The sequence below is a fragment of the Streptomyces sp. MA5143a genome (assembly GCF_900290235.1).
GTDB lineage: Bacteria > Actinomycetota > Actinomycetes > Streptomycetales > Streptomycetaceae > Streptomyces.
The window spans coordinates 1-46,420 of record NZ_OLMK01000083.1; the positions used below are offsets into that span (position 1 = coordinate 1).

The 46,420-nt window shown below is 71.8% G+C and carries 47 protein-coding genes, 1 pseudogene and 1 riboswitch; of the genes and pseudogenes, 23 read left to right on the plus strand and 25 right to left on the minus strand.

Annotated features, from left to right (window positions below; translation table 11 throughout):
* Positions 1-32: 32 nt before the first annotated feature.
* Positions 33-389 (minus strand): annotated as a pseudogene (locus SMA5143A_RS31530) (alcohol dehydrogenase catalytic domain-containing protein); the annotation flags it as partial.
* A gap of 51 nt (positions 390-440) precedes the next feature.
* Positions 441-1,643, minus strand: coding sequence for an NAD(P)-binding protein (locus tag SMA5143A_RS31535; protein WP_107466268.1), 1,203 nt, complete (start codon positions 1,641-1,643; stop codon positions 441-443).
* Positions 1,644-1,792: 149 nt separating this feature from the next.
* On the opposite strand from SMA5143A_RS31535, the gene SMA5143A_RS31540 reads away from it, so the two are divergent.
* Positions 1,793-2,461 carry a pentapeptide repeat-containing protein gene (locus SMA5143A_RS31540; RefSeq protein ID WP_107466269.1) on the plus strand — a complete coding sequence of 223 codons (669 nt, stop codon included), beginning with the start codon at positions 1,793-1,795 and terminating at the stop codon, positions 2,459-2,461.
* A 39-nt stretch (positions 2,462-2,500) separates the two neighbouring features.
* Here SMA5143A_RS31540 and SMA5143A_RS31545 read toward each other — a convergent pair whose 3' ends face one another.
* On the minus strand, positions 2,501-3,001 hold the full coding sequence (locus tag SMA5143A_RS31545) for a hypothetical protein (protein ID WP_107466270.1): 501 nt from the start codon (positions 2,999-3,001) through the stop codon (positions 2,501-2,503).
* 38 nt (positions 3,002-3,039) lie between these two features.
* Between SMA5143A_RS31545 and SMA5143A_RS31550 the strand changes: the two genes are divergently transcribed.
* Positions 3,040-4,506 carry a M1 family metallopeptidase gene (locus SMA5143A_RS31550; RefSeq protein WP_107466271.1) on the plus strand — a complete coding sequence of 489 codons (1,467 nt, stop codon included), beginning with the start codon at positions 3,040-3,042 and terminating at the stop codon, positions 4,504-4,506.
* A gap of 73 nt (positions 4,507-4,579) precedes the next feature.
* Here SMA5143A_RS31550 and SMA5143A_RS31555 read toward each other — a convergent pair whose 3' ends face one another.
* Positions 4,580-5,155: a GNAT family N-acetyltransferase gene (locus SMA5143A_RS31555; protein ID WP_181362087.1), complete on the minus strand. Its 576-nt coding sequence runs from the start codon at positions 5,153-5,155 to the stop codon at positions 4,580-4,582.
* 336 nt (positions 5,156-5,491) lie between these two features.
* A complete protein-coding gene (locus SMA5143A_RS31560) occupies positions 5,492-6,067 on the minus strand; it encodes a TerD family protein (protein WP_099963545.1) in 576 nt (191 codons plus the stop codon).
* Between the two features lie 195 nt (positions 6,068-6,262).
* Between SMA5143A_RS31560 and arfB the strand changes: the two genes are divergently transcribed.
* Positions 6,263-6,724: an alternative ribosome rescue aminoacyl-tRNA hydrolase ArfB gene (gene arfB, locus SMA5143A_RS31565; protein ID WP_099963546.1), complete on the plus strand. Its 462-nt coding sequence runs from the start codon at positions 6,263-6,265 to the stop codon at positions 6,722-6,724.
* A gap of 569 nt (positions 6,725-7,293) precedes the next feature.
* Here arfB and SMA5143A_RS31570 read toward each other — a convergent pair.
* Positions 7,294-7,803, minus strand: a complete 510-nt coding sequence (locus tag SMA5143A_RS31570) for a flavin reductase family protein (RefSeq protein ID WP_258193846.1) — start codon at positions 7,801-7,803, stop codon at positions 7,294-7,296.
* Positions 7,804-8,459: 656 nt separating this feature from the next.
* Here SMA5143A_RS31570 and cdgB point away from each other — a divergent pair.
* The gene (gene cdgB, locus SMA5143A_RS31575) at positions 8,460-10,253 is read left to right on the plus strand and encodes a diguanylate cyclase CdgB (protein ID WP_107466273.1); all 1,794 of its coding nucleotides are present in this window, start codon (positions 8,460-8,462) and stop codon (positions 10,251-10,253) included.
* Between the two features lie 207 nt (positions 10,254-10,460).
* Complete coding sequence (locus tag SMA5143A_RS31580) at positions 10,461-11,435, plus strand: CBM35 domain-containing protein (RefSeq protein ID WP_107466274.1); 975 nt, start codon at positions 10,461-10,463, stop codon at positions 11,433-11,435.
* Between the two features lie 24 nt (positions 11,436-11,459).
* Here the strand turns inward: SMA5143A_RS31580 and SMA5143A_RS31585 are convergent, their stop codons facing one another.
* From SMA5143A_RS31585 to SMA5143A_RS31595, 3 genes are all read right to left on the minus strand, one after another.
* A complete protein-coding gene (locus SMA5143A_RS31585) occupies positions 11,460-12,386 on the minus strand; it encodes a 1-phosphofructokinase (protein ID WP_107466275.1) in 927 nt (308 codons plus the stop codon).
* 236 nt (positions 12,387-12,622) lie between these two features.
* On the minus strand, positions 12,623-13,870 hold the full coding sequence (gene nagA, locus SMA5143A_RS31590; RefSeq protein ID WP_107466276.1) for an N-acetylglucosamine-6-phosphate deacetylase: 1,248 nt from the start codon (positions 13,868-13,870) through the stop codon (positions 12,623-12,625).
* A complete protein-coding gene (locus SMA5143A_RS31595; RefSeq protein ID WP_107466277.1) occupies positions 13,870-14,832 on the minus strand; it encodes an ROK family protein in 963 nt (320 codons plus the stop codon). The genes nagA and SMA5143A_RS31595 overlap by 1 nt, the downstream gene beginning before the upstream one ends.
* A 244-nt stretch (positions 14,833-15,076) precedes the next feature.
* Between SMA5143A_RS31595 and SMA5143A_RS31600 the strand changes: the two genes are divergently transcribed.
* The 3 genes from SMA5143A_RS31600 (at position 15,077) to otsB (ending at position 17,594) form a co-directional block, all read left to right on the plus strand.
* Positions 15,077-16,303 (plus strand): extracellular solute-binding protein, encoded by a 1,227-nt coding sequence (locus SMA5143A_RS31600; RefSeq protein WP_107466304.1) that lies wholly within the window; start codon positions 15,077-15,079, stop codon positions 16,301-16,303.
* Between the two features lie 167 nt (positions 16,304-16,470).
* Positions 16,471-16,698: a DUF3263 domain-containing protein gene (locus SMA5143A_RS31605; RefSeq protein WP_107466278.1), complete on the plus strand. Its 228-nt coding sequence runs from the start codon at positions 16,471-16,473 to the stop codon at positions 16,696-16,698.
* A 17-nt stretch (positions 16,699-16,715) separates the two neighbouring features.
* Entirely contained in the window at positions 16,716-17,594 is an 879-nt protein-coding gene (gene otsB / locus SMA5143A_RS31610) for a trehalose-phosphatase (protein WP_107466279.1), read from the plus strand.
* A gap of 145 nt (positions 17,595-17,739) precedes the next feature.
* On the opposite strand, the gene SMA5143A_RS31615 is transcribed toward otsB, so the two are convergent.
* Positions 17,740-19,152: an alpha,alpha-trehalose-phosphate synthase (UDP-forming) gene (locus tag SMA5143A_RS31615; RefSeq protein ID WP_107466280.1), complete on the minus strand. Its 1,413-nt coding sequence runs from the start codon at positions 19,150-19,152 to the stop codon at positions 17,740-17,742.
* A gap of 243 nt (positions 19,153-19,395) precedes the next feature.
* Positions 19,396-20,340, minus strand: coding sequence for a glucosyl-3-phosphoglycerate synthase (locus SMA5143A_RS31620; RefSeq protein WP_107466281.1), 945 nt, complete (start codon positions 20,338-20,340; stop codon positions 19,396-19,398).
* Positions 20,341-20,471: 131 nt separating this feature from the next.
* Positions 20,472-20,615, plus strand: a riboswitch (SAM riboswitch).
* Positions 20,616-20,633: 18 nt separating this feature from the next.
* Between SMA5143A_RS31620 and thrC the strand changes: the two genes are divergently transcribed.
* The 6 genes from thrC (at position 20,634) to SMA5143A_RS31650 (ending at position 27,107) form a co-directional block, all read left to right on the plus strand.
* The gene (gene thrC, locus SMA5143A_RS31625) at positions 20,634-21,935 is read left to right on the plus strand and encodes a threonine synthase (RefSeq protein ID WP_107466282.1); all 1,302 of its coding nucleotides are present in this window, start codon (positions 20,634-20,636) and stop codon (positions 21,933-21,935) included.
* A gap of 55 nt (positions 21,936-21,990) precedes the next feature.
* The gene (locus tag SMA5143A_RS31630) at positions 21,991-22,266 is read left to right on the plus strand and encodes a MoaD/ThiS family protein (RefSeq protein WP_055518759.1); all 276 of its coding nucleotides are present in this window, start codon (positions 21,991-21,993) and stop codon (positions 22,264-22,266) included.
* Between the two features lie 463 nt (positions 22,267-22,729).
* Positions 22,730-22,933, plus strand: coding sequence for a cold-shock protein (locus SMA5143A_RS31635; RefSeq protein ID WP_009339379.1), 204 nt, complete (start codon positions 22,730-22,732; stop codon positions 22,931-22,933).
* Positions 22,934-23,331: 398 nt separating this feature from the next.
* Entirely contained in the window at positions 23,332-24,954 is a 1,623-nt protein-coding gene (groL, locus tag SMA5143A_RS31640) for a chaperonin GroEL (protein WP_107466283.1), read from the plus strand.
* A 208-nt stretch (positions 24,955-25,162) separates the two neighbouring features.
* The gene (locus SMA5143A_RS31645) at positions 25,163-26,284 is read left to right on the plus strand and encodes an NADH:flavin oxidoreductase (RefSeq protein ID WP_107466284.1); all 1,122 of its coding nucleotides are present in this window, start codon (positions 25,163-25,165) and stop codon (positions 26,282-26,284) included.
* Positions 26,285-26,489: 205 nt separating this feature from the next.
* Entirely contained in the window at positions 26,490-27,107 is a 618-nt protein-coding gene (locus tag SMA5143A_RS31650) for a superoxide dismutase family protein (RefSeq protein WP_107466285.1), read from the plus strand.
* Between the two features lie 21 nt (positions 27,108-27,128).
* On the opposite strand, the gene SMA5143A_RS31655 is transcribed toward SMA5143A_RS31650, so the two are convergent.
* Together SMA5143A_RS31655 and SMA5143A_RS31660 are read right to left on the minus strand one after the other, a co-directional pair.
* Positions 27,129-27,809, minus strand: a complete 681-nt coding sequence (locus tag SMA5143A_RS31655) for a Uma2 family endonuclease (RefSeq protein WP_181362089.1) — start codon at positions 27,807-27,809, stop codon at positions 27,129-27,131.
* Between the two features lie 59 nt (positions 27,810-27,868).
* Positions 27,869-28,720, minus strand: coding sequence for a hypothetical protein (locus SMA5143A_RS31660; RefSeq protein WP_107466286.1), 852 nt, complete (start codon positions 28,718-28,720; stop codon positions 27,869-27,871).
* Positions 28,721-29,240: 520 nt separating this feature from the next.
* Between SMA5143A_RS31660 and SMA5143A_RS31665 the strand changes: the two genes are divergently transcribed.
* A complete protein-coding gene (locus tag SMA5143A_RS31665) occupies positions 29,241-30,095 on the plus strand; it encodes an LLM class flavin-dependent oxidoreductase (RefSeq protein ID WP_181362091.1) in 855 nt (284 codons plus the stop codon).
* 60 nt (positions 30,096-30,155) lie between these two features.
* On the opposite strand, the gene SMA5143A_RS31670 is transcribed toward SMA5143A_RS31665, so the two are convergent.
* Both SMA5143A_RS31670 and SMA5143A_RS31675 read right to left on the minus strand, forming a co-directional pair.
* A complete protein-coding gene (locus SMA5143A_RS31670; protein ID WP_107466288.1) occupies positions 30,156-30,419 on the minus strand; it encodes a DUF397 domain-containing protein in 264 nt (87 codons plus the stop codon).
* A complete protein-coding gene (locus SMA5143A_RS31675) occupies positions 30,403-31,287 on the minus strand; it encodes a helix-turn-helix domain-containing protein (protein WP_107466289.1) in 885 nt (294 codons plus the stop codon). The genes SMA5143A_RS31670 and SMA5143A_RS31675 overlap by 17 nt, the downstream gene beginning before the upstream one ends.
* Before the next feature lie 69 nt (positions 31,288-31,356).
* On the opposite strand from SMA5143A_RS31675, the gene SMA5143A_RS31680 reads away from it, so the two are divergent.
* From SMA5143A_RS31680 to SMA5143A_RS31695, 4 genes are all read left to right on the plus strand, one after another.
* Positions 31,357-31,605 (plus strand): hypothetical protein, encoded by a 249-nt coding sequence (locus tag SMA5143A_RS31680; RefSeq protein ID WP_258193847.1) that lies wholly within the window; start codon positions 31,357-31,359, stop codon positions 31,603-31,605.
* Positions 31,602-31,811 carry a hypothetical protein gene (locus SMA5143A_RS31685; RefSeq protein WP_055522103.1) on the plus strand — a complete coding sequence of 70 codons (210 nt, stop codon included), beginning with the start codon at positions 31,602-31,604 and terminating at the stop codon, positions 31,809-31,811. Before SMA5143A_RS31680 ends, SMA5143A_RS31685 begins: the two co-directional genes overlap by 4 nt.
* Before the next feature lie 274 nt (positions 31,812-32,085).
* On the plus strand, positions 32,086-32,754 hold the full coding sequence (locus tag SMA5143A_RS31690) for a SecDF P1 head subdomain-containing protein (protein WP_258193848.1): 669 nt from the start codon (positions 32,086-32,088) through the stop codon (positions 32,752-32,754).
* A 241-nt stretch (positions 32,755-32,995) separates the two neighbouring features.
* Entirely contained in the window at positions 32,996-34,447 is a 1,452-nt protein-coding gene (locus tag SMA5143A_RS31695; protein WP_107466292.1) for an APC family permease, read from the plus strand.
* Positions 34,448-34,526: 79 nt separating this feature from the next.
* Here SMA5143A_RS31695 and SMA5143A_RS31700 read toward each other — a convergent pair whose 3' ends face one another.
* On the minus strand, positions 34,527-35,477 hold the full coding sequence (locus tag SMA5143A_RS31700; RefSeq protein WP_107466293.1) for a hypothetical protein: 951 nt from the start codon (positions 35,475-35,477) through the stop codon (positions 34,527-34,529).
* A 190-nt stretch (positions 35,478-35,667) separates the two neighbouring features.
* On the opposite strand from SMA5143A_RS31700, the gene SMA5143A_RS43185 reads away from it, so the two are divergent.
* Entirely contained in the window at positions 35,668-36,147 is a 480-nt protein-coding gene (locus SMA5143A_RS43185) for a hypothetical protein (RefSeq protein ID WP_181362090.1), read from the plus strand.
* Positions 36,148-36,189: 42 nt separating this feature from the next.
* Here SMA5143A_RS43185 and SMA5143A_RS31715 read toward each other — a convergent pair whose 3' ends face one another.
* Both SMA5143A_RS31715 and SMA5143A_RS31720 read right to left on the minus strand, forming a co-directional pair.
* Positions 36,190-36,768, minus strand: coding sequence for a hypothetical protein (locus SMA5143A_RS31715; protein WP_107466294.1), 579 nt, complete (start codon positions 36,766-36,768; stop codon positions 36,190-36,192).
* A 313-nt stretch (positions 36,769-37,081) separates the two neighbouring features.
* A complete protein-coding gene (locus SMA5143A_RS31720) occupies positions 37,082-37,768 on the minus strand; it encodes a helix-turn-helix domain-containing protein (RefSeq protein ID WP_258193849.1) in 687 nt (228 codons plus the stop codon).
* 63 nt (positions 37,769-37,831) lie between these two features.
* Between SMA5143A_RS31720 and SMA5143A_RS31725 the strand changes: the two genes are divergently transcribed.
* Positions 37,832-38,638 carry an NAD(P)H-binding protein gene (locus SMA5143A_RS31725; RefSeq protein ID WP_107466296.1) on the plus strand — a complete coding sequence of 269 codons (807 nt, stop codon included), beginning with the start codon at positions 37,832-37,834 and terminating at the stop codon, positions 38,636-38,638.
* 32 nt (positions 38,639-38,670) lie between these two features.
* Here SMA5143A_RS31725 and murQ read toward each other — a convergent pair whose 3' ends face one another.
* Positions 38,671-39,642, minus strand: coding sequence for an N-acetylmuramic acid 6-phosphate etherase (gene murQ, locus SMA5143A_RS31730; protein WP_107466297.1), 972 nt, complete (start codon positions 39,640-39,642; stop codon positions 38,671-38,673).
* Positions 39,643-39,734: 92 nt separating this feature from the next.
* Complete coding sequence (locus tag SMA5143A_RS31735) at positions 39,735-40,568, minus strand: MurR/RpiR family transcriptional regulator (protein ID WP_375136568.1); 834 nt, start codon at positions 40,566-40,568, stop codon at positions 39,735-39,737.
* Positions 40,569-40,966: 398 nt separating this feature from the next.
* On the opposite strand from SMA5143A_RS31735, the gene SMA5143A_RS31740 reads away from it, so the two are divergent.
* Positions 40,967-41,362, plus strand: coding sequence for a hypothetical protein (locus SMA5143A_RS31740; protein ID WP_099963569.1), 396 nt, complete (start codon positions 40,967-40,969; stop codon positions 41,360-41,362).
* Positions 41,359-41,631, plus strand: a complete 273-nt coding sequence (locus tag SMA5143A_RS31745) for a DUF4031 domain-containing protein (RefSeq protein WP_055514786.1) — start codon at positions 41,359-41,361, stop codon at positions 41,629-41,631. Before SMA5143A_RS31740 ends, SMA5143A_RS31745 begins: the two co-directional genes overlap by 4 nt.
* Before the next feature lie 51 nt (positions 41,632-41,682).
* Here SMA5143A_RS31745 and SMA5143A_RS31750 read toward each other — a convergent pair whose 3' ends face one another.
* The 5 genes from SMA5143A_RS31750 to SMA5143A_RS31770 all read right to left on the minus strand — a co-directional run bounded on the left by SMA5143A_RS31750 (position 41,683) and on the right by SMA5143A_RS31770 (position 46,262).
* Positions 41,683-42,483 carry a hypothetical protein gene (locus SMA5143A_RS31750; RefSeq protein WP_107466298.1) on the minus strand — a complete coding sequence of 267 codons (801 nt, stop codon included), beginning with the start codon at positions 42,481-42,483 and terminating at the stop codon, positions 41,683-41,685.
* A gap of 175 nt (positions 42,484-42,658) precedes the next feature.
* The gene (locus SMA5143A_RS31755; protein ID WP_107466299.1) at positions 42,659-43,756 is read right to left on the minus strand and encodes a GNAT family N-acetyltransferase; all 1,098 of its coding nucleotides are present in this window, start codon (positions 43,754-43,756) and stop codon (positions 42,659-42,661) included.
* A 105-nt stretch (positions 43,757-43,861) separates the two neighbouring features.
* Positions 43,862-44,257 carry a winged helix-turn-helix transcriptional regulator gene (locus tag SMA5143A_RS31760; RefSeq protein ID WP_107466300.1) on the minus strand — a complete coding sequence of 132 codons (396 nt, stop codon included), beginning with the start codon at positions 44,255-44,257 and terminating at the stop codon, positions 43,862-43,864.
* A 9-nt stretch (positions 44,258-44,266) separates the two neighbouring features.
* Entirely contained in the window at positions 44,267-45,535 is a 1,269-nt protein-coding gene (locus tag SMA5143A_RS31765; RefSeq protein WP_107466301.1) for a Cmx/CmrA family chloramphenicol efflux MFS transporter, read from the minus strand.
* Positions 45,536-45,620: 85 nt separating this feature from the next.
* Positions 45,621-46,262 (minus strand): HD domain-containing protein, encoded by a 642-nt coding sequence (locus tag SMA5143A_RS31770; protein WP_107466302.1) that lies wholly within the window; start codon positions 46,260-46,262, stop codon positions 45,621-45,623.
* Between the last annotated feature and the right edge of the window lie 158 nt (positions 46,263-46,420).

The following is a 46,420-nucleotide window of genomic DNA, read 5'->3' on the forward strand; positions in this document are numbered from 1 at the left end:
GGCAGACGACGCTACTTTCGCAACGCGCCCTAGGCGAAGTCGAGGTTCTCCGGTATCTCGTGCAGCCGTTCGGCCTCCGTGACGGCCAGCTCGGCGTAGCCGCCGGGCGCCCAGCCGAGGTGGGCGGTGACGCGCTTGCCGAGCCAGGACTCCGGGGTGCCCTCGCCGAGGGACTCGACGACCCCGGCCACCTCGCGGCCGGGGATCGTGGGCAGCGACGGCGCGGGCCCCGGCCCCTGGTGTCCTTCGCGCAGGGCCGTGTCGAGCAGGTGGACGCCGGCCGCGGCGACGGCTGTGCGGACCTGGCCGGGGCCGGGCTCGGGGTCGTCGGTCTTCTCGTGGGTGAGGTTCTCGGCCGGGCCGAAGGCGTGCAGGCGGATCGCGTGCATGGAGAGCTCCCCCTTGGGTCTGCGCTCCGCGTGTGACCCCGGCCGTCGACCTCAAGCATGCTTGAGGTCAAGGGAGTTCGGTCGGCGGCGGCCGAGGGCGAGCGAGACGGCCGCGAGGGCGCTGTTGAACGACACCTCCGACAGCACGCCCGGCGCCGCGACCTGGTCGCCCGCGAGGTACACGCCGTCGCCCCGGTCCACGGCCGGCCGGTCGCGCCAGCTGGTGCCGGGCAGATCCACCGCCCCCGTACGGCCGTTCGAGGTCGCCTCGCGTCGCCAGGTGACCCGGTCGCGCCAACCCGGGAACCCCAGGTCCAGCAGACGCTCGCCCCGGGCCACCCCGTTCGCGCGCGACTCGTGCGGCGCGATCGGGAACTGGCCCTGGAGCAACTGCTCACCGGCCGGCGCGAGCGTGCGGTCCTGCGCGGTGAAACGCTCGATCCAGCCGGGCGCGTCCAGGTCGGAGACCGCGAACGCGTCGCCCCGGCGCGTCCGCAGGGCGAGGTCGAGCAGTGCGGTACGGCCGCTGGGCCAGGTCAGCGAGTCGTCGCGCAGCAGACGGCGGGCGGCGTCCAGGGAGGTGGCGACGATCACCGGGCCGGGACGGAGGCCGCGTGCGTCGTCCAGGCCGTCGATCCGGCTGAGGGTCTCCATGCGCACGCCGAGGTTCCAGGCGCGGGCCGCCATCCGGTCGATGACGCTCGCCCAGCCGCCGCGAGGGTAGTGCGCCTCCGGGGGCAGCTTCGTGGCCCGGCGCAGCCGTTCCTGCACGAACGCGGCGGACAGGGCGCCCGGGTCGTGGTGGAACACCGCGACCGCCGCGTAGTGGGCGGCGGCCCGCGCGGCCTCCTCGCCCGCCTGTTCGGTCGCCCAGGTCAGGAAGTCGACGTCGACCGGGGCGCGGCCGCCGGTCCGGCGCGGGCGCAGCAGCCTCAGCATCCCGAACGGCGGGGTGCGGCGGAGGACGCCCTTGTGGCGCAGCCGCAACCGGGACGCCTCCAGCGCCGGGAGCGGCGCGAGCGGGCCGATCAGGTCGCGGCGGCTCAGCCAGGTCCAGTGGGGGCCGCCGTTGTAGAGCGCGTGCGGTCCCTCGTTCGTCCGGTACGGGCCCTCCGCGGTCCTGGCGCGGCCGCCGAGCGTGTGGTGCGCCTCGTACACGGTGACCCGGGCGCCCGACTCGGCGGCGGTGATCGCCGCGGTGAGGCCGGCGAAACCGCCGCCGACGACCGTGAGGTGGGTGGACGTGCGCTGCATGGTTCGGGCTCCCTCGCGTCGGTGCCGGCTGTCTGCGCGTACGACGGGGGGTGGGGGCCGGAATGTGACATGGGTGGTCGGGCGACCTGCCTCTTGTGGCGTCTTCGCAGGTCGGGGGTGTTGTCAGTGGTGGGGTGCAGGATGAGGGCATGGTGCGGGCGAAGTCGGTGGTGAAGGGGGCGCGGCGACCGGAGGTGCGGTTGCCCGCGCTGGAGGCGTACGAGGGCGGAGGGCTGGAGCCGGACGGGGACTACGACGGGCTGGAGTTCCGCGAGCGGGACCTGGCCGGGCAGGACGGCGGGGGCGCCCGGTTCATGGACTGCGCGCTCACGGGTTGCGCGCTGGACGAGACGCGGCTGCGCCGGGCCCGGCTGCTGGACTCCGTCCTCACCGGCATACGGGGGGTCGGCACGGATCTCGCCGAGGCCACCCTCCGTGACGTGGAGCTGGTGGACGCGCGGCTCGGCGGCGTGCAGTTGCACGGGGCGGTGCTGGAGCGGGTGCTGATCCGCGGCGGCAAGATCGACTATCTGAATCTGCGCGACGCGCGGCTCAAGGACGTCGTCTTCGAGGACTGCGTCCTCGTCGAGCCGGACTTCGGGGGCGCGCGGCTGGAGCGGGTCGAGTTCGTCGGGTGCGCGGTGAGGGGTGCCGACCTGAGCGGGGCGACCCTGAAGGACGTCGACCTGCGCGGCGCCGCCTCGGTGGAGATCGCCCGCGGGGTGGAGCGGCTGTCGGGGGCGGTGATCAGCCCGGCGCAGCTGATGGATCTGGCGCCGGTGCTGGCGGGGGAGATGGGGATCAGAGTGGAGGGGTGAGGGGCCCCGGCCCAGGGCCTGTCGGCCTTCGTGCGGGCCTCAGCCGAGCCGGGGGAAGCGGGCCTGGAGGGTCCAGATCGCCGGGTTGTCGGCGAGGTCCTCGTGCAGGTCGCACAGGTCGGCGACGAGGTCGTGCAGGAAGTCCCGTGCCTCTCGGCGGAGTTCGGTGTGGGAGAAGGTGAGCGGGGGTTCCTCGGCCGGCATCCAGTCGGACTCGATGTCCACCCAGCCGAAGCGGCGCTCGAAGAGCATGCGGTCGGTCGACTCGGTGAAGTCCAGCTCCGCGTGCTGCGGCCGGGAGGCGCGGGAGCCCGCGGGGTCCCGGTCCAGCTGCTCGACGATGTCGCAGAGCGCCCACGCGAAGTCCAGTACCGGCACCCATCCCCAGGCTGTGGACAGCTCCCGGTCCTCCTTGGTGTCGGCGAGGTACACGTCACCGCAGAAGAGGTCGTGCCGCAGCGCGTAGACGTCGGCGCGGCGGTAGTCCGTCTGCGGCGGGTCCGGGAAGCGGTTGGAGAGGGCGTAGCCGATGTCGAGCACGTAGGCGATGGTGTCATGTCCCCCCTAGGATCTTGGACGTGTCCCGATCCGTACCGGCTGTCCCGGCCGCGCTGCTCGCCGCAGCCCTGACGTTCACCCTCACCTCCTGCACGGACGAGGGGGCGGGATCCGGCACCGGCGGCACACGCGGTGCGGCCGGCCTGGGGGACCCGTACTTCCCGAAGCTCGGCAACGGCGGCTACGACGTCACGCACTACGCCCTGACCCTCGACGTCGACATCGAGCGGGGCAAGGACCGCGACGACCACGAGGACCACGTCGACGGGAAGGCCGTCGTCACGGCGCGGGCGAAGCAGGACCTCAGCGCGTTCGACCTGGACCTGAAGGGCATGGACGTCGAGTCCGTGACCGTCGACGGCACCGAGGCCCGGTGGAAGCGGAAGGGCCAGGAGCTGATCGTCCGGCCGGCGCACGCGCTGGAGAAGGGGAGGACGTTCCGTACGACGGTGCGTTACGTGGGCGAGCCGCGCACGATCACCGACCCGGACGGCTCGCACGAGGGCTGGCTGCCGACGGCCGACGGGGCGCTCGCGCTCGGCGAACCGACGGGCTCGATGGCCTGGTTCCCCGGCAACCACCACCCCTCCGACAAGGCGACGTACGACATCACCGTCACCGTCCCGCAGCGCCTCCAGGCCGTCTCCAACGGGGAGTTGCGCCGCGAGTCGACGAAGGACGGCCGTACGACGTTCGCCTGGCGCTCGGCCGAGCCGATGGCGAGCTATCTCGCCGCGCTCGCGATCGGCTCGTACGAGATCCGCCGCCCCACGGTCGGCGGGAAGAAGCCGCCGGTGTACATAGCCGTGGACCCGGAGGAGGCCGAGGGCAGCCGCGAGGTCCTCGACGACATCCCCGGCATCATCGACTGGGCGGAAATCAACTTCGGCCCGTACCCCTTCTCCTCCACCGGCGCGATCGTCGAGCGGGAGGAGGACGTGGAGTACGCGCTGGAGACCCAGAACCGCCCGGTCGTCCCCGGCGCCCCCGACACCGGCCTGCTCGTCCACGAGCTGGCCCACCAGTGGTACGGCAACTCCGTCACGCCGAAGAGCTGGCGGGACATGTGGCTCAACGAGGGCTTCGCCACGTACGCGGAGTGGCTGTGGCAGGAGGACCACGGGGGCGACAGCGCCCAGGAGAACTTCGACGCGCTCTGGGAGGGCGACTACTTCGACACCGCCGAGGCCGACGAAGGGGTCTGGGCGTTCCCTCCCGCGGAGCCGCCGAGCGCCGAGCACATCTCCGACAGCCCCGTCTACGAGCGCGCGGCCATGGTCCTGCACAAGATCCGTCAGGCCATCGGCGACGACGCCTTCTTCGACCTCCTCAAGGGCTGGGCCACGGCCCGCCGCCACGGCAACGCGAGCACGGCGGACTTCACCGCGTACGCCGAGAAGCACGCGGAGAAGACGGCACCCGAGGCCGACCTGGAGCCGATCTGGGAGGAGTGGCTGTACGGGGAGGGCAAGCCGAAGAAGGCGTGAGGGCCGGGGGCGGCAGTCGGCGGCCGGGGCCGGGCGCTTGGGTGGGGACGGACCGGATGCGCCGGGACAGGGGCTACGCGGGTGGCGTGGCGCCCTCGGGGGCGAGGGGTTTGCGCAGGACCGTGCAGGGACGGCCGCGTTGGCGGTCGGCCCGGTGGGCGATGATCTCGTAGCCCAGGGAGGTCCAGAAGGCGAGGGCGCCGGGGTTGTTGTCGAGTGCGGCGAGGCGTACGGCGGTTCGGCCGGCCTGTCGGAGCCGTGTCTCGACAAGTGCCGCCAACCGGCGTCCGTGGCCCCGTCGTTGCGCCCCCGCGTCGATGAGCAGGAGCCCGATCCACGGGTCGGGATCGGCGGGGTCGGGGTGGTGGGCGAGGGTGATGACGATGCCGACGAGGGGCGGGGTGCCGTCGCGGTGGCCCGCGCTGTCGGGAGCGGCGTCGCGGGCGAGGAGGATCTCCACGTCCGGGTTGGCCAGCTCCAGGGCCAGGGCCGCTTCCACCTGCTCGGGGCGGATGTCGTCGGGGTCCGGGAAGTCGCCGCTGAGGGTGTAGAAGGCTCGGTTGGAGGCGTGCAGGGCGGTGAGTTCGGCGAGGAGGCGGCCGGGGATGGTCCCGTCCTCGGCGGTGCGGAGGGTCTCGAGCAGCAACATGCCCGCACGTTATCGACGAGGTCGGACATCGGCCCGCGGAGCGGAGCCGCCGGGCCACCGACACAGGCGGAGACCCCCAGCTCACGGCCGCCTACAGTGCGTGCGGAGGCCGGGAGACCGAGGAGGCGTGCGGAACAGCGCGTGCGCGTGCACAAGGTGCGGCTGGGCGGCGAGGAGATCCGGGTGGTCCGGCCATGACCGGGCGCCCGCGCCCGCCGTGGCGTCCCCGGCCAACCGCACATCCAGTACGCGGGGGAGTGGCGCGTGTGACGCCGAAGGCCCCGCACGACGGTGAGGTCGGGCGAGGCCTTCGCGGGGTGGCTCTCAGGCGGAACGTCAGACGTTGACGCCGAAGTCCTGGGCGATGCCGACGAGGCCGGAGGCGTAGCCCTGGCCGACGGCGCGGAACTTCCACTCGGCGCCGTTGCGGTAGAGCTCGCCGAAGACCATGGCGGTCTCGGTGGCCGCGTCCTCGGACAGGTCGTAGCGGGCGATCTCGGCGCCGCCGGCCTGGTTGATGATGCGGATGTAGGCGTTGCGGACCTGGCCGAAGTTCTGCGAGCGGTTCTCCGCGTCGTAGATCGAGACCGGGAAGACGATCTTGTCGATGTCGGCGGGGAGGCCCGCCAGGTTGACGTTGATCGCCTCGTCGTCGCCCGCGCCCTCGCCCGTGCGGTTGTCGCCGGTGTGGACGATGGTCTGGTCCGGGGTCTGCTTGTTGTTGAAGAAGACGAAGTGGGCGTCCGAATACACCTTGCCCTGGGTGTTGACCGCGATGGCCGAGGCGTCCAGGTCGAAGTCGGTGCCCGTGGTGGTGCGGACGTCCCAGCCGAGGCCCACGGTGACGGCGGTCAGGCCCGGAGCCTCCTTGGTGAGCGAGACGTTGCCACCCTTGGACAGGCTTACAGCCATGGTTGGGAGTCCTTCCCTCGTTGCGTACGTGCCTTACGGGCTTCGTGCCGGGGACGAAGCTACCTGTACCCCTATGAACGCAGGGAGGGGCGCCAGAGGTTCCTGGCGTTTTTACTTTCTTTACCCGGGGCGGGCGGGGAAGAGGTGGGCGGAAAAGAGGGTGACGGCGGGGCCGGGCTCGGTGACCATGGGGGTATGTCCGCTCCTTCCCGGGGGCCGGGGAGCCCGCTCTCCCGAGGCCTCACCATCCGTGGCTCCGTCTCCGTTCCCGAGGCCGAGCTGATGTGGCGTTTCTCCCGGTCCTCCGGTCCCGGTGGACAGCACGTCAACACCAGTGACTCCCAGGTCGAGCTGCGGTTCGACGTCGCCAACACCGAGGCGCTGCCCGAGGTGTGGAAGCGCCGCGCCCTGGAGCGGCTCGCCGGGCGGCTCGTCGACGGGGTCGTCAGCGTTCGGTCCTCCGAGCACCGTTCACAGTGGCGAAACCGGGAGACCGCCGCGGTGCGCCTGGCGGCGCTGCTCGCGGAGGCCACCGCCCCGCCGCCGAAGCCGCGTCGGCCGACGCGTATCCCGAAGGGGATCAACGAGCGGCGGCTGAGGGAGAAGAAGCAGCGGTCCGAGACCAAGCGGGGCAGGACCGGGCGGGATTGGGGTTAGGGCCCTTCTGATCGTCAGAAGGGCCCTGGAGCCCGCCTTCGGGACCGCGTCGCGCTTGGCGCGTGCGGTGTTTATGAGTGCTGTCCTGACCGGCTGTTTTTCGCGTTCTGATGTGCGATTCGGTCTTGTCGGGGTCGCGGGCGTGATCCGTTATGGCCGGGGCGGGGGAATGGCGGTGATCCGGGCGGCGAGGTGCTGTCGATGAGCGCCGCCGAATTTCCCGGTCGTGCGTCGCGTCGTGCCCGGAACATTTTCGGTCGCCGCCTACCGAATGCTCGGTTCGTTCGTGGGGGCGGGGTGATCGGGGTGGGAGAGGCGTGAAGGCCGCTTGGCCGAAACCGCGCGGTGCGGTGGGGGCCGTGGGGTGGAGGTGGGCGGCGGCGGGTGGCTGGCCGGCTGCGGGTTCGTCGTGGCTGGTCGCGCGGTTCCCCGCGCCCCTGACTGGGGCCTGCTCCCCCGAGTCCCGAGTCCCGAGTCCCGAGCTCCCGCGCCCGTCGGCTGGGGGCTGCGCCCCCGAGCCTTCGAGGCCGACACCACTCTTTGCTGTCTGCGGAGGGGAACGACATCCCTCAGCCCAACTGGCGGTACCTGCCGCGGAAGTAGGTCAGGGGGCCGCCCTCCGTGCCCCGGACCGACGCTTCCAGGACGCGGCCGATGACCAGGGTGTGGTCGCCGGCCGGTACGCGTTGCTCGGTGCGGCATTCGAGCGTGGCGAGGGCGTCCGTGATCAGGGGCGCGGCGGTCAGGGGGCCGGGGGTGTGGGGGACGGACTCGAAGAGCAGGCGGTCGCTCACGCGGCCCTTCATGGCGAAGCGGCCCGCGATGGTGCGCTGGTGCTCCGAGAGCAGGGAGACGGCCCAGAGCGGCTGCTCGGCGAGGAGGTCGTCCATCCGGGAGCCCTCGCGGAGGCTGACCAGGACGAGGGGCGGGTCGAGGGACACCGACATGAACGACGTGGCCGTCATGCCGACGTCCTCGCCGCGCGGCCCCTCGGGGTCCGGCTGCGCCTCGTGCGCCGTCACCAGGACCACACCCGCCGCCAGCCGGGACATCACCGCACGGAACTCGTCTTCGCTCACCCCCTCAGGATGCCCGTCGGGGAGGGGAGGGTGAGCCTCAGGGGGCGTACGGGGAGGCCATGTCGCCGGGGGCGCGGACGGGGGCGGTGCGGGGGAGGCCGGGGTGGCTGGGGGCTTCGACACGTCCGCACGCTAGTCCGTGCCACCCTGCCGCCACATCCGGCCGGAGATCCACCTTCGGCCCGACCTGCGACCTAGGGCCTGTCGTTTGGATCACGCCGGGGCCGCGGGGCTCACCGGCAGCCATTGGTGGCCGTAGCCCGAGGTCCGCATGATCCAAACGACAGACCCCAGGTCGTGTCCGTCGGCCCCGGCTCGGCCCCGTGTGCTCGGCGGTGGCTCAAAAGAGTTCGTCTACCCCGTCATCGCACTCGGTCATCACCGCTCACAGGGCCTACACAGAGTCCTGAATTCTGTTCAGGAAGCGCACGGGGAAAACGCATAAACTCCACTCAATTGCTCATGTTCTGTTGTGACTTGAGTCACAGGAGCCATATTTTGTTGACCCTGTGTACCGAGTGGGCTTCGCGCTGTGATTCAGTGGCGGGGACGCTGCAAGCTGTAAGCAGGAACTGTAAGCGGTAGTAAGCCCATGAGTTACGCCGGATAGCAACCCTGGAGCCTGGAGCTGCCACAAGATCTCGGGGGGAGGGCGAATGGAAACCGAGTCGGAGCCTTACGTCCGTCTGACGACGCTGCGGCAGCTGCACCAGGTGATGGCGGACATGAACACCGCACGCAGCCTGGCCGACACGCTGCAGACCGTCGCCGACGGTGTGGTCAACGGCCTGGGGTACGAGCTGGCGTGCGTCAACCTCGTCCGCCCCGACGGAGACCTCGTCGTCGCCGCCCTCTCCGGGAACTCCGCCGCCGAGGCCCTGATCACCGGCCGCGTCGGCTCCCGCGCCTCCTGGGACCGCCGACTGAACATGGGCGAGGCCTGGGGCGACCTGCGGTTCATACCCCACACCGAGGGCTGGGTCCTCGACGAGGACGACGTACCGCAGTGGTACACCGACGGGCCCGCACCCCGCTTCGAGGACGAGTGGCACCCCTCCGACCGCCTCTTCGCGCCGATGTACACCCCCGGCGCCGGCGGCGCCTCCTGCGGTGAGCTGCTCGGGGTCATCTCCGTCGACCGGCCGCGCAACGGCCGGCGGCCCGGCGCCTGGGGGCGCGAGGCGCTCCAGATGTACGCCTTCCAGGCCGCCATCGCGATCAGCAACGCGCGTCTACGTGCGAATATGCAGCGCGCACTGGTCAGGCTCGAACGGGAGCAGCAGGCGCTGAGGGCCAGTGAGGAATCCTTCCGCCAGGCGTTCGAGTACGCCCCGAGCGGGATGGCCATCGCCGAGCTGGGCGGCGACGAGCACGGCCGGATCCTGCGGACCAACGACGCGCTGTGCCGACTGCTCGGGCGGCCCGCGTCCGCCATGCGCCGGTACGCCTTCTCCGACCTCGTCCACCCCGAGGACATCGGCACGCTCCTGCGCACCTCCGCCGAGGGCGGCCGCGCCGAGCTGCGGCTCGGGCGCCGCGACGGCACGTACGTCTGGGTCAGCCTGCGCAACTCCGTCGTGGCCGACGCCGCCGACGGACCCCGCTTCCTGCTCACCCACGTCGAGGACATCGAGGAGCGCAAGCGCCGCGAGCTCCAGCTCGCCCACCGCGCCTCCCACGACGCGCTCACCGGCCTGCCGAACTCCGCGGAGCTGCGCTCCCGGCTCTCCGCCCGCATCTGCCAGCGCCCCCAGGCGCTCCCGGCCGGCGCGGCGGCCGACTCCATGGACGCCACCTTCGGGGAGAACTTCGGAGACGGCCCCACCGACGGCTTCGGCCAGTACGGCGACTTCGGGATCGCCCAGCACCCGTCCGCCCAGCACCCGTCCGCCCAGCACCCGGCCGTCCCCCCGCCGCACCCGTCGTTCGACGCGTACGAGGCCGGCGGGAACGGGGCGCACGCCTTCGACTTCCACGCGGCCACCGGGCCGTACGACGCCTTCGACCACCATGTGCACACCGTCGCGCCCGAGAGCGAGCGGGACGACGGCACCAAGGGGCTCGCGGTGCTCTTCTGCGACCTCGACGGGTTCAAGTCGATCAACGACCGGTTCGGGCACAACGCGGGCGACGCCGTCCTCATCGAGGTGGCCCGCCGGCTCAGCCGGGGCGTCCGCGACGGCGACACCGTCGCCCGGCTCGGCGGTGACGAGTTCGTCGTCCTCGCCGACGGGCTCGGCCGCGCCGACGCCCAGGACCTCGCCGTACGCCTGCGCAACGAGATCATCCAGCCGATCCGGGTCGACGGCCGCGCGATGCGCGTCGGCGCCAGTTTCGGCATCGGATGGGCACACTGCGGGATGACGGCGGACGAGGTGTTGAAATCGGCTGACGAGCGGATGTACGTCGAGAAACGATCTCGTCCCAAACAGCATCGGCGGGCCGGATGACCAGAGCCGGGCAGTAGCCCGCCAAGCCGGGAAAAGCGCTGGTGAGGCCCCCGATGAGGGGCCTACCGGCGCGATGGTGACTCAGGCCACGAGGGCTGAGTCACCCGTTTGGCTCAGCATGAGCGGGTAGGCTCGCTCTCCTACACCCCTGTTGCAAGAACCGCCACCCGTACGCCGCATGTACCGCACCGCTGAGGAGACCTAGGGATGACGCCCGGCAACAACGGCGCGAGCACGCCCGAGGACGACGACCCGTTCGGCTACCTCTACGCCGACGGCCAGGCCCGTGGCGCCCAGCCGCCCACGGGGAGCTACGGCTACCCCAACGCCGTCAACCGGGTGCGGCCGGTCGGTGAGCGCCAGTACGGGCAGCAGACCCAGCCGGCCCCCACCCACCAGGCCCCCACCGCGGCGTACGGCCAGGTCCCCCAGCAGAGCGGCTACGGTCAGCCGAACCCGCACTACCAGGCCCCGGAGTCCTTCTCCGGCGGCGCCGAGACGACCCGTCAGCAGCCGTACGGCAGCGGCGGGGGCGGCGGGCGCGGACGCGGCCCCAACACCAAGGGGCTGCTGATCGGCGCGATCGCCGTCGTGGCCGCCGTGGTGATCGGCATCGGCGTCGCCATGATCGGCGGGGACGACAAGGCGGACGACAACGCCGACGGCGGCCCCTCGACCGCGCCGACGGCCGACCAGAACACCGAGCCCAGCCCGTCGACGACCAAGAAGACCGAGCAGCAGCCCGGCGAACTCCCCAAGGCGGAGGCCAAGACCCTCCAACTCGGCGGCAACGCCAAGGTCGCCTCCGACATCCCCGGCGCCAAGTCCGAGGGCGGGTTCTACGTCGGCAACTTCAACTCGGTCGGCTCCTCGGTGACGTGGAAGATGGAGGACGTCCCGGAGGCCGGCAAGTACACGCTGTACGTCCTCTACGGCGTCCCGGGCAAGGACCAGAACGCCACCCTCACGGTGAACGGCACGGCCCAGACCCGCCCCCTGAACCTGTCCAACTTCTCGAGGGGCCCCGAGGGCGACTACGAGAAGGGCTGGACGAACACCTTCGCGCTCCTCCAGCTCAACAAGGGCACCAACGAGGTCAAGATCTCGTGCGAGCAGGGCAACTCCTGCGACGTGAACTTCGACCAGATGTACCTGGAAAAGGGCTGGAAGAAGAGCAGCTGAGGCCCTGAGCGGGCCCAGCCCCCCTCAGGCCGCGCTGACCTCCCCCGTCACCGCCACCTGCGTCCGCAGTTCGTCGTAGGCCCGCTGGTCGAACTCGCCCGCCGCCGGGGCCAGTACGGTCGCCGCCGACAGGGCTGTCGCCCGGGTGAGGCGGTCGGGCCAGGGGAGGTGTTCCACCAGGCCCGACAGGAGGCCCGCGACCACCGCGTCGCCGGCGCCGGTGGGGTTGCCGCGGTAGCGGCGGGGCGGGGTCGCCCGCCAGTGGCCCTCGGGTGTGTGGGCGAGGAGACCGTCGGGGCCGAGCGAGGCGACGACCGCCTGGGCACCCCGGCGGCGCGCGTCACGTGTCGCGCGGGACGGCTCGTGGGAGCCGGTGAGCTCGGCGAGTTCCTCGGCGTTCGGCTTCACCACGTCGGGGCGCGCCGCCACCCCGCGCCGCAGCGGCTCACCGCTGGTGTCCAGCAGGACGGGGACGGCCAGGGTGCGTGCCGTGCGGATCAGCCCCGCGTACGCGCCCACCGGCACCCCCGGCGGCAGGCTGCCGCACAGGGCCACCGCCGAGGCGGACCGCAGCAGGACCTCGTACGCCTCCTGGAACGCTGACCACTCGGCCGGGGCGATGATCGGGCCGGGTTCGTTGAGCTGAGTCGTGTCACCGGTGGCGTCGACGACCGCGATCGTCCGGCGCGTCGCGCCCGCCACCGGGACCAGCGCGTCCACGATGCCCGGCGTCCGGGTGAGCCCCTCCTGGACGGCGCGTCCGGTGCCGCCGCCGACGAAGCCGGTGACCGTCACCTCATGGCCGAGGGCGGCGAGCACGCGGGCCACGTTCAGGCCCTTGCCGCCGGGGCGTTGGATCACCTCGGTCACCCGGTGCGTGGCATGGGGCCGGAGGGCCCGTACGCGGTGGGTGATGTCGAGAGCGGTGTTCAGCGTGACCGTGAGGATCACCCGGGGCTACCCCCTCGAATTCGACGGCGCGACGCGTTCGGTCTTCGTTGACATCAGAATGCGCTCGGCGACAGCTGTTGCGGAGGCTCGATCATGCCAAAAGAGCGGCGGTCGGCCCAGTCCCCGGGGCCAACCGCCGCACTCCGCACCACCCGTCAACAACGGTGCGGATCGGTTGGGTTGGGGATCGATCGACCCCACCGTTCGCCGTCCGCCGTTGGCCGGCCGCCGTCGGTTCAGCTCGCGAAGGGGTCCACCACCCACTCCCCCTTGCGCAGGACGCCCTTCAGTGCGAAGTCCGCGTCGAGGAGGACGACGTCGGCGTCCTTGCCCGGCTCCAGGGAGCCGATCCGGTCGTCCAGGCCGAGGAGCCTGGCCGGGTTGGCGGAGAGCGCGGCGACGACGGACTCGACGGGGAGGCCGTCGAGGGTGACCGCCCGCCGGAAGGCGCGGTCCTGGGTGAGGGTCGAGCCGGCGATGGAGCCGCCCTCCACCAGGCGGGCCACCCCGTCGGCGACCTCCACCTCCAGCGGGCCCAGCATGTAGCGGCCGTCGCCGAAGCCGGCCGCGTCCATCGCGTCGGTGATGAACGCCACCCGCTCGGCACCCGCGTGACGGAACGCCAGCTGGAGGGCGGCCGGATGCAGATGCGTGCCGTCGTTGATCAGCTCGACGGTGATCCGCTCGTCCTCCAGGAGCGCCGCGATCGGGCCGGGGTCGCGGTGGCCCAGCGGGGGCATCGCGTTGAACAGGTGCGTGGCCACGGTCGCGCCCGCCTCGATGGCCCGCACGGTCTGCTCGTACGTGGCGTCCGTGTGCCCGATCGCCGCGAGGACGCCGTGCTCGGCGAGGAGCCGTACGGAGTCCAGGCCGCCGGGAAGTTCGGTGGCCAGGGTGACCATGCTCGCCCTGCCGCGTGCCGCGTCGACCAGTTTGCGGACCTCGGCCGGGTCCGGGTCGCGCAGCAGCGCCTCGGAGTGGGCGCCCTTGCGGCAGGGGGAGATGAACGGGCCCTCGAAGTGGATGCCCGCGATGTCGCCCTGCTCGGCGAGTTCGGAGAGGAGCCCGGCGCGATGGGCGAGACCGTCCATGTCGCCGGTGACGGTGGAGGCGACGAGGGTGGTGGTGCCGTGCTGACGGTGCGTGTGGATGCCCCGCAGGACGTCCTCGACCGTGCCCGAGGTGAAGGAGGCACCACCGCCGCCGTGGTTGTGGAGGTCCACGAAACCGGGGACGGCCCACAGGCCGTGGGCCGGAAGGACGGGGGCGTCGGCGGGGGCGTGCTCCGCGATCCGGGTGCCGTCGACCACGACCCGGCCGTTCTCGACGATGCCGGTGGGGAGGACGACGTCGACGCCCTCCAGGACGTAGGGCCGCGCCGTCGACGGGGACCGCGGGTGCGTGGGGGCTGGTCGCGCGGTCGCCCGCGCCCCTTCAGGCAGACTGCTCGGACCGGAAGCGGAAAAGTCCTGCTGGGCTGGCATCAGGGGGTTGCCTCCGAAGCGTCCGTGGGGGTCGTGGGGGTGGTGTCCATGAGGAGGTCCCAGGCCAGGAGGCCGGCGCCGAGGCAGCCCGCCGTGTCGCCGAGGTTCGCCGGGACGAGTGTGGGGACCTTCTGGAAGGTCACCCGGTGTTCGATGGCGGCCCGTAGGGGGGTGAACAGGGTCTCCCCGGCCTCGGCGAGGCCGCCGCCGATGATCAGGGTGCGGGGGTCCAGGAGGGTGATCGCGGTGACGAGGCCGTCGGCGAGGGCGTCGACCGCCTCCTGCCAGACGCCGCGCGCCCGCGGGTCGCCGTACTCCACCGCCCGCGCGCAGTCCGCCGCGTCCGCGCCGGGATCACCGGTCGCCGCGGCCCACGCCTGGCTGACCGCCGCCGCCGAGGCGAAGCGTTCCAGGCAGCCGCGCTGACCGCAGGGGCACGGGGTTCCCCCGGGGCGTACGACGACGTGGCCGATCTCGCCCGCGAAGCCGTGCGCACCCGCCTCGACCCGGCCCTCGACGCCGATCGCGCCGGCGATACCCGTGCCGAGCGCCACGAAGAGGAAGCGGTCGGCGCCCAGGCCCGCGCCGACCCGGCCCTCGGCGAGACCGCCGGTGCGCACGTCGTGGCCGAGGGCGACCGGTATGCCGCCGAGCCGCTCGGCGAGGAGGGCGCGCAGCGGTACGTCGCGCCAGCCGAGGTTGGCCGCGTAGACGGCGACGCCCCGCTCGGCGTCGACGATGCCGGGCACGGCGACCCCGGCGGCGGACGCGGGCTCGCCGAAGTGCCGCTCGCCGTGGGCGCGCAGCTCGGCGGCGAAGTCGAGGATCGACGCCACGACGGCGTCCGGCCCGCGGTCGCGGCCGGTGGCGAGGCGCGCCTGGTGCAGCAGCTCGCCGCCCGCACCGACCAGCGCGGCCTTCATCCCGGTGCCGCCCACATCGAGGGCGATGACATGTCTCACGGGGGACAGTGTGGCCCGTGTACCCTCAAGAGGTCTAGTCCACTCGCGTGGTGTAGACCTTATGAAGACGTTCGAGAAGTTGAAGGATAAACGGGCTTGAGCGCGAGTCTGTGATCCAGGCTGTTTTGTTCGAAGCCCGTTCGATGAGCGCGACAGGTTTGGGGCAGTGCGAGTGCGACAGCGGCGGACGAAGACCCACACAAGGACCACCTCGACTCTCGCGGCCCTGTCCGCGCTGGGGCTGATGTCCACGCTTGCGGGCTGCGGCGCCGGGGAGGCGGACGGGCAGAAGGTCACCCTGAAACTGGTGGCCGCCGACTACGGCGACTCGAAGGCCAACAGCTCCCAGAAGTACTGGGACGATCTCGTCGCGGCGTACGAGGAGGACCATCCCGACGTCGAGGTCGACGTCACCGTGCACTCCTGGAACGACGTCGACCGCGAGGTCAAGGAGATGGTCGACGCCGGCGAGGCCCCCGACATGGCACAGATCGGCACGTTCGCCGACTACGCCGCCGCCGGGAGGCTCTACGAGGTGGACGACCTGCTCTCCATACCCGTCCAGGGCAACTTCCTCGGCCAGCTCGCCAACGCGGGCAAGGTACGGCGGGCCTCGTACGGGATGCCGTTCGCCGCGTCCACCCGCGTGCTCTTCTACAACAAGACACTGTTCGCCAAGGCCGGGATCGACCACGCCCCGCGCACCTGGGACGAACTGGCCGCCGACGCGGAGGCGCTCCGCGCGGCCGGCACCAAGACCCCGTACGCGCTGCCGCTCGGGCCCGAGGAGGCCCAGGCCGAGACCATGCAGTGGCTGCTCAGCGGCGGCGCCGGATACGTGGACAACGTCGGCACGTACCAGCTCGACTCCGACGACAACGTGCGGACCTTCACCTGGCTGAAGAAGGAACTGGTCGACAAGGGCCTCACCGGGCCGACCGCGCCGGCGAAGCTGAACCGGGCCGACGCGTTCGACGCGTTCACGCACGGCGAGGTCGGGATGCTCAACGGGCACCCCAGCCTGATGAGGATGGCCGAGGACAAGGGCGTCGAGTTCGGCACCGCCGCGCTGCCGGGGCGTGAGGGACGGTCGCGGTCGGCCCTCGGGGTCACCGACTGGATGATGGCGTTCAAGCAGAACGGGCACCAGGAGGAGATCGGCGACTTCCTCGACTACGTCTACGCCGACAGGAACGTCCTCGCGTTCTCCCGCGAGTACGACCTGCTGCCGGTGACGTCGTCGGCGTCGCAGGCGATGGCGGGGGACAAGGACACCGCCGACCTCGCGCCGTTCCTGACGGAACTCCCCTCGGCCGAGCTGTATCCCGCCGGGAAGACGTCGTGGGCGGAGGTCAGCGCGGCGGTGAAGCGGGAGATAGGGGCGGCGGTGTCGTCGAACGCGAAGCCGCGGGCTGTGTTGGAGAGGTTGCAGGAGACGGCGACGGTGGCGGAGCGGGACGACAGCCCCTAGGGCGCCCAGTGGCTCGGGGGTGCGCGGTTCGTCGGCGGGTGCGGGTGCGTTGTGGTTTCTCGCGCGGTTCCCCGCGCCCCTGGAAAGCGACCGGGGCTGCGCCCCGTGCTTTTCAGCGACGCACAGGTCACCCCCCCACTGTCCGTCCCATCCGTTACCGTCGTCGTATGGAGAGCCTCGATACGCGTGAGCAGGCCATCCTCGCGTTGGAGCGGCAGGGGTGGGGGAGCCCGGGGGCCAAGGAGCGGGCCGTACGGGAGCGGCTGGGGCTCGCCCCCGTGCGGTACTACCAACTCCTGAACGCCCTGCTGGACGACGAACGCGCCCTCGCCCACGACCCGGTCACCGTCAACCGGCTGCGGAGGGTGCGGGAGGCCCGCAGCGCCGAGCGGTGACGGATAAGGTCGACGGCATGGGCAGCCACAAGGATTCCGAGAACCCCAAGGCCACCTTGCCGACACCCGTGACCCGGGCCGGCCGGGACGCGCTCGACGCGATCCTCGCCGACCCAGGCCGTACGGTGATCGCGCTCGACTTCGACGGCACGCTCGCGCCGATCGTCCCCGACCCCGAACAGGCCCGCGCCCACCCCGACGCGGTCGCCGCCCTCGCCGCACTCGCCCCGCGGGTCCTCTCCGTCGCCGTGGTGACCGGCCGCCCCGTCGCCGTCGCCGTCCACAACGGAGGCTTCGCCGGCGTCCCCGGTCTGGAACACCTCACCGTGCTCGGCCACTACGGCGTCGAACGCTGGGACGCCGCGACCGACACGGTCACCGCGCCGCCCCCGCACCCCGGGGTCACCGCCGTCCGCGCGGAACTCCCCGCGGTGCTGGACGAGGCGGGGGAGGGGGAGGGCACCTGGATCGAGGAGAAGGGGCGGGCCGTCGCCGTCCACACCCGGCGCGCGGCCGATCCCCAGGCCACGTTCGAGGCACTGCGGGAGCCTCTGACCGACCTCGCCACCCGTCATGGCCTCATCGTCGAACCGGGTCGGCTGGTCCTCGAACTGCGGCCCCCGGGCATGGACAAGGGGGTCGCTCTCCGTCGGCACGTCGTCGACTCCGGCGCGACGGCCGTCCTCTACGCCGGCGACGACCTCGGCGACCTGCCCGCGTTCGCGGCGGTCGAGAAGCTGCGGGGGGAGGGCGTGCCGGGGTTGCTGGTGTGCAGCGGCAGCACGGAGGTGACGGAGCTGTCGGAACGGGCCGATCTGGTCGTGGACGGGCCGGAGGGGGTCGTGCGGCTGCTGGCGCGGATCGCCGAGGCGGTGGGGACGGGGGGCGCCCAGTAGCTGGGGGGTGCGTGGTTCGTCGGCGGCTGCGGGTGGGTGGGGGCTGTTCGCGCCCACGCGGCGGAGCCGCATGTGTCACCGCCCCGCGCCCCTGAAGAGCGGCCGGGGCTGCGCCCCCTGCGGCCCCACGCATCCCCGGCCCGAGCTATGTCGCCCTCAGCTCCCCCAGCTGATCCAAGAACCACCGGGCCGGTGGCAGCGCCGTCGCCGCCGCCGTGAGGCGCTTCGTGCGTTCCGCTCGTTCCTCCGCGCCCATCGACAGCGCCTCGTGCAACGCCCCCGCCGTCCCCCCGATGTCGTACGGGTTGACCACCACCGCGTCGTCGCCCAGCTCCTCGAACGCCCCCGCCTCCCGCGACAGCACCAGCACGCAGCCCCCGTCGGAGACGAGCGGTACCTCCTTCGCGACCAGGTTCATGCCGTCGCGGATGGGGTTCACGAGGGCGACGTCGGCGAGGCGGTACGCCGCCAGGGAGCGTGCGAAGTCGTCCTTGACGTGGAGGACGACCGGGGTCCAGCCCGGCGTCCCGTACCGCTCGTTGATCTCGGCCGCCACCCGCTGGACCTCGGCGGTGTACTCCCGGTACACGGCGAGGTCCTGCCGCGACGGGTACGCGAAGGCCACGTGCACGACGCGCTCGCGCCACTCCGGGCGGTCGTCGAGGAGCTGCCGGTACGCCAGCAGGCCCCGCACGATGTTCTTGGACAGTTCCGTGCGGTCGACCCGGACGATCGTGCGGCGCGGCGTGCCGTCGGGAGCCGTGCCGATCTGCTCCCGCAGCGCGACGATCCGCTCGTCGACGTCCGCCTCGTGCGCGCGGGCCCGCAGGAAGTTCGCGTCGGTGCCGAGCCCGTGCACACCGATCCGGGTGCCGGAGGTGGCGTCGGGGCCCAGTACGGCGTGGCAGCACGCGGTGAACGCGTCCGCCCACCGCCGGGTCAGGAACGCGGCCCGGTCGGCGCCGAGAACGCCGTTCAGCACCTCCGCCGCGATGTCGTCGGGCAGCAGCCGGAAGTAGTCCACGGGCGCCCACGGGGTGTGCGAGAAGTGGCCGATCCTGAGGTCGGGGCGCAGCTCGCGCAGCATCCGCGGCACGAGCGTCAGGTGGTAGTCCTGCACCAGCACGGCCGCGCCGTCCGCCGCCTCCTGCGCCAGCGCCTCGGCGAAGGACCGGTTGTACGTCTCGTACGCGGCCCACTGGGCCCGGAACTCCGCGTCGAAGACGGGCTCCAGAGGGGTCTGGTACAGCATGTGGTGCACGAACCACAGCGCGGAGTTGGCGACGCCGTTGTACGCGGCGTGGTGGACGTCGGCGGGGATGTCCAGCATGCGTACGCCGGGCTCGCCGACCCCGCGGCGTACGGCCTCGCGGTCGCCGTCGCCGAGCGCGGAGCACACCCAGAGGGCACCGGCGTCGGGGCCGATCGCCGACAGGCCGGACACGAGTCCGCCGCCGCCGCGCTTCGCGGTGAGACCGCCGGAGTCGTCCTGGGTGTACGAGACGGGGCCGCGGTTGGAGGCGACCAGCACCTGGGCTGAAGCGTGCGTTGATGCCATACGGCTCAACCTAGCCCGTGGTCGAACCGCTCAAACGTGCGGTTCGGCCGTATACAGGAGCGCCCAGGGGGGTGGGGGTGACTTGTGCGTCGGCGGGTGCGGGTGGGTGGGGGCTGTTCGCGCCCACGCGGCGGAGCCGCATGTGTCACCGCCCCGCGCCCCTGAAAAGCGCCCGGGGCTGCGCCCCGTGCTTTTCAGGAGACCCGCCCACCCGCACCCGGCAACGAACTCGTACCCCGCCCCCTACGCCGCCTTCCGCTCCGCGTACTCCGCGATCTCCGCCATCGGCGGTCGTTCCTCCAGGTCCACCGAGTACGTCCGCGGCTCGAACCCCTCCGCGCCGCGTTCGAACTGGGTCAGGACGGGACGGATCAGGTGGCCGCGGGCCAGGCGGAGCTGGGCCGTGCGGTAGATCGCCGCGGACATGCGGCCCAGGGCCTGCCCGTCCTGGTGGCGGTGTTTGCGGACGCCCACATCGACCTGGGCGAGCGCGTCGAGGCCGACGAGGTGGAGCGCGTCGACGAGCATGCCCAGTTCGATGCCGTAGCCGACGGGGAACGGGAGCCGCTCCAGGAGGGAGCGGCGGGCCGCGTACTCGCCGCCCAGCGGCTGGACGAAGCCCGCCAGCTGGGGCCAGTGCATGTTGAGCAGGGGGCGGGCCATGAGTTCGGTCACCCGGCCGCCCTGGCCGGCGGCCGTGCCGAGCGGGCGGTCGTACATCGCCTTGACCAGGTCGACGCCGGGGTCGGTGAGCAGCGGGCCGACGATCCCGGAGACGAAGTCGGAGGAGAACTCCTTGAGGTCCGCGTCTATGAAGCAGACGATGTCACCGGTCGTGACCAGCAGCGACCGCCACAGGACCTCGCCCTTGCCGGGCACGGCGGGCAGGCGCGGCAGGATGTCGTCGCGGTGGACGACCCGCGCCCCGGCCGCCGCCGCGACCTCGGAGGTGCGGTCGGTCGATCCGGAGTCCACGACGACGACCTCGTCGACGAGCGGGACCTGTTCCATGAGGTCGTGGCGGATGACGGCGACGATGTCACCGACCGTCTCCTCCTCGTTCAGCGCGGGCAGGACGACACTGACGGTCTGGCCGGAGGCCCGTTTCGCGGCAAGGATCCCGTGGAGCGGGCGATCGGTCACGGACCAGGAGCGGGTGCTCAGCCAGCGCTCGACTTCCTTCAGCACAGTGCGCGGCTCCTCTGCGTTCATCTCGCGGTTCGGACGGCTCTCTCAACTGTCCTGGCCTTCGGTTACAGTCTTGAACAACGCTGATGACCATCGCATGTCGGTGCTCGTGTGCGTATACAACCAAATACCGCTCATCCAGAGGGGCAGAGGGATACGGCCCGATGAAGCCCCGGCAACCCTCCAGCTGTCTTGTCACGTCGCCGTGGCGAGGTCCGGCTAGGGAAGGTGCCAAATCCGTCTCACGACGAGATGCGTCGTGAGGAAGATGAGGAGAAAGGGCCTCGCCTCACATGGCTGCGCAGACTGTTGCCACCGAATCCACCATCACCGACGGTGTCGCCAAGAGCGTCGACCTCGGCCCCGCCGCCGCCCTGAGCTGTCGCGAGTGCGGTCACCGCGTCCCCCTCGGACCGGTCTTCGCCTGCGAGGAGTGTTTCGGCCCGCTCGAGATCGCGTACGACTACTCCGCCTACGACACGGAGGAGCTGCGCAAGCGGATCGAGGCCGGTCCCGCGAACATCTGGCGGTACGCCCCCCTGCTGCCCGTCCCCGCCGACGTGGCGACCAAGCCGAACCTGAACCCCGGCTGGACCCACCTCGTCAAGGCCGACAACCTCGCCCGTGAGCTGGGTGTCACCGGCGGCCTCTACATCAAGGACGACTCCGGCAACCCGACGCACTCCTTCAAGGACCGTGTGGTCGCCCAGGCCCTGGAAGCCGCGCGCGCCTTCGGCTTCACCACCTTGTCCTGCTCCTCCACCGGCAACCTCGCCGGCGCCGTCGGTGCCGCCGCAGCCCGCGCGGGCTTCCGCTCCTGCGTGTTCATCCCGCACGACCTGGAGCAGGGCAAGGTCGTCATGGCCGCCGTCTACGGCGGTGAGCTGGTCGGCATCGAGGGCAACTACGACGACGTGAACCGCTTCTGCTCCGAGCTGATCGGCGACCCGGCCGGCGAGGGCTGGGGCTTCGTGAACGTCAACCTGCGGCCGTACTACGCGGAGGGCTCCAAGACCCTCGCGTACGAGATCTGCGAGCAGCTCGGCTGGAAGCTGCCGGACCAGCTGGTCGTGCCGATCGCCTCCGGCTCGCAGCTCACGAAGATCGACAAGGGGCTCCAGGAGCTGATCAAGCTCGGACTCGTCGAGGACAAGCCGTACAAGATCTTCGGCGCGCAGGCCGAGGGTTGCTCGCCGGTGTCCGTCGCGTACAAGGCGGGCCACGACGTCGTCCGGCCGCAGAAGCCCGACACGATCGCCAAGTCGCTGGCCATCGGCAACCCGGCGGACGGGCCGTACGTCCTCGACATCGCCCGGCGCACCGGCGGGGCCGTGGAGGACGTGACCGACGAGCAGATCGTCGACGCGATCAAGGTGCTCGCCCGTACCGAGGGGATCTTCGCGGAGACCGCGGGTGGCGTGACCGTCGGCGTCACGAAGAAGCTGATCGAGAACGGGCTGCTGGACCCGGCGCTGACGACCGTCGTTCTGAACACCGGTGACGGTCTCAAGACGCTGGACGCGGTCGCCGGGACGGGGCTCACCGCGACCATCCGTCCCAACCTCGACTCGTTCCGCGACGCCGGGCTCGCGTAACCACCCGGCCCCGCGCCCCCTCAGCTCTGCCGCACACACCCGGAGGTCACCAGTCATGAGCGTCAGCGTTCGCATCCCCACCATCCTTCGCACCTACACCGGCGGTCAGGCCGAGGTCCAGGCCGAAGGCGCCACCCTCGCCGAGGTCATCGCGGACCTGGAGAAGAACCACACCGGGATCGCCGCGCGCGTCCTCGACGACCAGGGGAAGCTGCGGCGGTTCGTGAACGTCTACGTGAACGACGACGACGTGCGGTTCGAGCAGGGGCTGGAGACGGCCACGCCGGACGGTGCGGGCGTGTCGATCATCCCGGCCGTCGCCGGCGGCTGATCACCGTTCCGTACCCGTCGGTAGTAACCGTCGGTAACCTTGATTACGGATTGTTCATCGAATTGCCCCCTCCGTGAGAGAAGCGGAGGGGGCAATTCTCTATGGTTGAGCACGGTACAGTTGGGGAACCCGGCCCGCTTGCCGTTGTGATTTCATGCCGGGTGCATATCCAATCGCGCCGCACGCCCTATATGAAGTAGCCAAAGTCTGTAGGGCATTTGCGTATTTCGCGCCTTTTATGGGGCCCGACTTGCCCTGAATTCGGGTGAATTGTTCGTACATTCCCGACCGGGCCTGTCCAGATTTTCTCGTCCGATTGCCCTGTTGCAGACGGCAGTTGGGCAGATACATTCAGCCGCGGTCGACGCGTTCCGGCGCACACCCCCAACCGTTGGGGGGTGAGGTCTGACCCGGGTCCGCGAAGTGTGGATCTGTGCAAGGGCCAGTAATAGGGGAGTTAGGCATGGCTCAGGGCACCGTCAAGTGGTTCAACGCGGAGAAGGGGTACGGCTTCATCGCGGTCGACGGTGGTGCGGATGTATTCGTCCACTACAGCGCGATCCAGATGGACGGTTACCGCACCCTGGAAGAGGGCCAGCGGGTCGAGTTCGAGATCTCGCAGGGTCAGAAGGGTCCGCAGGCGGACATGGTCCGTCTCGCAGGCTGAAGCAACGCGCCGGTTAGCAGCGACGTTCTTCGTTCTTCTCGGAGGGTCCGCGCCCCGTACTGGGGGTGCGGGCCCTTCCGCGTGTCCGGGCCGCGTGTCCGGAACGTGTGTCCGGAACGTGTGTCCGGAACGCCCCGCCGGTGGTCGCGCGGACGCGGCGCCGACCGGGCGCGTAGGGGTGCGTTCACCTGCGGATCATCCGGAGGCGCTTGCACTCGACCATGCCGAGTGCTAATCATTGGCGTTAGCACTCTGAAGGTGAGAGTGACAACGAAGGACCGGGTCGGTGAGGCCCGCAGGCCAGGTGGGGCAAGGAACCACGAGGCAGGCGAGCCGTCCGTCGCGGGCGCGGGCGCGGTCCGAAGGAATCACCCCCAGTCCTGGAGGGACCACTTCACATGGCCAAGATCATCGCGTTCGACGAGGAGGCGCGGCGCGGCCTCGAGCGCGGCATGAACCAGCTCGCGGACGCCGTCAAGGTGACGCTCGGCCCCAAGGGTCGCAACGTCGTCCTCGAGAAGAAGTGGGGCGCCCCCACGATCACCAACGATGGTGTGTCCATCGCCAAGGAGATCGAGCTCGAGGACCCGTACGAGAAGATCGGCGCCGAGCTGGTCAAGGAAGTCGCCAAGAAGACGGACGACGTCGCCGGTGACGGTACGACCACCGCGACCGTCCTCGCCCAGGCGCTCGTACGCGAGGGCCTGCGCAACGTCGCCGCCGGTGCCAACCCGATGGCCCTGAAGCGCGGTATCGAGAAGGCCGTCGAGGCCGTCTCCGGTGCGCTGCTCGACCAGGCCAAGGAGGTCGAGACCAAGGAGCAGATCGCCTCCACGGCCTCCATCTCCGCCGCCGACACCCAGATCGGCGAGCTGATCGCCGAGGCCATGGACAAGGTCGGCAAGGAAGGCGTCATCACCGTCGAGGAGTCGCAGACCTTCGGTCTGGAGCTCGAGCTCACCGAGGGCATGCGCTTCGACAAGGGCTACATCTCGGCGTACTTCGCCACCGACATGGAGCGCATGGAGGCGGTGCTCGAGGACCCCTACATCCTCATCGCCAACTCCAAGGTCTCCAACGTCAAGGACCTGCTCCCGCTCCTGGAGAAGGTCATGCAGTCGGGCAAGCCGCTGCTGATCATCGCCGAGGACGTCGAGGGCGAGGCCCTGTCGACCCTGGTCGTCAACAAGATCCGTGGCACCTTCAAGTCCGTCGCCGTCAAGGCCCCGGGCTTCGGTGACCGCCGCAAGGCCATGCTCGGCGACATCGCCATCCTCACGGGCGGCGAGGTCATCTCCGAGGAGGTCGGCCTCAAGCTGGAGAACGCGACCCTGGACCTCCTGGGCCGCGCCCGCAAGGTCGTCATCACCAAGGACGAGACCACGATCGTCGACGGGTCCGGCTCCGCCGACCAGGTCGCCGGCCGCGTGAACCAGATCCGCGCCGAGATCGAGAACAGCGACTCCGACTACGACCGCGAGAAGCTCCAGGAGCGCCTGGCGAAGCTCGCGGGCGGCGTGGCCGTCATCAAGGCCGGTGCCGCGACCGAGGTCGAGCTCAAGGAGCGCAAGCACCGCATCGAGGACGCCGTCCGCAACGCGAAGGCGGCCGTCGAGGAGGGCATCGTCGCCGGTGGTGGCGTGGCCCTGCTCCAGGCCTCCCAGGTCTTCGAGAAGCTGGAGCTGGAGGGTGACGAGGCGACCGGCGCCAACGCCGTGAAGCTCGCCCTGGAGGCCCCGCTCAAGCAGATCGCCGTCAACGGTGGTCTCGAGGGTGGCGTCGTCGTGGAGAAGGTCCGCAACCTCCAGGTCGGCCACGGCCTGAACGCCGCGACCGGTGAGTACGTCGACATGATCGCCTCCGGCATCATCGACCCGGCGAAGGTGACGCGTTCCGCCCTGCAGAACGCCGCGTCCATCGCCGCGCTGTTCCTCACCACCGAGGCCGTCATCGCCGACAAGCCGGAGAAGGCCGCCGCGCCCGCCGGTGGCGGCATGCCGGGCGGTGACATGGACTTCTGAGCCTCCTCGTAGAGAGAAGGTTCGGACCCGGTCCGTCAGTACCGAGGGCGGCACTCCCTGTTCCGACAGGGGGTGCCGCCCTCGGGCGTGTCCGGGGTCACACAGGCCGCGGGTCCTCGGCGGAATGCCGTGGCGGGCGGGGAGGTTGACGAGTAGAGCGATCCATGCACATGCATATAGCGCACCGACCTCACCGAGGAGTCCCCACGTGACCACCGCGTCCACCTCCCGTGCCGCCGACGTTCTCTCCCGGCCCGTCAGGATCAACGGTCTGACCGTTCCGAACCGGATCGCCATGGCTCCCATGACGCGGGTCTTCTCGCCCGGCGGTGTGCCGGGTGCGGACGTCGCCTCGTACTACGGCCGGCGGGCCGCCGCGGGCGTCGGCCTGATCGTGACCGAGGGCACCTATGTCGGACACGAGACGGCCGGTGACCTGGACGGCGTGCCGCGCTTCGCCGGTGAGGAGCAGCTCGCCGGATGGGCGAAGGTCGCCGAGGCCGTGCACGCCGGCGGCGGCACGATCGTGCCGCAGCTGTGGCACATCGGCACCGTCCGCCAGCAGGGCAAGCTCTTCCCCGACGCCCCGGTCCTCGGCCCCTCCGGTCTGCGGGTCGACGGCACGCCCGCCGAGGGCGGCCGCGCCATGACGCAGGCCGACATCGACGAGGTCGTGGCCGCGTTCGCGCGGTCCGCCGCCGACGCCGAGCGCGTCGGCATGGACGGCGTCGAGATCCACGGCGCCCACGGCTACCTCGTCGACCAGTTCCTCTGGGAGCGCACCAACCGCCGCACCGACGCCTACGGCGGTGACCTCGTCGCCCGCACCAAGTTCGCGGCCGAGATCGTGGCGGCCGTACGGGCCTCCGTGTCCCCCGACTTCCCCGTCATCTTCCGCTACTCGCAGTGGAAGCAGGAGGCGTACGACGCGCGCCTCGCCCAGACGCCCCAGGAGCTGGAGGCGCTGCTGAGCCCGCTCGTCGCGGCCGGTGTCGACGCGTTCCACGCCTCGACGCGCCGCTACTGGCAGGCGGAGTTCGAGGGCTCCGAGCTGAACCTCGCGGGCTGGACGAAGAAGCTCACCGGCAAGCCCACCATCACGGTCGGCTCGGTCGGTCTCGACGGCGAGTTCATCGCCGCGTTCGCCGGCGAGAGTTCCTCGACCAAGGCCATCGACGACCTGCTCGACGGTCTGGAGGCCGAGGAGTTCGACCTCGTCGCCGTGGGCCGCGCGCTGCTCCAGGACCCGGAGTGGGCGGCGAAGGTGCTCGACGGCCGCTTCGACGAGCTGAAGGCGTTCGAGCCGGCCGCCCTGGGCTCGCTGAGCTGAGCATGCCACCGGGCCCGGACTTTTCGCCAAGTCTCCCCAGTACCCGGCGGTAGTGATCCAATTCCGCTGAATCCGTCGCTGTAGTGTCGTGGGCGCAGCGTCGCACGGGCACCTCAACTGCCAGCCCATGAGCGGCAGTTGAGGTGCCTTTTTGTTGCGCGACCGCTCCCCTTCATCCCCCCCACGAACGGGACGAGACAAGCTCATGGCACGACACAAGCTCACCCTGAAGCGCAAGCGGCTCATCGCGGCCGTCGCCGCCGTCGGCGCGGTCGCCGGCGGTCTCGGCATCGCGGCCGGCGCGAACGCCAGTGAGTCGAAGAAGCAGCCCGTGGTCAAGATCGTCGTGAGGTCGGTCCTCGCTCCGGCGGCCACCGCGGACGTGGCACCGGCGGTCACCTACGACACCACGCTCGCGCCGCTCGGCGCCCGCGTCCAGGTCAAGGAGGAACTGCGGCGCGACGGCGGCACACGGATCGAACTGCGGCTGCGTGACCTGGTCGCGAACCGCGCGTACGGCGCTCACGTCCACACCAAGCCGTGCGGCAGGCTGCCCGCCGACGCCGGGCCGCACTACCAGGACCAGGCCGACCCGGTGCAGCCGTCCGTCGACCCGGAGTTCGCCAACCCCGACAACGAGGTGTGGCTGGACGTCAACACCAACAAGGACGGCTCGGCGCGTGCGATCGCCACGGTGGACTGGCGGTTCCGGGCGGGCGGGGCGCGTTCGGTGGTGCTGCACGAGAAGAGCACGGCCACGCACGAGGGGCACGCGGGCACGGCGGGTGCCCGGCTGGCCTGCGTGAACGTGCCGTTCAAGTAGGCGGCTGAGGGGCCGGGCCGGTCAGTCCGCGTAGTCCTTGAGCTTCTCGGTTTCCAGTGTGATGCCGACGGGAGCGGGGATCTCCACGGTCGCGCCCCACGGGTGGGAGTCGGTCTGCTGGTACCGGCCGTCCTTCGGTTCGCTGAACACGATGACCGTGTGGTAGTCCCGGTCGATGAGGAGATAGACGGGGATCTCGGCCGCCGCGTACCCGACGGGCTTGTCGACGCGGTCGCGGCGGTCGGTGTCACGGTCGTGGGAGGTGATCTCGACGGCCATGAGGGCGCCGTCGGGGTCGGACCAGTTTCCGTGGCCCCTGAAGTGGCCCTCTGGCGCCAGGAAGCCGTCCGTGAGGGCGCGGCCCTTGCGGTACGCCTCGGCCTTGACGCCCCGCTCGGGCATGAGGTTCAGCTCGGGGCGCTGCTGCATGCACTGGCGCAGCAGCCACATGAAGATCTCGCCGTGGTTGCCGTCCGGCATGGCCTTGACTACTACCTTTCCGCTGATGTACTCGAGCCGTACGGTTTCCGGGGCCGCGGCGGCCAGTTCCTCGAACTCGTCGACGTCGAGCGGGCCGTGCCGGACGCACAGCCTCCCGCCGAGGAACTCCAGCCGGTTCCGCAGCTCCCTGGGGGCCCTGCGGACGAGTTCCTCGAAGTCCTCGACGGACATCTGCGGGTGCTCAGCGGTGTCAGGGGTCATGGTGTCGCCTCCTTCCTCCCATCGTGCCCCGGCATGGTGGCGGCGGACCGTAGGAGCGGTCATACGGGTGTCCTCTCTCGTGGCTTCAGGGACATCGCCGCACGGATCTCCGCCGCGCGGGCGTGGACCGAGGCAGATGAGAGGGGCGCCTTGTGGCGCGTGAGGGCGCGTTCGCCCCGGCAGGCGCCGCAGGTGCCGCCCGGCAGGGCCTCGGGGCGGCCCGGGGTGCGGCAGGTGGCGCACTCCAGCATGCGGAGCGGTGGCCGTACGGGCTCCGGCCCCCGTTCCCGCTCCGGTTCCGGCTCAGGTGGCAGCTTGCTGGTGAGGCGGGTGCGGAGGAGGGCCGCCGGGCTGTGGACCGGGGTGGGGAGGCCCGTGGTGAGGGCCTGGTGGATCGTCTCGTCCGTGGCGCCGCGCTCGAACCAGGGGAGGAGGAGCGGGGCCAGGGCCGCGCAGTCCGCCTGGGAGAGGGACAGGGACGGGGTCGTACGGCCGAGGGCCGCGAGCAGGATGTGGGCCCGGGACCGGGTCGGACGGGCCCGCTCGGGGTCCTCCCGCTGCGCCTCCGGGACGCCGCCCCGCGTGAAGCTTGCCCACCAGCCGTCGTCCCGCGCGGTTCGGGAGAACCACGATCGGGTGATCCAGCGGGTACTGCCCGACTCGGCGGTCAGATGTTCGCGCCCCCGGCGCAAGTGACCGGCCTCTTGGAGCCTGTTGAGGGCCGTACGCAGCGCGCACTGGCCGTACGGGAGCGTCTTGGCCAGCGTCTTCACGGAGATGTCGGCGCCGTCGGGGAGGCGGTCGATGTACGCGGCGATCGCGGCTTCGCGGGGCGGGAGGTGCGCGAAGTCGTGCGCGGAGCGGGGGTGTTGGCCGGGGGCGGCGCGCTTGCCGTAGCCCGGGTTGGCCATGGGGTGGGACGACCCGAGCGGGGAAGCGTGCGCGGGCAGGGGAGCGCTACTAAGCTTGGCGTCAGCCATGGGATCGAACTTTCTCTTCGATCTTGTAGGTCAGGCCCCCGCAGGTGTTGGTAGCACCTGGCGGGGGCTGTTTTGTCTGCGCGCACGCTATCAGCACGATCACGGTGCGTGGCAACTTGAACGCGGGACGTCAACATGCCGGGTGGGAGGGTGGGTTGGGGCCCACCTCCCATTCCTTGAAAAGAGGGCTCGAAGCTCGGGGCTTGAGCCTCGGGGCGGCTTGGCGGGCCGTTAATTCGCTCGCTGGGTGGGGCGGCTCCCGCGTACGGTGGGCGCACTCTGACGAACGCGCTCCCCAGAAGTACGCCGCAGAACGGGAGCAACCGCGCGAGACGGCGCGGGCCATGGAGGGGCGGCAGTGACTTTGCCCTGCCCTTCTACCGTTCAGGAGTGCTCTGCCATGAGCCCCGTTTCCGTACCCGTGTCCGCGCCTGCGTCCAAGTCCGCTTCCGTGCCCGTCGGGCTCGGGCTGCCCGTCGACGATCCCGCCGGACTGCTGACCTGGGCCCGGCTCGCCGACGACTCGCCCTTCTCGACGCTCGGCATCCTCGACCGTCTCGTCTACGACAACCCCGACCCGTTGGTCGCGCTGTCCGCCCTCGCCGGGGCGACGAGCCGTGTCCGCGTCCAGACCGAGGTGCTCCTCGCCCCGCACTACAACACCGCGATCCTCGCCAAGCAGACGGCCACGCTCGACCGGATGTCCGGCGGGCGCTTCACGCTCGGCATCGGGATCGGCGGGCGCGAGGACGACTGCCGGGTCGCGGGCATCGACATCCGGCGGCGCGGACGCCGACTCGACGAGCAGATGGAGCAGTTGAGGTGGGCGTGGGCCGGCCGACCGTACGCCGAGGGCGTCGGCGCGGTCGGGCCACTGCCCGCCACCCCCGGCGGCCCCGAGGTCCTCTTCGGCGGCTTCGCCCCCGCCGCGCTCGAACGCGTCGCCCGGTGGGGCGACGGCTTCCTCGGGGCGGCGCTGCCCCCGGCGTACATGGACCGGATGTTCCGCGACGTCGAGACGGCGTGGGAGAAGTACGGCAGGGAGGGGCGCCCGAAGCTCGTGGCCCAGGCGAGCGTCGCGCTGGGGGCGCCGTCCGTGGTGGCCGACGCCCGCGCGAACCTGCTGCGCTACTACGCGTTCACGGGGCGCGCCGCGTACATGGCGGAGGGGCTCCTCACCACGCCGGACGCGATCCGGGCGGCGGTCGCCGGATACGCGGGGATCGGGGCGGACGAGGTGATCCTCTACTGCTGGGCGGCCGACCCCGACCAGGTCACGCGGCTGGCGGAGGCCGTCTTCGCCTAGGGCGCGTTGCGAAAGTAGCGTCGTCTGCCCGAAGGGCAGACGGGACTTTCGCAACACGCCCTAGCGCCGCCTCAGGTCTTCGACGAACAGGGACCACGCCTCGGCCCGGAACACGAGCGCCGGGCCGAGGGGGGTCTTTGAGTCGCGGACGGGGATGACAGCGGGGAGGCCGTCGCCGACTTCGAGGCAGTTGTCCCCGCCGCCGCCGCTGTACGTCGACTTGCGCCAGCGAGCGACCTCCAGGCAGTTGCCACCGCCACCGCCGCTGTAGCTCGACTTGTGCCATATGGCGGTGGTCAGGTCGAAGTCAGGCATTGTCCTCATGGGCATAATCCTGCGCCAACGCCTCGATCAGGGCCAGGGACTTCTCAGGCGGGAGAGCGGAGGCCGCGAGCAGTTCAAACGTGAGCCTGAGCTGGTTGACGAGGGCCGGGTCGTCCTCCAGCCGTCCCACGCGCACGCCTTCGAAGTAGACCAGCGGAGGCGCGTCGTCGAACTCCATGAGCTTCAGGGCGCCCTCCATGGCTGTGTGCGCTCCCGCGCTGAACGGTAGTACCTGCACGATGACCCGGCTCCTGCGTGCCAGACTCGCGACGTGGGTCAGGGCTGCCGCCATGACGGCTCGGCCGCCGGTTTCCCGCCGCAGCGACGCTTCGTCAAGCACCACCCACAGCAATGGTTTTGTTGGGTCATCAAGTAGACGGGCCCGTGCCATACGGCCCTCCACCCACCCGTCGATGACCTCCTCCGGGGCCGTGGGGGCGTAGGCGCGGTTCACGGCCCGTGCATAGGCGGCCGTCTGCACCAGCCCGGGGATCAGCACCGGCGCGTACTCCCTGATCGCCGTAGCCCGTGCCTCCGCCTCTGCCGCCTCCGCGAAGTGCTCGGGGTATCGGGACTTGGACGCTGCCTTGCAGTTCCGTAAGAAGAAGTCCCCCGTGTCGAGCGCGAGGTCGATCGGCCGCGCGATCTCCGGCTGCATGCGCCGTACCGCCGACTCCAGCTGGCCCACGAACGAGCCGCTCACGAACAACCGTTGGCCCAGGTCCTCCTGGCTCAGGCCCGCCTTCTCCCTGGCGTGGCGCAGCTCCGCGCCCAGGAGCGCGCGGGGTGATGACGACGGGTCGAGGTCCTTCGGTCCGGGCGTGGTCGTGCTCCCCTGTCCAGCAGTCCCCCTGTTGGGGCGTCGTATCTGGCCAGGCTAGACACCCCTCGACCACGCTGTGTGGTGAATCTGCAACCCAGCGTGGAGGAAGTGGCCGTGGAGAACAGAACAGCCGCGGCGAACGGACGGCGGCGCCCGGAACGGATTCTCGCCCTGACGACCGAGGAGGCCGTCGAGCAACTCGACCAGGCCCTGCGCGCCGTCGGGATCATCCTGCCGTCGCTGGGTATCGACCCGGTGACCGGCGCGAGCGACCAGCCGTTCCCCCTCGTGCGGCTGGGCTGCTGCAACATGACCGTCGCCGCCCGGCTCGCCGCCGTCCTGCGCAAGGCGGCCGAGACGTGACCGCGCGGCGGTCGTACGCCGTGGACGTACGGGACGGGCGGCTCGGCGAGGTGATGGGGGAGGAGGGCGGCTACGTCCAGTTGAGACCCGTCGGCGGTGGCCGGGAGTGGGACTGCCCTCCCGGCTCGCTGCGGGAGGCCGCGCCGGGAGACGTGCTGCGCGCTCGGGTGCGGCAGGTCAACGCGCAGGGACGGCTGCCGTGTTGAGTGCTTGGTGGCAGTTGGTGTAAGGGTGCCCCGTTGGGGGTTCTTCGTGCCACGATGGGCGGTCATGGAGCGTCGGGGGATGGGGGACGGGATGGCGTTGCGCAGGGTGCTAGGGGTGGCGTGTCTGGTCGCGCTGGTGTGCGGGTGCAGTGGGTCGGGTGGCTCGGGTGACGCGGACCGGCCTCGGTCGGGGAAGCCGGGGAAGTCGGCGTCCGCGTCGGCATCCGCGTCGACCTCCGGGAAGGCCGGGGGTGGGCGGGCCGACGTGACGTTCATGCCGCAGGAGCCCGTGAGCGCGCAGGCGTTGGAGCGGACCGCCGAGCTGATCCGGGAACGGGCGGTGAAGGCCGGGCTGGGTGGCGTGAAGGTGACCGTCGAGGACAAGAGCCAGATCACGGTGTCCGGTCCGGCCGCCCGGCGGGAGACGTTGGAGGCGCTCGGGCAGCCGGCGGAGCTGGCGTTCCGGCCGGTGCGGACCACGGCCGCCGAGACGGGTGTGGAGAAGTGCCCGGGCGCGATGGAGGCTTCCCCGTCGGAGCCGCTCACCGCGTGCGGGGAGTACCAGGGCACCGTCTCCACGTACCAGCTCGGACCGGCCGAGGTGGCCGGTACGGACCTGTCCGAGGCCGAGGCCGCGTACGACGCGAAGCGCGGCAGCGGCTGGTACGTGAAGCTGGACTTCACCGCGGCGGGCGGGGCGAAGTTCGCCGACATCACCGGGCGGTTGTCGACGCAGCCCCCGCCGCAGAACCAGTTCGCCATCGTCCTCGACGGCATCGTCGTGTCCGCCCCCAGCGTGAGCAGCGCGATCACCGGCGGCAAGGCGGAGATCTCCGGCAGCTTCACCAAGCAGGAGGCCCAGCAGTTGGCCGCCCAGGTGAACACGGGTGCCCTGCCGGTCCACCTGTCGGTGTCGAGCGTGACGACGGTGCGCGTGGACTAGCGAGCTCGTGGCCGACATGCGCGCCCTGCTGCACCGCCGGGCCGGGGTCGAGGAAACCCGGCCTTACCGGCCCGGAATCGGGTGAACCGGATGCCTGGCGGGCACACGTAGTCACAACTCGCTCGACAATCTGTGGCTCTATCCGCGTCGACCCCTTGCCAGAGGAGCGAGGCAGGGCAAGCATGAGGCAGCTCGTTTGAGCCGAAACAACACCCTCTCTCTTCCGCCCGACAGGTGAGGTATGTCTACAAGCGCGTCCAGAACTCGGCGCCAGGCCGGCGACGGCTACGTGGCCAGCGGTTCCCTCAAGCAGAACGCGCTCGGCGTTCTGGGCATCCTTTTCTTCGTTCTCTCCGCGCAGGCACCGCTCACCGGTGTCGCCGGGGCGGCGCCCGTCGCCATAGCCCTCGGCAACGGTCCGGGCGCACCCGCCATGTACGTGGTGGCCGGAGTGGTCGTCCTGCTCTTCTCGGTCGGCTACGTCGCGATGGGCCGGCACGTGGTCGACGCCGGTGCCTTCTACGCGTACGTCGGCAAGGGGCTCGGCGGTACGGTCGGCGCCGGCAGCGCGGGGGTCGCGCTGCTCGCTTACCACACCATCCAGGCCGCGGTGTACGGGCTGTTCGGATCCGTCATGAACGGTCTGACGCAGCAGTACCTGGGGTGGGACGTGCCCTGGTGGCTGATCGCCCTCGTCACGATGGTGATCGTGCAGGCGCTCGGTGCGACCGGCGTCGACGTGGGCGCCAAGGTGCTCGCGGTGTTCGTCCTGGCGGAGACCAGTCTGCTGCTGCTCTTCGGCGTGGTGGTCCTCCTGACGGGCGGCGGGCCGGAAGGACTGGCCCCCGGCTCCTCCTTCTCACTGTCCGCGGCGCTCGACGGCGCGCCCGGCGTGGCGCTGATGTTCGCGGTGGCGTCGATGTTCGGCTTCGAGGCGACGGCGATCTACGGCGAGGAGGCGCGCGAGCCGCACCGGACGGTCCCCCGGGCGACCTACCTCGCGGTCGTTCTCGTCACCGCGTTCTTCGCCTTCACCACCTGGATGCTGGTCTCCGCGCACGGCCCCTCGTCCAGTGCCGCCGCCGCCGGCAAGGCACTGGAGTCCGGGGACGGGGCGAGCTTCGTCGCCGGCCCCGTGTCCGACGAACTCGGTGCGTGGGCGGGGGACGCACTGCCGATCCTGCTGGCCACGTCGCTCTTCGCCAGCATCCTGGCCTTCCACAACTCGGCCAACCGCTATCTGTTCTCCCTCGGGCGGGAAGGACTGCTGCCGCACCGGCTGAGCGCCCTCAACGGCAGGCAGTCGCCGTGGCTGGCCGGTGCCGTCCAGACCGTGATCGCCGCACTGCTGGTGTTCCCGTTCGCGCTGGCCGGCAAGGACCCGGTCCTCACGCTGTTCTCCTGGCTCAGCGGTCTCGCGGTGCTCGCGATCATGCTTCTGTACTTCCTGACCTCGGTGTCGGTCATCGTGTACTTCCGTAGGATCGGCGACACCCGGAAGTGGAACACGCTGATCGCCCCGGCCCTGGGCGCCGCCGGTCTCGCGGGAGCCATCTGGCTGATCATCGCCAACTTCACCACCCTCATCGGCGGTGACACGGCCACCGCCGTCTGGCTGGCCCTGGCCGTGCCCGGTGCCTTGCTGGCGGGCATCGCGATGCCCCGCCTGTCCGGCGCCTCTCGGGGAAGGTAGGGATCACAGCCGGTAAAGGAAGTCCGGGGGACCGCGGCCGGGACACCCGAGGACGGGTGTCCCGGCCGCTTCTCGCTCCTCAGACGCCCGCGCGCTGCTGCCCGTTGGCGTACGCCTGCAGGGGATCACCGCTCTCGTCGCGTGCCCAGGGGTAACTCGTGACCAGACCGCCGATCGCCCGGAACACCTCGCCGGTCTGCGTGACCCGCGTGGCATGGACGAGCGCGTAGGCCAGCAGATTGAGATCGGCCACGGCGGCCGCGTGGGAGAGGTAGCCGGGGCGCGGCCAGTTGGCCAGGGCGTGGTCCAGCGCCGTCGCGGCGTCCGGACTGCTCCACATGTGGCGCGCGGTGAGGCCCTCGATCCCTCCCTGGTCGAGCGTGCCGTGGTAGCGGTCGACCAGGGCCGCGACCTCAAGACCCGCCGTGGGCGCGGTGGGTGGGGCCTCCCCGCGTACTCGGTCGAGGAACTCGACCGTCTGGCTGTGCGACCCGCACTCCCACGGGGAGAGGTAGCCGAGCATCTGGAGATGGGCCTCGCGGTGCCACCGGTCGCGGCGAACGATCTCGCCCCAGAGTGGGAAGACCTCCGTGGAGGGTCGCCGCCACAGCCGCAGCAGACCGAGCCGGACCGCCCAGGGGTTGGGGTCCTCGGGCCGGAACTCCGTGGCCCGGGCACAGGCATCGAGCGCGTCGTACGTCACCTGCGCGTCCGGCTGATTCTCGTACGGGGTGCGCAGCATGACCCCCCAGGCGTAAAGCAGTTGGGCGTCCGGGTCCTGGTCCCGGTCCCGCGCCCAGGAGGACTGGAACTCGGGGGACGTCGACTGCGCAAGGACGTTCATCCTGTGGGCCCTGCGATCCCAGTCCCGCCCGCTGCCGCGCAACAACTGCTCGATCATGGCCGCCACGAGAGCGTGGCCGGCCGCGGCCCTGCTCTCCACCAGCCGCTTACGCACCTTTCCGAGGTCGGCGTCATCCAGCTCAGGGGCGAGTCGTGCCGTTGTACGTCGGCGACCGAGGAGTGCCATGCCCGGAGAGTAGCGGAGTTTCCTCCGACAGTGACGATTCGATCGGTATGTATGTCTATCCGATATGCACTTCGCCTCCCGCGCCCTCACCAGCGGGCAGCGCAGGCTGCATGTCCACGGCTGGCGTGGGCGTGGGCGCGGGCTCCGGCAGCGGCTCCGTGTTGCGGCTGCTGAGGCCGTCCAGGGAGATGTGCAGGAGGCGGCGCCACTGGCCGGGGTGGGTGTCGCCCGTGGTCAGGACGGCCTGGCTGAGGGAGCCGCTGAGCAGGACGAGGTCCGCAACAACATCGGCGACTTCCACATCCCCGCCCTCGCCCGGCCCGTGGGCGCCGACGACCGCACCGCCCTGCCCATAGCCGGTGACGACCCGGAGGCCAGGGTGAGCGCCGCCGAGCTGATCAGCCGGCTCGGGTTCGACACCGTCGACGTCGGCCCCCTCGCCGACAGCTGGCGTTTCGAGCCGGAGACCGACCCCTACGCGCTGCCCTACTTCACCGACCCCGACGCGGCGAAGGCCGCCTTCGTGCAGCTGGCCGAGGCCCTTCGCGCCGGGGCCCCGCTGGAGATGACCTCGCCCGACGACCCGGGCGCCCCGCTGTCCGCGGCTCGGCTGCGCGCGCTCCTCGCGGACACGCCGCGCAAGCTCACCGCGGACCGTGTGATCGCCTGACGAGGACGTCGACCGTCGGGGACGTCAGGGCGTCCCAGGGCCTCAGAGGTTGCCCATCGGCTCGATGTCCCGGCGGACCGGCTCGCCCCAGATGCGCAGGACGTCGTAGTCGGTGAACTCGTGGACCAGGCGGTACGCGATCGCCGGGCGCGGGCCCCGGCGTTGGGCGGTGAGATACAGCTCCGCCTCGCGGCGGTCGCGGCGGGGTGTGCCGCACAGCTGCCACACCTGGCCGTTCCACGCCTCCGGGAGCCAGCGCTGCTGGGGCTGAGGGCGGTCGTCCCGGACGCCGTAGCGGGAGGGGGACGGGGTGGTGGGGGCCGTGGGGCGGGGTCCGCCGTAGCTGTCGTTCAGCTCGGTGCGGCGGGCGGTGCGGCGGCGGGTCTCGCAGAGGAGGCAGCGGTCGGGGGCCTCCTCGTCCACCGGGCCGTTCGGGTGCTCGGGGCAGCGGGTGGTGGGGGCGGCGGTCGTGACCGTCTCGTCCAGCAGTTCCAGGGCGCGCTTCAGGTCCGCCTTCACCTCGTGCAGGCGGGTGTCGGGGGTGTCGGTGGTCAGGGCGTCGCCGTGTTCCCCGAGGAGGCGTAGGGCTCGGCCGAGGGCGGTGAGCTGGGCGTGGTTCACGGGCTCTGGCCTTTCCAGTGGGGCGGCTGCGGCGGCTGACCTCACCACGGTGCCACACCGCACCGACAACGGGGTTTTCCGCCCCCGCCGCCCCTACCCGTCCCCTCCCCAGGGGCGCTGCCCCTTCGACCCCGGGCCTGCCTTCGGGGGCTGCCGCCCCCGGGCCCCCGCCTTCCGTGGAGGGGGTGCCTTGGGTGGGTGGGGATGCGTGCGGTCCGTCGTGGCTGGTCGCGCAGTTCCCCGCGCCCCTTTCGGGGGCTGCCGCCCCCGGGCCCCCGGCTTCCTCCCCCGCTGCCCTCCTGCCTTCGTCCGCTCAGGTCGTGCATGGGCTTGGCGTCGGGTGGTGGCCCGCTGTGAACGCTGCCGGGGGGACGCCCATGAAGTGGCGGAACTCCGCTGTCATGTGGGACTGGTCGTAGTAGCCCGCCGTCGCAGCGATGTCCGACCAGCGGCCGGTGTCCGCCGCGAGCACCGTGCGGAGCCGGTCTATGCGGGCGAAGCGTTTGGGGGACAGGCCCGTGCCGTCGGTGAACAGGGTGTGCAGGCGGCGCTCGCTGAGGTGCAGGCGGGCCGCGGTCGTGGCGACGCCGACCACCGTCAGGAGGCGCGCCGCCTCGTCGAGCCGATGTGCTGGTTCGGGACGGTCGGCCACTGTTTCCACGAGCGCGGCGACCGGATCGGCGGCGAACCGGTCGACGTCCAGGCCCGGCAGCGCCCGGAGCGGCAGCGCCCGGTCCGCCAGGTCCCGCAGGGGACGGCCGAGGAGGGCTTGCGCGCGACCCGGCCGCATCCGCACCCGTAGGCACGAACGGCCGGGCGTACCGACGTGGTAGGCGGCCCTGGTGCGGGGGCCCATGACGATCAACTCACGCCTGTCCATGCGCAGGAGCAGCGTCGTGGCGTGATCGGGCACGTCGACCACCGGCGAACCGGCCGCCGTGGCGACGTCGATCCCGGTCACCCAGCGGGTCAGGGCGGGCGGTACGTCGAGGGAGCGCACGCGGCTCACGATAGTGCCGAAACTTCCTATAGGGCGGCCTCGGGGCGCTGACATCGTCGGGGCATGATTCTTGTTACGGGTGCCACCGGCACCATCGGTAGTCATGTCGTCCGTCTGCTCACCGAGCGGGACATGCCGTTCCGGGCGATGTCCCGCCGTGAGCGGCCCGGCGGGGTGCGGGCCGACTTCGAGGACCCGGCGTCGCTGGCGGCCGCGGTGGCCGGTGTCGACTCGGTCTTCCTGGTGACCGTGCCGCCCGAGCCGACCGCGGACCACGACGTGGCCCTGCTGACGGCCGCGCGGGCGGCGGGCGTCCGGAAGATCGTCAAGCTGTCCGCGATCGGCAGCGGCGAGCGGTTCGAGGGCGCGACGGTCGGCGCGTGGCACCTCGCCGGGGAGGAGGCGATCGAGGCCGGCGGGTTCGTGTGGACGATGCTCCGCCCGCCGAGCTTCGCGTCGAACTTCCTGTGGCACCGGGCGCTGATCCGAGCCGGCGAGCCGATCCCGGACCTGACCGGCGACTCCCGGCAGGCCGTCGTCGACCCCCGGGACGTGGCCGCCGTCGCCGTCGCCGCCCTCACCTCCGACGCGCACGACGGGCGGCGGTACGACCTGACGGGGCCGGAGCTGCTCACGTTCGCGGAGCAGGCGGCGATCCTGGAACGCGTGCTGGAACGTCCGGTCCGGACCACCGACGCGGGCGCGCTCGACCGGCTGCCGGCCGGGATGCGCACGGGCATCGGCTGGGCGCGCGCCGGCGGCGCGGCCTACGTCACCGACCATGTGCCGCGCGTGCTGGGCCGGCCGGCGGGCACGTTCGAGCGGTGGGTGCGCGACCACCGGGAGGCGTTCACGGCCGCCCAACCGTAACCCCGGCAGTCATCCGCCGCCGTGCGTCCCTCTCAGCCCGTCGTCGTTGTCGTCGCCGCGGCCAGGGCCGCTCGGAGGTGGCCCTGGTTCTGTTGCAGGAGGCGGGTCGCCGTGGGGGCGTCGGTGTTGCTGAGGAGGGTGAGGATGGCGGTTTTGACCTCGCCGTTCGCGGCGGTGAGGGCCGTGTCGATCTCCTCGTCCGTCGCGCCCGTCGCGAGCGCGACGATGCGGTGGGAGCGGGCCCGGAGCTTGTCGTTGGTGGCGCGGACGTCGACCATCAGGTTCCCGTAGGTCTTGCCCAGGCGGATCATCGTGATCGTCGACAGCATGTTGAGGACCAGCTTCTGGGCGGTGCCCGCCTTCAGGCGGGTGGAGCCCGTGACCAGTTCGGGGCCCACGACGACCTCGATGCCGTGGTCGGCGGCCGCCGCGAGCGCGCTGGACGCGTTGCAGGCGAGGCCCACCGTCAGGGCGCCCCGGCCGCGGGCGTACTCGACGGCGCCGATCGCGTACGGCGTGCGGCCGGAGGCGGAGACGCCCACCACCGTGTCGTCGGGGGTCAGCGCCAGCGCGCCGAGGTCCGCGCGGGCCAGGTCCGCCGAGTCCTCCGCGCCCTCGATCGACGTGATCACCGCCTCCCGGCCGCCGGCGATCAGGCCGAGCACCTGGGAGGGGGCCGTGTTGAAGGTCGGCGGGCACTCGGACGCGTCGAGGACGCCGAGCCGTCCGGCCGTGCCCGCCCCCGCGTAGATCAGACGGCCGCCCCGCGCCATCCGCTCCGCGATCGCGTCGATCGCCGCCGCGATCAGCGGCAAGCGCGCGGCCACCGCCGTCGGCACGGTCGCGTCCTCGCCGTTCATCAGCTTCGCGATGTCCAGGGTCGGGAGCTGGTCGATGTCCGCCAGGTCGGGGCGGAACGCCTCGGTCGTCAGCGACTCCAGCTCCGCGCGTACGGCCAGGTCGTTCGGGGTGGAGCCGTAGGGGAGGGAAGGCAGGGAAGGCATGCGGTGACTCACTCATTTCGTACGGTGCGATCGTCGTCCCCGGAGGGCGTCGGGGGCGGGAGGATGCGACGACTGCGGTGCTTCGTCCTCACCTACCGCGAAGGCCCTCCGCTCCTGTGGCGGTGCGCCAGCGCCTCGTACGACGCCGACAGCGCGGGCGCCGCGGACTCGTACGTGCGCTGGGCGACCCCTATGAACAGGCAGTCCACCACCAGCAGTTGACTCGTCCGGGACGACATCGCCGCCGGTCGCAGCTCGCTCTCCCGTGCCGTCGACGTCGTCAGGACGTGGTCGGCGTACTGGGAGACCGGTCCGTCGGGCCGTCCGGTGATGGCGATCGTCGTCGCGCCGTGGTCGAAGGCGACCCGCAGCGGTTCGATGACGTCGCCCGTCGAACCGGAGTGGGTGATCGCGATGGCCACGTCCTTCGCGCGGAGCTGCACCGCGTTGGTGACGGCGAGGTGCGGGTCGCTGTGCGCCTGGGCTATCAGCCCTATGCGCAGCAGCTTCTGCGCGAGGTCCTGCGCGACCAGCCCCGACGCCCCGACCCCGTACACGTCCGTCCGGCGGGCCCCGGCCAGCGCCCGGACCGCCGCGCCCAGCTGCACCATGTCCAGGCCGGCCGCCGTGTCCGCGAGGGTCTGCTGCTCGTCGTAGGCGAGCTTGGCGACGACGTCGGGGAGCGGGTCGTCCACCGCGATGTCGGCGGTGACGGAGGGCGCGCGGCCCGACTGCTGGTGGGCGGCGAGACCGGCGAGGGCGAGGCGCAGGTCGCGGTAGCCGGGGTAGCCGAGGAGCCGGGCCGTGCGGACGACCGTCGCCTCGCTGGTGCCGGTGAGCTCGGCGAGGCCGGTGACCGTGAGCGCCGCGCACGCGGCCGGGTCGCTCGCGACCGCCTCCGCGACGCGCTGCATGGACCGGGTCATGGACGGCGCGAGCGTGCGCACCTTCGCGGCGAGCGCGGCGGGAGCGGGCGGAGCGGCCCCACCGCCGCGGGCTCCACCGCCGCCGCCGTTGCCCCTGCGGGCTCCACCGCCGTTGCCGCCCCCGCCGTTGCCGCCGCGGCTGTCGGCCGGGCTTCCGCCGCTTGCCCCGCGGCCCTCGGCCCCACCCGCACGTCCGCCTTCGGCCCCACGCGCACGTCCGCCTTCGGGTCCAGCCGCGCGTCCGCTCTCGGCGGCGGCCGGCTTCCGGCCCTCGGCCGGGGGCGCCTCCGGTGGTTTCCGTCCTTTCCTTTGCGCGAAAATTTCCTTCACCTCATCGCTCACACCATGAAAGATATTTTCCGTCCGGGGGTACGGTCAAGGGTGCGCACAATGGAGGTATGAGTCCCGCCAGTGATCCCGTGAGCCCCCTTGAGCAGGCGTTGCACGCGGCCCGTGCGCTCGTGCTCGCCGATCTGGTCGCCCAGGAGGTCGCCGAGGCCGACGTCGTCTCGATGGTCGAGGACTCCGTGGTGCAGCGCCGCTGGTGGGTGGAGCAGTGGCCGGACGGCGCGGCGTACGTCGCCGGGCTGATCGCGCAGGACGTCCAGGACGCCCTGCTGGAACGGTACGGGCGCTGGCCGCTCTGCCCGGTCTGCGGCACCGGCGACCCGCACGCCCTCGACATCGAGCCGGAGTTGGGCCCCGATCCGCGGTGGGTGTGCCACAAGGCGGGGGTCCGGGTCGCGGCGGTGGGCGCGCTGGGGGCCGCCACCGGGGGGTCGTCGCCCTCGTGACCGTCTACATCGATCCGCCCACCTGGCCGGGGCACGGCCGGATGTGGTCGCACCTGGTCAGCGACGTCTCCTTCGACGAGCTGCACGACTTCGCGCGCCGGGTCGGCGTGCCCGAGCGGGCCTTCGAACGCGACCACTACGACATCCCGTCCCACCGCTACGAGGACGTCGTGGCCGCGGGCGCGGTGGAGGTGGGCTCGAAGGAACTGCTCCGCCGGCTCACCGCGGCGGGCCTGCGACGCCCGAAGGGGCGGCCCGTCGGCCGGTGAGGGGGGAGTGGGCCCGGCCGGTGAGGGGCGGGGGCAGGGGCGGGGTCGGCCTCAGTCCGTGAAGATCGGGTCCAGGCCGTGCCACCACCGGTTGAGCGCCGGGAAGTCGGGGCCGGTGACGGCGAACAGGGCGGGCCGGTCGTAGTACGTGCAGGTGATCACGTACTGGAACGTGGTGTTCAGGTAGCAGGCCGCGTCCCCGGCCGGGGTGTCGGAGCCGTTCTCCGACCAGACGCCGCGGACGTTCTGCTGCTGGTCGCAGTTGCCGTCGGGCAGACCGGCCGTGTAGTCCCGGAACACCTTCTGCGCCTCGCTCTTGGAGCCGTACACCGAGATGCTCGCCTTGGTGGTGAGCGCGCCGTACGTCGGGTCCCGCGTGGTGACCGTGCAGCGCAGCGACGCCTCGGCGCCGGGTGCCGTGTCCGGTTCGCAGCTCTCGCGGCGCCACTGCGCCGGGTTGAGCGAGTCCCGCAACTCCCGCTGCGCGGTGGTCAGTCCGTCGTCCTCGCCGTCCTCGGAGTCGTCAGGGTCGGGCGTAGGTGTGGTGGTCTGTGGGGTCGGGGACGGGCTCGGGGTGGTGTGCTCGGGCTCGGGGGGCGTGTCGTCCGGGGGCGGGGCGGCGGTGTCGTCCTGGAACGGGCGCGCGGTCGGTCCGCCGCCCCGGCCGTCGTCGGACGGGTCGTCCTTGTCGGCCACCACCACGCTCACCACGATGCCGATGACGGTGAGCATGCTGGTGACGATCAGGCTGATGATCGCGATACGGGCGTTCCGGTGGTCGGGGCCCGGATCCGGCCGGGGGGAGCCCGGCGGCCGGGGCCCCGGCGTGGGCGTAGGACCGTTCTGACTCATCGCGCGCTCCCCCGTTTCCCCGTACGTGCCCGCACACACGCGTACGTGCGCGCACGCATCTGTACGCGCCCCTGAGCGCCCGTACGTTCCCGCACGTCACCGAATTATCGGGACCGTGTGGCGGCCAGGGCAGGGGAAAGGGGGAGGAGACCGGAACGGTTGGGCCCGGCGTACGTCAGGCGCGCAGACGGAGTTCGTACGCGAACTGCTCGCCGTCCTCTCCGTCGCCCCAGTCGTCGCTCACCTGCTCGAACCCGGCGCGGGTGACCACGCCCTGGGAGGGGGTGTTGACCTTGTCGACGACGGCGAAGAGGGACCGGACGTCGCCCTGTTCACGTGCCCGCTCGCGCGCCCAGTCGGCCAGCGCGCGCAGCGCCTCCGTGGCGTAGCCGCGCCCGCGCGCGCCCTCGACCAGGTCGTAGCCGATCTCGACGCGGCCCTCCTCGTCGGGGACGCCGTGGTAGCCGAGCGCGCCGACGGCGAGCCCGTCCTCCTTGCGGACGAGGACGTACATGCCCCACTCGGGGCGGTGCACGCCGGCCTCGTACGCCTTGAACACCATGCCGGCGCCGATGCGGGTGCCGTCGACGGGGCCGCCCACGATCCAGTCGAAGCCGCCGGTGCCGCCCTCGGAGAGGTCCGCGGCGGCGGCCGGGTGGACGCCCTTGAGGACGATGCGGTCGGCGTCGATGTGCAGCGGGTTGTTCCACTTCCACGCGGTCACCGGGGCCCGGCCCGGCAGATCGGCGCGGCCGGTGGCCCACAGGAGGGTCGTCCAGGGGTCGTCACCGGGCCTGACGTGCGGGAAGAGGCGGGCGAGCACGGACTCGCACAGGTCTCGCGGGGCCTCGTACGGGGTGAGTCCGAGTCCTTCGACGATGTCGTGGGTGTGGAGGAGCACCTCGGTGACGCCCATCGCCGCGAAGCCCTCGCGGTCGGCGAAGCGGAAGGGGTAGGGGTGGAAGGCGCGCACGTCGGCGGGGGTGGTGGTCACGGCGGCGGCGAGGAGGGCGCCCGTCGTCTCGATGACGTGCAGCAGGTCGGCGTTGTCCTCGCACTCCGCGGTGTCGATGCGGAACGGTACGTACGCGTTCTGGGCCCGCCCTGCCAGCTGGGCCGCGTAGGCGATCAGGTCCGAGGAGATGTGGTCGGCGGTCTCACGGCAGTTCCAGTCCAGCCGCCCCGCCTTGGTCCCCGCCCAGTCCCGGTCGACGGCCCCCCGCAGCACGGCCACGCTGTGCCCGACGGCTTCCCGTACCTGTTCCCCACCCATAGGTCGCATGGGCGTGAGGATAGGCGGGGCGACGCGGGAGGACGAACGGATTTTACGGCGCGGCGGGGGCGTTGGGGCCGGTGGCGCGGAAGGTGCGGCGGCCGCTCAGCCCTTCGCCGCGTCGTACTCCTCGCGGGCCTTCTCGATCGCGGTCATGCGCTCGGCGGTCCAGGTGGCGAGGGCGCGGACCTGTTCGGCGGCCTCGCGGCCGAGCGGGGTGAGGGAGTAGTCGACGTGGGGCGGGATGACGGGCTTGGCGTCGCGGTGGACGATGCCGTCGCGCTCCAGCGTCTGGAGGGTCTGCGTGAGCATCTTCTCGCTGACCCTGCCGATCTCCCGGCGCAGCTCCCCGAAGCGGTAGGAGCGGTCGAGCAGGGCGATCAGGACGAGGGTGCCCCAGCGGCTGGTGATGTGCTCCAGGGCCCCGCGCTGGGGGCACATCGTGACGCCGTCGGCCGTCACGCGGGCCCGTTCGACGAGGCTGACCTCACTCACTGCCATGTCCGCACCCTACTTCGAGGTCGGCACTTTAGCCGAGTTAGTGCCCATTTCCACGATCCGCGACGACCCCGTGCGCCGGTGCATCCGCAGCGACACCGCCGTGATGCCGATGGCGGTCGCCGTGAGCGCTCCGCCCGCCCAGGCCGTCGACGTGAACCCGAAGCCCGCGTCGATGACCGTGCCGCCCAGCCAGGGCCCGCCGGTGTTGCCGAGGTTGAACGCTGCGGTCGTGGTGGCACCGGCGAGGGTGGGGGCCGCCCCGGCGACGTTGAACATCCGGGCGTTGAGCGCGGGCGCCGTGTAGAAGCAGGAGACGCCGAGGAGGAAGGAGAGCAGGACGGCGGCGACGGCGTACGAGGCGAGGAGCGCCAGCGCGACGAGGAGGACGGTGGAGGCGGCGATGCCGGTGAGCAGCACCCCGAAGAGGTGCGCGTCGGCGATCCGCCCGCCGACCGCCGTACCGATCAGCGCCCCGACCCCGAACAGGGCGAGGACCGTCGGCACCCATCCGGCGTCGAGTCCGGCGACGTCCGTGAGCAGCGGCGCGAGATAGCTGAACGCGCAGAACACACCGCCCGCGGCGAGGGCCACGACGGCGATGGACAGCCAGACCTGCGGCTCGCGGTAGATACGGGCCTCGGCGCCGAGCCGGGGCCGCTCGGTGGGCAGCGGGATGGCCGGGACGAGCGCGGCGACCCCGGCCAGGGCTATCGCCGACGCCACGGCGACCGCCCAGAACGCCGACCGCCACCCGAAGTGCTCCCCGAGGAACGCGCCCGCCGGAACGCCCAGCACGTTGGCGATCGACAGCCCGCCGATCATGATCGCGAGGGCGCGGGCCCGCGCGGTGACGGGCACCATGGCGACGGCGACGGCCGCCCCCACCGCCCAGAAACCGGCGCACGCGAGCGCGCTCACGACGCGTGAGGCGAACAGCACGGCGTAGTTCGGGGCGAGCGCGCCCGCGACCTGTCCCACACCGAAGACGCTGATCAGCGTGATGAGGGTCGTCCGGCGCGGCAGCCGCAGCGTCGCCACGGCCAGCAGCGGCGCCCCGACGACCATGCCGATCGCGAACGCGGAGATGAGGAGCCCGGCCCGCGGGATCGACACGTCCATGTCCTCGGCGATCGGCGGCAACAGCCCCGACAGCATGAACTCACTCGTACCGAGCGCGAAGACGGCGAGCCCGAGGACGTAGACGGAGAGGGGGACGCGGTTACCGGGCTGGGGGGCGGGACGGTGGCGGGAGCGGTCTGCGGCGGCGTCGGAGGACATATACAGGGCCAACCGGAGGCGTGGCTGTGGCATTCCCCGGCCCGGTCAGCCGGTCAGCCGGTCAGCCGGTCAGCCGGTCAGCCGGTCAGCCCGTCAGCTCGGTCAGTTCCGCCAGCAGGTTCGTGCGGGCCCGTTCCTCCCATTCCCGTTGTCCGTAGGGCGTCCGGAAGAGGTGGGGCAGGGTGAGGAGGTGGCGGAGTACGGCCGCTCGGCCCTCGCGGAAGGCGTCGTCGGGGACGAAGCCGTACTCCTCGCGGACGGCGGCGGCGTACGCGGCGTACGTGTCCGGGGGCGAGGCGAGGATCGCGAGGTCGGCGTCGCAGAGGACCTGGCCGTCGGGGTCGTCGTCCGCCGGGTCGTGGGTGACGGTGAGGCGCACCAGCCGGGCCACCTCCGCGACCTTCTCCGCCGGCACCCCGGCCTCGGGCAGCGCCCGCTCGGCGAGCCGCGCGGACCGCTCCTCGTTCGTCGACCGTTCCGGCAGATAGACGGCGTCGTGGAACCACGCGGCCAGCCGCACGAGGGCCGGGTCCGCCGCGTACTCCTCCAGCACGTCGACGCGGTCCAGCACCGCCGTGAGGTGATCGAGGGTGTGGTACTTCCGCTGGGGCTCGGACCACCGCTTGATCAGGTTCGCCGCGTACGGCAGCGGGTCCGGGTGGCACGCACCGTCACGGGCGGGGAGCAGGGCCTGGAGCCAGCGGGCTTCCAGCGGGTCGAGGGACATGGGGGCATTGTGCCGTGGCGGGGCGTCCGTCAGGTCCCCGACCGTCGGCCGGCCTCACCCGGGGCAGCTCCCCGGCCCGTGGGGGCGTCGGAGCTGCCCGAGGCGTGGCGGACCGCGGCAGGGGCCTACTGCGTGTAGAAGGTGGCGTCTGCCCGGGC

Bases quoted from the DNA above. Each gene is read 5' to 3' on its own strand.
- SMA5143A_RS31535 (WP_107466268.1), bottom strand. From the start codon at position 1,643: ATGCAGCGCACGTCCACCCACCTCACGGTCGTCGGCGGCGGTTTCGCC.
- SMA5143A_RS31540 (WP_107466269.1), top strand. From the start codon at position 1,793: ATGGTGCGGGCGAAGTCGGTGGTGAAGGGGGCGCGGCGACCGGAGGTG.
- SMA5143A_RS31555 (WP_181362087.1), bottom strand. From the start codon at position 5,155: ATGTTGCTGCTCGAGACCCTCCGCACCGCCGAGGACGGGACCATCCCC.
- SMA5143A_RS31560 (WP_099963545.1), bottom strand. From the start codon at position 6,067: ATGGCTGTAAGCCTGTCCAAGGGTGGCAACGTCTCGCTCACCAAGGAG.
- arfB (WP_099963546.1), top strand. From the start codon at position 6,263: ATGTCCGCTCCTTCCCGGGGGCCGGGGAGCCCGCTCTCCCGAGGCCTC.
- cdgB (WP_107466273.1), top strand. From the start codon at position 8,460: ATGGAAACCGAGTCGGAGCCTTACGTCCGTCTGACGACGCTGCGGCAG.
- SMA5143A_RS31580 (WP_107466274.1), top strand. From the start codon at position 10,461: ATGACGCCCGGCAACAACGGCGCGAGCACGCCCGAGGACGACGACCCG.
- nagA (WP_107466276.1), bottom strand. From the start codon at position 13,870: ATGCCAGCCCAGCAGGACTTTTCCGCTTCCGGTCCGAGCAGTCTGCCT.
- SMA5143A_RS31600 (WP_107466304.1), top strand. From the start codon at position 15,077: ATGTCCACGCTTGCGGGCTGCGGCGCCGGGGAGGCGGACGGGCAGAAG.
- SMA5143A_RS31605 (WP_107466278.1), top strand. From the start codon at position 16,471: ATGGAGAGCCTCGATACGCGTGAGCAGGCCATCCTCGCGTTGGAGCGG.
- otsB (WP_107466279.1), top strand. From the start codon at position 16,716: ATGGGCAGCCACAAGGATTCCGAGAACCCCAAGGCCACCTTGCCGACA.
- SMA5143A_RS31615 (WP_107466280.1), bottom strand. From the start codon at position 19,152: ATGGCATCAACGCACGCTTCAGCCCAGGTGCTGGTCGCCTCCAACCGC.
- thrC (WP_107466282.1), top strand. From the start codon at position 20,634: ATGGCTGCGCAGACTGTTGCCACCGAATCCACCATCACCGACGGTGTC.
- SMA5143A_RS31630 (WP_055518759.1), top strand. From the start codon at position 21,991: ATGAGCGTCAGCGTTCGCATCCCCACCATCCTTCGCACCTACACCGGC.
- SMA5143A_RS31635 (WP_009339379.1), top strand. From the start codon at position 22,730: ATGGCTCAGGGCACCGTCAAGTGGTTCAACGCGGAGAAGGGGTACGGC.
- groL (WP_107466283.1), top strand. From the start codon at position 23,332: ATGGCCAAGATCATCGCGTTCGACGAGGAGGCGCGGCGCGGCCTCGAG.
- SMA5143A_RS31650 (WP_107466285.1), top strand. From the start codon at position 26,490: ATGGCACGACACAAGCTCACCCTGAAGCGCAAGCGGCTCATCGCGGCC.
- SMA5143A_RS31655 (WP_181362089.1), bottom strand. From the start codon at position 27,809: ATGACCCCTGACACCGCTGAGCACCCGCAGATGTCCGTCGAGGACTTC.
- SMA5143A_RS31660 (WP_107466286.1), bottom strand. From the start codon at position 28,720: ATGGCCAACCCGGGCTACGGCAAGCGCGCCGCCCCCGGCCAACACCCC.
- SMA5143A_RS31670 (WP_107466288.1), bottom strand. From the start codon at position 30,419: ATGAGGACAATGCCTGACTTCGACCTGACCACCGCCATATGGCACAAG.
- SMA5143A_RS31690 (WP_258193848.1), top strand. From the start codon at position 32,086: ATGCCGCAGGAGCCCGTGAGCGCGCAGGCGTTGGAGCGGACCGCCGAG.
- SMA5143A_RS31695 (WP_107466292.1), top strand. From the start codon at position 32,996: ATGTCTACAAGCGCGTCCAGAACTCGGCGCCAGGCCGGCGACGGCTAC.
- SMA5143A_RS31700 (WP_107466293.1), bottom strand. From the start codon at position 35,477: ATGGCACTCCTCGGTCGCCGACGTACAACGGCACGACTCGCCCCTGAG.
- SMA5143A_RS31725 (WP_107466296.1), top strand. From the start codon at position 37,832: ATGATTCTTGTTACGGGTGCCACCGGCACCATCGGTAGTCATGTCGTC.
- murQ (WP_107466297.1), bottom strand. From the start codon at position 39,642: ATGCCTTCCCTGCCTTCCCTCCCCTACGGCTCCACCCCGAACGACCTG.
- SMA5143A_RS31735 (WP_375136568.1), bottom strand. From the start codon at position 40,568: ATGACCCGGTCCATGCAGCGCGTCGCGGAGGCGGTCGCGAGCGACCCG.
- SMA5143A_RS31740 (WP_099963569.1), top strand. From the start codon at position 40,967: ATGAGTCCCGCCAGTGATCCCGTGAGCCCCCTTGAGCAGGCGTTGCAC.
- SMA5143A_RS31750 (WP_107466298.1), bottom strand. From the start codon at position 42,483: ATGAGTCAGAACGGTCCTACGCCCACGCCGGGGCCCCGGCCGCCGGGC.
- SMA5143A_RS31755 (WP_107466299.1), bottom strand. From the start codon at position 43,756: ATGGGTGGGGAACAGGTACGGGAAGCCGTCGGGCACAGCGTGGCCGTG.
- SMA5143A_RS31760 (WP_107466300.1), bottom strand. From the start codon at position 44,257: ATGGCAGTGAGTGAGGTCAGCCTCGTCGAACGGGCCCGCGTGACGGCC.
- SMA5143A_RS31765 (WP_107466301.1), bottom strand. From the start codon at position 45,535: ATGTCCTCCGACGCCGCCGCAGACCGCTCCCGCCACCGTCCCGCCCCC.
- SMA5143A_RS31770 (WP_107466302.1), bottom strand. From the start codon at position 46,262: ATGTCCCTCGACCCGCTGGAAGCCCGCTGGCTCCAGGCCCTGCTCCCC.